The sequence below is a fragment of the Orrella sp. 11846 genome (assembly GCF_048820935.1).
Classification (GTDB): domain Bacteria; phylum Pseudomonadota; class Gammaproteobacteria; order Burkholderiales; family Burkholderiaceae_B; genus Algicoccus.
Genome location: NZ_JBMERD010000002.1, coordinates 171,311 through 228,129 on the forward strand (window position 1 = coordinate 171,311; position 56,819 = coordinate 228,129).

Sequence of the window (56,819 nt, forward strand, 5' to 3'; positions counted from 1 at the left end):
GTGCTGATCATGGCAAGCAAGATTTGTGCGCCAGCGATCAAAACTGAAATAGCCACAAGTCCTATACCCGCATCAATGAATCCCAGATAGAGGTTATGCATACGATCTTTAAAATCGGATAGGCTGCGCGTGCCTAAGACGTATAAAACGATCAGAACCATGGTTGCCCAGAAGGCTGCCATGCCTGCGGAGTAACCATTGATAAGCAGAGCAACCAGTAAAAACATGGATGTAAAAACAGGTCCTGCCCGTCTGATCGTCAGTACTTCCCGAATCTTTGGTAGTAATTCTGATGCGACAGGTTTGTAGCCTAGGCGGCTTGCCTCAAAATGTATGCCTGCTAGGCACCCTAGAAAATACAAGAGAGCTGGAATGATGGCGGCAATCATGATGCTGAAATACGAAATGCCCAAAAGCTCTGCCATGATAAATGCGCCTGCGCCCATGACAGGTGGCATGATTTGTCCACCTGTTGATGCCACAGATTCAACAGCTGCGGCAAACTCAGGCCGATATCCGAGCCGCTTCATAAGTGGAATGGTGAAAGCACCGGTGGTTGCAACGTTTGCAGCCGCAGAACCTGAGACACTGCCGAATAGGGCGCTAGAAATAGTGGCAACTTTGGCTCCGCCGCCGACAGAACGGCCGCCCAACACAGTGGCCAGATCCATGAAGGTTTGTCCGGCACCCGTGCGTAGCAACATGGCGCCAAAAATAACAAAAATTGAAATGACAGTTGCAGAAATTCCAGTCACCATGCCATAAAGGCCGCGCGTTGACATATATAAAACTTCAATCGCAAACCTTGGGTCTAGCCCTCGGTGTGCAAGAGAATCTGGCAAATAGGGTCCACCGAGCGCATAACCTAATCCCAACAGACCTAGGATTGGAATTGTCCAGCCAATAACGCGTCGACAGCCCTCAAGAATCAGCGCGACAGCAAGGATCCCAAAAATGAAATCTAAGTCTGTCATTTCAAAGACAAAATCCATGATTCTGTCGTAACCGATTAGGATATTTGCTGTAAATGCAAATACAATTGCGATGGAGATCAGGTCATACCAGGCCATAGGCTCATCACGTGTCATGGGTCTACGCAGTCCATACAGACAAAATGCCAGCATGAGTGTGCCACCGACATGTAGGGAACGTTGTATTAAATCAGGGAGTGATCCGAATGCACTGGTGTAAAGGTGAAAGAACACCAGAATGATGCTCAGACTCACAATGAGGGTAGTTCGAATGCGTCCACCATGTTTTTTGTCATGGGTCGAAGATTCAGTGATTGTCACTTGCTGATCCTTGGAGAATAGTTGGCAAGGGATAGTAAAAACGAGGTACACAGTCAGCCTGTGATGGATTGCAGGCTGACTGTGTGCAAGTAGAAAGAATTTTGAATGTTGACAGAGTTATTTTTTGAGCTCTGGAGGCATCAGACGATCTGGAATTTCTTTGCCTTGTTCTTTCAAGTATTTAACAACACCAGGGTGTAGTGGTGTTTGCGCTCGTTCAAGTGTCTGTGCCACGATATCCAAACCTTTTACAGCAGGATAGGATTCAGCCACTTTGTCCACGTTTTCAACGACAGTTTTAAAAATATCGTATGCATCGTTCTCGGACATGTCCGTTGTCGCGCCCCAGGTCAGAAATACGACTCGCAATGTCATTGGTCCGGTGCCATAAGGCGTGTCTTTGACTTTCATGAAATCGAAATGCGGATATTCTTGTTGTACTTTGGCGATCTCTTCATCGGTCCAGTCTAGGATTTTGACGGGTCTGGCTGTTTGAGCATCAAGAATCGCGCTGTCCGGAGAGTCTGGCGGGCCTGCCTTCGAAAAACCAACAACTCGTCGGTCTTTAAACGCTGTGACAGCGTCCCCCATGCCTGTGCGAAACCAATCAGGCTTCACGCCTAAGGCACCAAATGCTTCGAATGTTGCACGCTCAGTGCCTGAGCCGCGACCCCCGCCATTGAACTCTTTGCCATTGAGATCGGAAATTGATTCGATGCCCGTGTCAGCGCCGACAACAGACAAGTAGGCTAGTGGCGTTGTGAGCCAGAGTGTACGGAGATCTGGGTTTGCTTTCCCTTCAAAGGGGCCGAGTCCTTTGTAATATTCATAGACATCAGGCTCTGCCATCATGCCAAGGTCGACCTGTTTTTGTTGCAAACGACGTGAGTTGTCCAAGCCACCTCCAGTTTCTACGACACTGAAGTTTATATTAGGTAGTTTCTCATTTAACACTTGCGCAAGTGCAACGTGGTAGGCATATAAGGATGAAGCCTGGCTTGTTGCACCAATGGCAAGCTGTTTGTCTTGTGCGTGTGCATTACTGAATGAAAGCGTTAGGCTGATAGCTGCAGCGGTTCCTAGCACACCAGTGAAACTCATTAGGTTTTTGACCAGACTTTGTGTCTTCATATCTCCAGTTCCTTTGTTTAAATGTGGATCTCTTCGTATCCTGTTTGATTGAAATTATTGACTGACGTATTTTTCCTCCAGTGCGACCCATTCTGGGTAATCAAAAAGATCCCATAGTTCGCGATGGTTTAGCATTTGATCTGCCATATTTTTTGTTGTGCCGTTCTCTTGGAGCGCGCGCAGCATAGCGAGCGACTGAAAAGCAATTAAACGAGTTAAAGAGTTTGGGTAAATTGCCAGACGGTATCCAATTTCTTCGAGTCTTTTGGCATTAAGAATTGGCGTGCGTCCTCCTTCCACCAAGTTAGCCAAAGTGGGAGTTGCCAACATCTTATTAATTTGTTGCATTTCTATCTCACTTTCTGGCGATTCAACAAATAAAACGTCTGCGCCCGCTTCGGAATAGAGTTGTGCTCTTTCAATGGCGGCTTCAAGTCCTAAAGATGTTCGTGCATCGGTTCGGGCGATAATTAAAAAATTATCATCTAAGCGAGTATCCACTGCGGCTTTAATTCGATTGATCATTTCATCGGGCTCAACCAGTTTGCGTCCTGGTTCATGTCCACACTTTTTAGGCCATGCTTGATCTTCAATTTGAATAGCACTCACACCAGCCCGCTCAAACTCTCGGACTGTTCGAATAATATTGATTGGGCCGCCATAACCGGTATCTGCATCACAAATGACAGGAATGCTGACCGAATCGGCAATTCGGTATGCCCGTTCAACGACTTCAGAAAATGAAATGACGCCCATGTCAGGCGCACCCAACGCACTCATCGAAACGCCAGATCCTGTGATGTACGCAATGTTAAAACCGGACTTTTCAATCAGTTTGGCTGTCAAACAATCAAAGCAACCTGGTGCCATAACCAGTTTCTTGCCAGTGATGAAATTGGCGAGCTGTGCATTACGATTTGTTTTGTGTGATAAACCGATTGGCTGTCGCATGTCTCTCTCCCTACAGTTTTTTATCTGTTTTTAACAGAAGGCATTTGTGAGCGCCGTCTGCGTTCTACTAAATCGATGTTTGTTCTTGTATTCGTATAAAAAAGAATTAAAGCTGCGCTTCTTTCACCTCTTCAGGTTTTAGTTTTGTGAGTTTGAAAATCTCCGGGAAATCCAAATCCCAGCAAGCTTTTGCAATGTTATTGACGCGCTCTTGACCAATTAAGGTGTCGCAAATAGCGTGGAATTTGCTCGTTAAAGCTGAGTCGTCGAGTGGGTGATCAGGTTCGCCGTAAGGCTGTGGCACGAGCTTCGTCAAACGACTTCCATCCTTGAATTCAATAATGATGTTCGCCGGCCGCTGTTTCGGATAGGCGCGCTGCATGTCATCTGTAATTTCGACCTCGACTTTAGAAATCAGATCAGCCATGTTTGGATGGTGTCTTGCCGCATGACTGAATGCTTCCAGTCCGACTTGATCGTGAAGCAGGGCGGTTGCCACGGCAAATGGAATCGACATTTGCGCATCCAGTATTGTTTCATGTGTGGTATGTGCGTGACGCGCCGCAACTTGATGCGTTTCGATGAGAATCCGAGTGATATTCGCCAGATCGATTGTGTCCTGAGTCTTGAGCGCCAAAATGCCATCAATCGGTGCATGCAAATGGCGACAGCATGGATAGGGTTTGACGTAGGTTTGTAAAAGCTCCCATGTTGAACCCAGTCCATCCATCACAGAAGCCATATCGGCCTTCGCATTTGCATAAGCCTTGAAGTAACCATTGCGACCTTCCAATCCTGTTCTTGGGCCATCGATGCCTCGTTTGGCTAGTTCAGCAACGATGACGCCATCGCGCGCGGTTTTTCCAGGATGGATACGTTTAATTTCTGCGCCTTCGCCCAAAAATTCGAACAATCCGCTGGAGAATGAACCAGCCATGCCTAAAGCCCAAGTCATTTTTTTTGTATCTAATTGAAGTAATTTCCCCACGCCGGCTGCTGCACCCAAGACGCCATTAATGCCAGTGTTATGAAAACCGTTCTTCCAGGTATGTGGATGGCCGGCTCTGGCAAGGCGACAACTGATCTCGTACGAAACAACAATTGCAAGAACAACATCCTGATAGTCAGACTGATAGGTCTCTGCGACGGCCATAATGGCCGGAATACAAGCCGCACCGGGATGGTAAGACCCTGGCGTGTATCCATCATCAAGCTCCATGCCGTGGGCGGCTGTCCCGTTGACGAAAGCTGCATTTGCGGCAGAAATGCCAAAAGGTGTGCCCACGATACTTGCTATGCCGGATGCTTCTGATTCACAGAAATATTCCCGAACCACTCGGCTTGTGGATGTGGTAGATCCTGCAATGACTGCGCAGTAATAGTCTAGAACGAGCCGTTTGACTTGATGGATGACATCGTCTGGCAAGTCTTTGAACTGTAACTCACTGGCCCAACGTGCAAGGTCTTGAGTGAGTGAGATTTTTAAGGGTTGCGTGACTTCAGACTGAGTGTCGAGCTGTCCCATTTTTGTCTCCTGGCAGTGATTGATCACGATCTTCGGGTTTAAGGATGTTGTGTTTGTTTGGCGAAGCTTTGTGTTCTGAATCTGAGGTGTTCGTGTACACATCGCGGTACGCCAAACGGACTTACGCTGCATTTGAATTTAATTATGAGCATAGTCTACATCTAAAATAGACATCGTGTCTATTTTAGATGTAGACTACAGTCTTAATGCTTGAGTTAGCTGGGTTAAGCGCCCTATAAATAAGATAATTATGCGGCCGGTCGGTGCCTTAGAACCGATATAAAACAAGACAACTCGCAAGGAGAACTTCATGCAGACGCAGGACGCAACAGAGGATTTGACGCAAGAATATCGAATGATCCACGAATTGGTGACTAAGTTTGTGGATCAAGAATTGATGCCGCTGGAGACGGCTGTTCTTGAGCGTGAAATACGTGGTGAACCATTAAGGCTTCTTCCGGAAGAAGAAAAGTCATTGTTCGATAAATGTAAAGAGCTTGGGCTTTGGGCACTGGATGCACCGGAAGAGCTTGGTGGCGTGAATTTGCCGGCAGTCCCTCTGGTTGCCATTAATGAAGAGCTGGGTCGTACAGTGACACCGTTCACATTTCCACCCGATTCACCCAATATGCATATGATGCTTGCAATTGCCACACCAGAGCAGCGCAAAAAATATTTGGAACCCTATGCAGCGGGAACTGCAAAGTCTGCGATTGCAATTTCAGAGCCCAATGCAGGTGGTGATCCAACTGGAATGCTGACTCGTGCTGAAAAAGATGGTGATGAATGGGTCATTAACGGCCGTAAGATTTGGATTAGCCGAGTTTCATATGCCAATTTCACGATTGTGATGGCACGTGTTGGTAACGGAAAGCGACACGAAGGCATTACAGCATTTATCGTTGAAAACGGCACGCCCGGTTTTGAGATTTTGCGGGAAATTCCAATGTTGGCAGGGCACCGCACATACGAGGTGGCTTTTGAGAACTGCAGAATTCCAGCAGAAAACATTCTTGGTGAGGTTGGGTCTGGCTTTGCACCTATGCAGTTGCGTTTGAATGTCAGACGTCTTCAAATTGGAGCTTGGTGCCTCGGAATGTCACGCCGTGCTCTAGAAATGTTTGCAGAACATGCGAAACAACGTGTCACTTTTGGTGAAACACTGGCAAACCGCCAGGCTGTGCAATGGTGGATTGCCGATGCACGGATCAAAATGCATGCTTGTCGTCTCATGGTTGAAGATGCAGCGCGTAAACAGGATGCTGGTGAAGATATTCGTAACGAGGCTTCCATGATCAAGGTGTTTGCAACTGAAATGGCTAGTGAAATTCTGGATCATGCGATGCAAGCTTTTGGAGCAATGGGCGTGACAAAAGAATTGCCACTCCATCTGATGGCGCAACGAGTCCGAGTCATGCGAGTTTACGAAGGCCCATCCGAAGTACACCGAATGACGTTGGCAAGACGGTATCTGAAAACACTCGGATAACAAAACATAAAAAAACTGTGTGAGGAGACATGATGTGGCTGAGATAGATCACCGACGGGCCTCTGATAATAAGCCCTTAGCGAATGTGGTGGTTCTCGATTTGACGCAGGTCTATCAGGGACCTTATGCGACATTCCTAATGGCCAAGGCCGGTGCGGAAGTGATTAAGATTGAACCGGTGGGTGGTGAGCCGACACGTTTGCGCGCAAAAGTCAGCGGTGGTGCATCCATTCCCATGGCGATGCTTAACGTCAATAAAAAAGGTCTCACTTTAAATCTGAAGACCGAGAAAGGGAAAGCCATGTTTTTGGACATGGTTAAAAAGGCTGATGTGGTTGTTGAGAACTTTTCGCCTGGCGTCATGGATCGTCTAGGTGTTGGTTGGTCTGTTTTGCGCGAGATCAATCCACGCCTGATTTATGGCACTGGGACGGGGTTTGGGATTAGTGGACCGGACAAAGATAATTTGGCGATGGATGTCACCATTCAAGCCAGTTCGGGCATTATGAGTGTCACCGGCACGCCAGACGGTCCGCCTCTAAGAAGTGGTGCGTCTCTGGTGGACTTTTTGAGTGGAACTCACCTGTACGCTGGGATAGTGACTGCTTTATTTGAGCGCTGCCACACCAATCGCGGACGTTTGGTGGAGGTCTCTATGCAGGAAACGGCTTATCCATCGTTGGCTTCTAATCTTGGTTTGCTGTATCGCCAACAGGGTAAACCTTCTGGGCGAGTGGGGAATCGACATGGTGGCCTAGCGCTGGCACCCTATACCGTGTACGAAGCCTCTGATGGTCACTTGGCGATTGTGTGTGCGACCGAGCATCACTGGCAAAATATATTAAAAGCGATGGATCGAGAAGATTTAGCCGATGATCCGCGTCTTTCGACCAATAAAGCCAGAGTTGAAAACATTGATTTCACAGATGAGATTGTCGAAGAGTGGACACGCCGAAATACTCGTGAGGTGCTGTTTGGTTTGAGCAAAAAGTTTGGTTTTCCGGCTGCACCTGTTCGAACCTTGGATGAGGTGGTGTCGGATCCCCATATGCATGAGCGGGGCGCGCTCGAATGGTTTGATGAGCCGCTTCTGGGGCGAATTGTTTTACCGACTAGCCCGATCAGAATTCATGGCGCGGACAAGGTCGATACGGTTGCCAGTCCTCAGCTTGGGGAACACAATTCAGAAATATACAAACGTCTATTGAATTTGGATGAAAATCAGTTGGCAGAACTTAAAAAAGAAGGTGTGATTTAAAACATTTAGTTATGCGATTTCATCGCGGGTAGAGCATCTCTATTCATAAGGAGACTGATATGAAAAAAACATGGATGAACCTCAAAAGCATTGGCATTGTGTCGATTGCATCAGCAGGAATGCTGGCATCGGTGCCTGCGTTTGCGCAAAGTACACCACATCTACCAGAAACTATTCGTATTGTGGTGCCTTTTACACCGGGCGGCAGTAATGACGTTTTTGCACGTTCGATCGCAGAGCAATTGAGCAAAAAAATTAATCGCTCTGTGATTGTCGAAAACAAACCAGGTGCAGGTGGCAGTATTGGATCCAACGACGTTGCGCGCGCAAAACCTGATGGTGGAACCTTGTTGCTCAGCTCAAGTTCTTTTGTGACACGTGCCGCGGTCGATAGCAAGTTGCCCTATGACGCAAGAACTTCGTTTGAACCAGTTGCCATGGTTGCACGTGGTCCGATGCTGTTGGTGACCAGCACAGAGGTGCCGTACAAGACGGTTCCTGAATTGATTGAAGCCGCCAAAAAAGGCGTTGTCAATTACGCGTCTTCTGGCATTGGTTCCGTTGGTCAGTTGAGTGCTGAGCTACTCAGCTATATGGCAGACATCCCCTTGACACATATTCCGTATAAAGGAATGTCGGGTGCTGTGACTGATTTGATGGGCGGTCGTATCGATATCATCATTACGACACCCGCATCGCTCGGTGGCGCAATGGAGTCAGGACGGATCCGTCAGATGGCCGCTACGACGCTGGAAACAAGTTCTTTCTTCCCTGATTTGCCTACAGTCGCACAGACGGTTCCTGACTATTCAGTTGAGATTTTCTGGGGAATATACGCACCAGCCAATACACCCAAAGAGATTGTTGATTATTTCAACAAAGAAATTGTGGAGATTACACATACTGATCACATGAAGAAAGTGTTCGCAAATGAAGCATCAGAAGCCAGTGCAATGACGGCCGATGAATACAAATCATTTGTGGATGCAGAAATTACGAAGTGGTCAAAAGTTGCTGAAGTCAAAAGCATTAGCTTGGATTAAAGTAAACCGCTATAGCCTGCGTTTTTAGGGATTGTTCGTTTTTTCTGGGAGCGTCACGCCCTCAAGTGGTGTGTAGGGTGGTTCAAAGACGGTTGCGTCACCACCGAGCTGTTGAGTGAGCGTTGCTGCAGCCTGCATGACGAGTGGTAATGACGCTTCAAAAATCTGACGATTCATGCGAAATATAGGCATGCCGAGTGAAATGCTACAAAGGACTTTTTGTTGGATACCAAAAACGGGGCATGCAAGGCCTATGCTTTCTCCGCCCCGTTCTCCCATAGAGAGAGCGTAGTGAGCGTTTCTGATTTTGTCGTAAATTTCGCCTGGTTGACCAGAGAAGGCGAGCAGAACTTTTCCGGCAGCCCCTTTGTCCAGTTCGACTCGTTCGCCTTCGCGCACATGCATTAAGACACCGCGGGGTTGTGTCATGCGATGCAAACAGACACGACTGTCGCCATCGCGAATATAAATAGCCGCAGTTTCGCGCGTGTCATTAACGAGTTTGCGTAAAACCGGCGCCGCGTAATCCCAGAGACGAAAAGAGGATTGATACAGCATACCGAGAAACATGGGAGTGGAACCCAACCGAAACCGACCGTCATCAAGGCGAACCAGAAAGCCGTAGTTCAAGAGCGATTCACTCAGACGCAAGATCGTGCTGTGATAAAGCCCGGTGATTTGACTGATTTCAGCGACTGTGAGCCCTTCAATACTATGTTCAAAGGCCATCAAAATGGATAAAGCTCGGTTCACGGCAGCAACACCGGGGGCCGATTTGGGAGTCATGGACATTCTCTAATGAAATTACGGTGGATTGAATTGGCTCGGTGGACATTGTACGAGACTATGCACGCCGAATGTCAGACTCGTTTGGGAATCTTAGGTGTGACAAAAGGATAGACAGAATATTGATAGAAAATGTAATTGTAAAAATAGAAGTTCTTTGAAAAATTAAATTAACGAGGGAGTAAATAAACCATGACCGATCAATTAGTTTTTGAAGTCAAAGACCGTATCGCGACGATTCGTCTCAATCGACCAGACCGTTATAACGCGTTTACACATGAAATGCTTAAGGCTTGGGCTGACGCGCTGCGTGAATGCAGAGATCGTGACGATATTTACGTCATTGTGCTAACGGGTACTGGCAAAGGGTTTTGTTCTGGTGGTGACGTTGGAAATATGAAAAACCGCTCAGAAGAAAGTGCCTACCAACGCCGCTCATTCTTGACTGATTTTGTGCATCAGATTCCGCTTTTGCTTGAAGAGATTGATAAGCCAGTCATCGTAGCCGTCAATGGTGTGGCGACTGGGGCCGGCATGGATATGGCCTTGATGGGCGATCTTCGAGTTGCAGCTCGTAGTGCGAAGTTTGCAGAAACTTATGTCAAGGTCGGTTTGTTTGCCGGTGATGGTGGTTCTTGGTATCTGCCCCGATTGGTGGGAAAACCAAAAGCGTTAGAGCTGCTGTGGACGGCTCGCTGGGTGAGTGCTGAAGAAGCCGAGCGCATTGGCATTGTGAACCGTGTGGTCGATGATGAAGATTTGATGGCAGCAACTTACGAGCTTGCACAGCAGATTGCCGCACAGCCGCCTATTGCCATCAGATTGATCAAGCGGGCAGTACGTCAAGGTGAGCGTATCGACATCCGTACCCACTTGGATATGGCCGGATCGCACATGGCCGCGATGTACAGCACCAAAGATCACAAAGAAGCGGTCAGCGCTTTTGTAGAAAAACGTACCCCCACGTTTAAGGGCGAGTGACGCGTATCGTGCCACTGTGATTTGTTGAGTCTTTCAGAGTGCTCAAGTGACGGCAAGCGATCTTGAGACTCTGAATAGACTTTTGGTTGCGCATTTTGAGAGTCTTCGTCTGATGCGCAAAATTTACTTTTTATTGCTACGCATTCGTCATCATGTCAACAAAAAATACTGAGACTGATTTGTCTCGTGCCATCTTTAATCCACAATCGGTCGCCTTGATTGGTGCCTCGGGCAATATCGCTAAAAACACCGCCAGACCCATGCGTTTTATGCAAAAGCATGGTTGCCAAACAAAGATCTACCCCATTAACAAGACACAAAACGAGGTGTTGGGTCACAAAGCCTATGCCAGTATTGCCGATGTCAATGAGCCCATTGATCATGCCTTTGTCATGGTTCCCAAAGCTCACGTTGCAGAGCAAATTGAGTTGTGTGCGCAAGCCGATGTGAAGGTCATGACGATTTACTCAGATGGGTTTGCAGAAAGCGGCCCTGAAGGGATGGTTCTTCAGAATGAGTTGGTAGCCAAAGCTAGACAGCACGGTATTCGGCTCATCGGACCCAATAGTATTGGTTTGGCCAATCTGAATACCGGCATGATCTTGTCGGTCAATGCTGTGTTTGAAGCAGAAAGCTTGATTTCTGGGCCTTTAAGTCTGGTCTCGCAAAGTGGTTCGATGATGGGTTCTTTACTGGCTCGGGCAGCAGCCCGCGGTTTTGGTTTTAGTAAATCCATTTCGGTTGGGAACGAAAGTGATCTGTCAGTTGGCGAAATCGTTGATGTGTTAGTGGATGATCCTGACACACGCTGTATTTTGTTGTTTTTGGAAACAATTCGACATGCACCCGTGTTGTCTAAGGCGCTCGAACGGGCGCGTGAAGCGGGCAAACCTGTGATCGCATATAAGCTTGGTCGTTCAGAGCAGGGCGATGCGCTGGCTCAGTCGCATACGGGCGCATTGGCCGGTAATGATCAGGCGGTGGATGTTTTCCTTCGTGCTCATCATGTGATGCGTGTCCATAATCTTGAAACGCTGTTTGAATTGACACCTTTGGCCATCGGTTACTCGCGTCCAACCGTGATTAAAGAACGTTCAGCGCGGGTTGCGGTCATTACAACAACCGGTGGTGGTGCAGCGACTGTGGTTGATAATCTGGGCTTGTATGGCGTACAAGCTGTGGCGCCCACTGCAGCGTTCGTTGAAAGTATGGCTCAACAGGGTTTAAAGATTCAGGAGTCTGCCGTCATTGATCTGACTTTGGCAGCGACAAGCGAGCAGTACAAAATGCTGCTTGAAGCGTTGTTGCGAGCTGATTGGTGTGATGGTGTTTTGAGTGTGGTTGGATCTTCTGCTCAATTTCATCCGGAATTGGCTGTTAAACCTTTGATTGAATGCGATAAGCCGAATGACAAGCCTATGGTGGCTTTTTTGGCACCGGATGCAATGGAATCGCTGGCTTTATTGCAAAAAGCTGGCATCGCGGCGTTCCGCACACCTGAGTCTTGTGCGGATGCTTTGTCCGTGTTTTTTAAGACAGAGCCGAAATACGAAGCGCAGACTCAACTCGAATTCGTGTGGCCACGAGGCTTGCCCGTGACGGGTAATCTGACAGAGCAGCAAGCGTGCACAGTGTTTAGCGCACTGGGTGTGAGAGTGGCGCCAAGCACGATTGTGAATCCTGATCAGTTGACACACAACATTCCCTATCCAGTGGTCGCTAAGGCCTCTTCACCTGACTTGTTACACAAAACACAAGCGAAAGCTGTCAAAGTCAATATTTCAAATGATGAAGAACTCGCCACTGCTGCGGCTGAAATCGTGACGAACGTCAAAGCCTATATGCCTGAGGCGCGCATTGATGGGATTCTGGTGCAGCAGATGGAATCTGGGTTGTTGGAGTTGATTCTGGGATATCGATTAGATCCGCTGGTAGGACCCACGGTTTTATTGGGTGCGGGTGGTATTGCTGCGGAATTACATCGGGATGTGACTTTGCGATTGGCGCCTGTGACGCTGGAGCAAGCGCATGACATGATCCGTGAAGTGAAGTCGACCCAACTGGTGCGTGGCTATCGTGGCCTGCCCAAAGGAGATTGCGACGCCTTGGCACAAAGTATTGTGGCGTTTTCTCAGTTGGCACTCATCCAGTCCCCGAAAGTGTCAGAAGCTGAAATTAACCCATTGTTTGTAAAGCGTGATGGCGTGGTGGCCGTTGACGGACTGATTGTGTTGGATGCTTAATCGGCTGAAATGCATGGACAGAGTAAGGTCATGGTGTTGTCACTTTCCGTGCCATGCCCTGTCCCTGCGGCTTTTTCTGACTGTTGTTATCCGGTGTGGTTAACTAGCGCTTGAAACTTGGTGTCGTAATTGGGGGTTTGATGTGAACGGTTTAAAGCGAGGATTTCAATGATTCGGGAAAAACAAACAAAAGCTGATCGATCTATTCGTCTTTTTTCACAATTTCAGGAGAACTTCTGACATGGAAGAAGTCGACTGCGTTGTCATTGGTGCGGGTGTTATTGGCTTAGCGATTGCGCGAGCGCTCGCACTCTCAGGACGTGAGGTTGTCATACTCGAGGCTGAAGATGAGTTTGGGACACAGACAAGTTCACGCAATTCCGAAGTCATTCACGCTGGTATTTCATACCGTCCCGGTTCTCTCAAAGCAACGCTTTGTCGACAAGGACGAGATCGACTGTACGAATATGCGCGCGAACGAAACATCAATCATCAACGCATCGGAAAACTTATCGTTGCGGCCACTGAGGAAGAAACCTCGGAGTTGCAAACGTATCTGACGCTTGCACAAAGCAATCAAGTCGATGATCTACAGTGGTTAGACCAAAAACAAGTCGTTATGTTGGAGCCACAAGTTCAGGCTGTTGCCGGCGTTTTTTCACCGTCGACAGGTATCATCGACAGTCATGGTTACATGCTGAGTTTACTTGGTGACGCCGAGAACGCAGGAGCAACCATTGTTTATCGTTCTAAAGTTCAGTCAGGTGAGATCCTTCAGGACGGTATCTTGCTTGTCGTGGGTGGAGACTTCCCCATCACGATTAAAGCACGTCAGGTTATCAACAGTGCCGGTTTATATGCGCATGAAGTAGCGCATCGGATTATTGGGATGCCTGCAGAACATATCCCAGAAGTTTTTTATGCGATTGGCCATTACTACACTTTATCTGGCCGTTCACCGTTTACGCACCTTGTGTACCCCGTTGCACGCCAAGCCGCTCTTCGAGTGCACGTCACACTTGATCTTGTAGGCGAATGTAAATTTGGACCTGACATTGATTGGCGAACGTCTGTCGATTACACATTTGATCAGTCCAAAGAACAAGGGTTTTATGAGGGGATCCGCCGTTTTTGGCCTGCTTTGCCTGATCATTCACTGGTTCCAGGCTACACAGGCATACGGCCAAGACTGGTTGGTGCCAATGCACTCAAAAACCGAGATACAGATTTTGTGATTCAAGATCAATCTGTGCACGGTGTCAAAGGTCTGATTAACCTGTTTGGTATGGAGTCCCCAGGTCTCACCTCCAGCCTTGCAATAGGTGACTATGTCCGAGATATGGTTGTGAAATGATGAGGCTCAAGGTTGTGTGACTCCGAGAAACGCCTCATTTGACACGTCAAATAATGCTCTGATTACCAAGGTGATCAGAGCATTAAGGAAAATCCCTGTAACCGGGTTTGTTGAATAAATTCGATTCGGCGACGGCCTACGCGTAACGCTTTTTAAGTTCAGCGATCACATAGTCGAGTGATTCGACATCGCCCGCCTTCATATCAATGTCGAACAGATTGGCCTGATGGGCTTTTAGGCTTCGATCGCCAATGGCTTCTTCAACCAAAATAGTTCGAAAATTATGAGAAAAAGCATCGACTGCGGCAGCGCGCACGCAGCCCGAGGTACTAACACCGCAAATGATGACAGTATCGACATCGTCATAGCGCAGAAAACTCTCTAACGGCGTTGCAAAAAAACAAGACGGCTTGTTTTTTAGAATGATGCGATCCTGTTGGCGAGGTCCGTATGAGGTAGGCCATTCATCTGCCTTTGGATTGCTGGTGTATTGCGTGTTTTCGGCGCTGCTCAGTGTGTAGTTCCAAGCGCCCCGATAGACTGGGTGGCTACGATCATCACGGCGACTATAGTAAATAGGCAAGTCAAGCTCCCGAAATGTTTCGGTTAGCGTTTCGATGGCCTCAATCATTTCTGTCATTGGCTTGCCACACATCATGAATTCGGGATCGACAAACATGAACGTGGTGTCAATGTTGATCAGCGCTGCTTTGCGCCCAAAACCAACCCGTGCTCCAAATCCTGCTTTTTTATACGTTTCGAGTTCGGTGTCGCCAATGTAACTACGCCATTTTTCCAGTTTGGTACTCATAGTTTTCTCCTGTGTTCTTGTGCCATAACAGATCAGCCGTCTGGTGGCGCATGGTGTATACGCTCAGACGGCTGATCTTAGGTAAGAAATTGTTCTAATAAAATCATCGACCTATCGGTTCAGGTGACTATTTCAATCAACATGAACAATCCAGACTGTTACTCTGAATTAGTTGATGCGAACATTCGCTGCATCGGCGACTTCTTTCCAAGTGGATAATTGTTTTTCCAGAAATGCGCGGAATTCCTCAGGCGATTCACCGCCGACCGTGGCTGCACGTGATTCAAACTGTTCAACAATTTCAGGATCTTTCAGCGCGATGATTGCCGCTTCGGTGATTTTGTCCATAATGGGTTGTGGAGTACCTTTTGGCACCATCAAGCCATTCCATGAAGCAACTTGGAAATCCTGAATGCCAGCTTCTTGCATAGTGGGCACATCGGGCAAGTCTTTGAGACGCTCAGCGGATGCAACGGCTAAAGGACGTACCATGCCAGCTTTGATTTGTGGCAATGCGGCTGTCGCTGTTTTAAATCCACCCATCACAACACCTGCCAATACGTCGTTCATGGCGGGTCCTGCGCCCTTGTATGGGACGTGCAAATATTCAACGCCTGTACGCAGTTTGAAGAGTTCAGCTGCGAGGTGTGGTGAACCGCCTGCACCGGATGACGCCAATGTCAATTCACCTGGGTGCGCTTTAGCCCACTCAACGAGCTCTGCGACCGTTTTGGCAGGAAAGTCATTGTTGACGACCAAAATACTGGGTGAGGTCATCGTTTGCGTGATGGGCTCAAAGTCTTTCAGGGTGTCATAGGTCAGATTGCTGTAGACCGCGGGGTTAATCGCTTGTGCGATCGTTGCCATGAAAAGCGTGTAGCCATCTGGCTTGGCTCTGGCCGCTTCGGATGCTGCAATGTTGGAGCCACCGCCTGGTTTGTTGTCGATCACGATGGGTTGACCAAGGTGTTTTTCCATTTTGGCTCCCACCAAACGGGCAACAATGTCAGTTGCACCACTAGGTGGATATCCGACGATCATGTGGATAGGTTTTGCTGGGTAATTGTCGGCTTGAGCGACAGCACTCAGTGGTGTGAGTGCAAAAGTCATTGTGACTGCACTAGCTGCAATACCTAAAACGCTGCTTTTGGTGAGAGTTTTTCTCATAATAATTGCTCCAATTTTTAGAATAATATGGATGTTTTTCACATAAAGGGATCGCTCGTTAATGCTTGAGTTTTGTGTGCTCAGAACCTTCTATGTAGAGCATACCTTCCGTGATTTTTATCAGATTGTCCTGTGACGCAAGCGTATTTACATGGAGCAAATACTGCTGGTCGCACGACCGATTCAGATTAAGTATTTGACGACTGACTGTCAAGTTGTTTTAAGACCTTTGTTGGTAAAAATTCCTTATGAATCAATGATGTTTGCCTTCAGCTACAGCATACTTTTCAAGGTGCGCACGTAAGCGCGGATAAACAGTTAAAGCATTGCCACCCATGATCTGTTGGCGGGTTTTTTCGTCTAAATGACTGACAGCGTCCAGATACCGCTTTGTGTCGTCGTAATCAAAGCCTGTTGTGGGATCGATCCCTTTGACGGCTCCAACGATTTCTGAAGCAAACAAAATATTTTTTGCAGGAATGACATCCAGTAACAGATCAATGCCAGGCTGATGATAGACGCAGGTATCAAAGAAGACATTATTCATCAGCAATTCATCGAGCGGCGGACGGTTGAGATTTTGTGCCAGTCCTCTGTAACGTCCCCAGTGATAGGGGGCCGCGCCACCGCCGTGCGGGATGATGAGTCTGAGGTTGGGGAAGTCTTTAAACAGATCACCCTGAATCAATTGCATAAACGCAGTCGTGTCACCATTGATGTAGTGTGCACCGGTGGTATGAAAGTTTGGGTTGCATGAGCCACTGACATGAATCATGGCGGGCACATCCAGTTCAGCCATTTTTTCGTAAAGCGGATACCAACTCTTGTCGGTGATGGGCAAACCGCTCCAGTGACCGTCGGATGGATCGGGGTTGAGATTGCAACCCACAAAACCGAGCTCTTCGACACAGCGGGTCAATTCGTCAATGCAAGATGCTGGATCTACACCGGGTGATTGCGGTAGCTGACACACGCCGGCAATGCGTGTTGGAAAGAGCGAGACTGCCCGATAAATCATGTCGTTACATAAACGAGACCAGTCAGCACTGATTCGTGCATCTCCATGGTGATGTGCCATGGCACTGGCGCGTGGTGAAAAGAGGGTGAAATCAACGCCACGTTTTTCTTGAATTTGAAGCTGATTGTTTTCCAAGCTTGCGCGGATCTCATCGTCCGTCACGTTAATTTCGGGCGGTAAGTATTCGCCGGTTTTTTGAAAGGTGTCTAACTGTTTTTGACGCCACTCGGTTAATTGTTGAGGTGCTGTCGTGTAGTGACCGTGACAATCGATGATCAGATTCTCAATAGATTGCATTGGAAAATACCCTTTTTTTTCTGAATCGTTATACACATTGAAGCATAACGATTCTTTGTTTAAACATGACAAACTTGTTACGCACCGTCTTTGAGGAGACGGGCTTGCGCGTGTTCGAGGACTTCTGGGTTAATGGCTCGGGGCGGTGTTTGACCACGGCAAATCGCAATGATCTGTTCGGCACCGATACGAGCAACATTTTCTCGCCCCTCATGCGTCACACCTGCCGTGTGGTAGCTTGAAAGCACGTTGGGCAATGACAATAACGGATGATCTAATGGTGGAGGCTCATGAACCCAAACGTCAAGTCCAGCACCACTTAAATGCTTGGAGTCCAAGGTATCGTAGAGTGCCGCTTCATCGTGGATACCACCCCGAGCGGTGGAGATGAAAATAGCACCTTGCTTCATCGCAGCAAAGGCTTGCGCATCAAATAGATTGACTGTCTCTTGAGTACGAGGGCAATGCACACTGATGATGTCGCTGCGATTGAGGAGTTCCTCAAAAGAAACGGATTGACCGCCACGACGTTCGATTTCTTGCGGATCAACGTAAGGGTCACTCACCAGAATGGTCATGCCCAGTGCTTGGGCAATTTGCGCTACTCGTGTACCGATATGTCCAATACCAATTAATCCGATGGTCTTGCCCTTAACTTCATTTCCCATCAGGGTTTCGCGAGGCAATGCGACACCACGATCATGGATACGCAGTACGTGATCGCACTCACTGATTCGGTGTGCAAGGGTTAGCATCATGCCAATAGTGTGTTCGGCCACTGAGTTGGCATTGCCACCTGCTTGGTTGACCACCAAAACCCCTGCACGCGTGCAGGCATCGACATCCAGAATGTCATAACCAGCACCCATGCTAGAGAGAACTTTAAGGCGCGGCCACTTCGCAAGTAACTCTTCAGTGATATGCCATTGTTCTGGAGTTTCTGAGCGTGATGCACCCAAGTGATAAACATCGATGGTTTCGAGTAATGGTGCGGCTTCAGCTAAAGACAGGTTTGTGTCAAGGATGGACAAAGTCAGATTTGTCTCATTACGGATCATGTCATCAAAACACGGATCGATCCAGCGGTTTTGGCGAGCAACGTTAATGGTCATGGCGTGCTTCTTCGTTCGTAAAAGGTTGGTGATAGTTGATGAACTGCTTCTGGCATGGATGAAATGATTATCGTCCCCATTCGCCCTTTACGCCTAAACCCCGCATAAATCGGTCACGTATTTGTGGTGGATCACGATCTGTCGCAACAGCCGGTTTTTCGTTGTCAGTGTGCGCTACGATGAACCAAGGGCCTGGTTCTGTTCGGGTGCGTGCAATGAGTGCCTCAAAATCCTGCTCATCTTTGGCCCAGAAAGCCTGTTGAATACCAAGCCCTCGGGCGACTTCGGCCAGATCAACTTGCGAGCTTGTGGCCGTGGGTTGGCCGCCTGTAATTTGGTAGCAACCGTTGTCCCAGATGATCACGACTAGATTGGTGACGTTGGTCGATGCGATGGTACCCAAGGTACCTAGCTGCATCAAAATAGAGCCGTCGCCGTCAAGGGCGTAGACAATGCGATTGGGTTGCCCTAAAGCCACGCCAAGGCCAATGGCACTGGCTGAGCCCATGCTGCCGAGCATGTAAAAGTTTTTGGGACGATGTCCCGCACCCCACAGATCAAAATTGGTGTGGCCAATACCACCAATAATAATTTCTTCGTCGGTAATGGCGGCTTTCAAACGTCGCGTCAAATCGGCGCGATTCATGATTTTTGCGTTTGCTTGATCGGTATTACTCATTCTAAATTCCTGATTTGGATGATCCATTGGGTTTTCAGCGGCCATACAATTTGGGCGAGATAATCAATGTGGCAGGCGCTTGTGTAGAAAACGCCTGACGGATGGTTCGGCTCGTGATGAATGACACGTCTTCAACGGTTTCAAGTGTATGGTTTTCGATATTCAAACAATCCAGAATCGGACGCAGTGTTCGGCAAACGATGACTTGACCCAGTTGGTGATCCCCTAAAGTGCCGCGTTCAGACACAAGCATCAGGACGGGAATTTGAAATGGAATCGCCAAAGACGCTAAAACATTTGGCAATGTGGCGAATCCGCTGGTTTGCATTAAGGTGATGCCGCGCAGTCCTGCCATCCATCCGCCCGCAATAATTGCAACCGCTTCTTCTTCACGGCTGGCGTTGATGACTGTGAAATAGTCGTCTTGATGGACGAGTCGAATCAGACGTGACAGAACGTTATCGGGCACGTAAGTGATTAAACGGACTTGTTGGTCTTTTAATGTGGCGATGAAATGCTCTTCCCAGCCCCAGTTTGTTTTGTCCGTCTCGTTATCGATATTTGATTGGTTGGACATGAAGTATGCCGCTCCTTGCTTAGTGTTTTGGATTGAACGTAATAAGTCTTTCTTCTGACATTTCGACTGCTGCATAGTCAGGGCCTTCTCGACCAAAGCCGCTCTCTTTCACGCCACCAAATGGCATGACATCGGCGCGGGCACTAGACGCTTCGTTAATGTGGATGCCACCGAATCTGAGTTGTTGTGCCATTTTCAGAGCTTGATCAATATCTTGAGTAAAGACACCCGCTGATAAACCAAAAGGCGTATTGTTTGCGTTGATAATCACCTCATCAATCGTGTCAAAAGCACGAATTGACAGCATGGGTGCAAACGCCTCCTGACACCACACGGCAGTTGTTTCTGGGACATCGGTCAGCACAGTGGGTGTAAAGACGGAGCCTTCTCGTGTGCCACCGCACTGTAGGATTGCACCGTTTTGAACGGCCTCTTTGACCCATTTTTCGCTACGTTCGGCGGCGTCACGACTAATGAGGGGGCCCACGTGCGTACTCGCAAGCTGGGGGTCACCAGCAATTAATGACTGGGCTGCTTGGATGAGTCGTTCCTGTACGGCGGCGACCACATCGCGCTGCACGTAGAGTCTTTGAACTGAAGTGCAAACCTGACCTGCTTTACGAAACCCAGCATTGACGATTTTGGGCAGTGCGTGATCTAGGTCGGCATCTGCACACACAATCGTGCTTGCGATGCTGCCAAGTTCCATCTGTGTTTTTCGTAAACCCGCTGCTGCCTGAATGAGGCGTCCAACGCGTGTGCTACCGGTGAATGTGTAAAAACCAATGGCTGGGTTGTGCAATAGAGTCGCGCCGAGCGAGTCGTCAGATCCATGAACCACCGCTAAAAATTCAGGCGGCATCCCTGCCTCAAGGAGAATTTCTCCCAGGATGTTGGCCGTTAATGGTGTAAACGGTGAGGGCTTGAGAATGACGGCGTTGCCTGCGGCATATGCAGGTGCAACTTTATGTAATACGACATTGAGCGGCGAGTTAAACGGTGTGATTGCGCACACAATGCCGATTGGGAATCGTTGTGTGAAGCCGATGCGACGGTGTGCACCCGGACTTGCTGCAAACGGCACCATCTCACCATGCAAACGCAGTGCGGTCTGTGCAGACAATTGCAATGTCACTTTGGCTCGATCGATTTCATTGTTTGCATCGACTGCGGTGAAACCAGCTTCTGCGATCAGAACCGTGACCAAGCGCTCACGATGGTTCTCCAGTAAAAGCGCCGCTTTGTTTAAGCAGTTCGATCGTGCTTGTGGGTCTGGAATCGAACCTGCGGCTGCTTTTTGCAAAATGGAAATGGCGCGATTGGCTGCATCACCATCGAGTTTGGCAACCTGAGCGATGGGTTGCGATGTGAATTTATCCAGCACTTCAAATTGAGTGTGACCGGAAATCCACTGTCCATTGACCAGTGCGCCGGTCGGCACGTTGGACAAATCAGGTATAGCTCGATGTTGCCTGCTCATTGGGTCTCTCCACGTATAGTCTTGTTAAAAAGATTATCACGCGCAGATGGTCACAGGATTGCCCTGTTGGTATGTTGGCATTGCCGTGTAGGGAACGGTCGAGTGTAATCGGAGTGAAGATTGTGTCAGATCTTCTTGTTGCTGGTTCTAGTTGCAAAAAATTCGAACAGCGCTCGACTGGTATCGCGTTGCGTCTCGGGGTCACGTACGCACAAATAAAACTGACGTTTGGCCCAGCTGTCTTCGAGCGCAATTTTGGTTAATCCAAATTGCTGGAGATAGGTGTTTGCAATGCCTTCGGGCATGATGCCAATCCCCAAACCTTCGCGAATCATTCGACAGCGTGCTTCGTAGTTAGAGACTTGGATTCTGACGTTTAGAGGACCTGTCAGACTGTGCCCCGCTAGTTGCATGAAGGATTCATAAGAATGTCTCGGGAAATACCCCAAAAAATCATATTTTCGGACATCATCGAGACGCACCGATTCACGCGCTTGTAACGGATGTCCATTGGGTACGACTAGCGTCACATTGTCTTGGTAGTAAGGTAAAGAGTAGACACCCGGTGCGGGTCCAGTTGCGTGATAGATTCCGATGTCGAGGTTTTTTTCAACCACTAGACGCGGAATATCACCGCTGTACGCTTCCAATAAATCAATACGAACTTTATGAGATTGCTGAGACTGAAACAGCGCAATGTCTTTGGGTAGAAATAAAATAATGGCAGAACGATTGGCCACTAACTGGATTTTAGATCGACCATCTGAAGCGTAATCTTCGGTGATACTCGTCAATGAATCCATTTGACGCAAAATTGACAGGGCGCGGTGGTACAAATCCAGACCGGCTGCTGTTGGTTCTACGCCGCGGTTATGACGTGTTAGAACTGTGATGCCCAGCGTACGTTCCAACTCAGCAATTCGCTTGCTGACGGCAGACGTGACAAGCCCTTCTCTGGCCGCCGCTTGGGCCAGACTGCGTCCTTCGACGGCTGCGATAAACGTTCTTAACGTTGTTGGATCAATACTCAAAGTCTGAACCCCGATTCCTCGTGTAAGCCTCACACATCATAGAGCAACTCGAGTCTACCGGGGTTAGTAACTGCCGTTATTAAGCGAGTTTTAGATCGCGAATCCGCATGGTATCCAACGCCCAGATCTGTTCGCGCAGTAGATCTGCTTGTTCCAATCCCAATACAGGGCGCACTAATTCATCAAATTTATCGTTCAGTTCCGCATCTGACAAGGGTGCATCAGGATCGCCTTTGCGTGTTGGTGCAAAAAAGGCAACTTCTCGCCCGTCTTTTAATGTCAAAACAAGGTTAGCCGCCCGTTGCTTAGGGAAACGAGCGCTGATTTCAGGATCTGCCTCAAGTGTGGTGTTGGCCATTAATGTACGAATGGTTTTGTCCTGCAAACGGTCAGGTTCGAAAGCGTCCAGACGAACAGAGCCGTATACGAGCGCATGTGCGATCACGTAAGCCAGACTGAATTTGCCTTCATAAGGTGTGGCAGGGTTCGTGATGCCGGCGACATTGATGGCGGTTTGATAGGTGGATACATGGATAGACTGAATATCTTGCGGCTCGATATTGTGTTGAGCGCGCAGATACAGGGCAGCATCAATCGCGGCGAAAGTGTGCCCGCAGCAACCATGATTTTTTTGTGTGATTTGTGTGATGTTGTAGTGCGTGCCCAAACCGTCCGTGGTGTGGGACCAGTCAACGTTTTCTGAGAGTGCCGCGCCCAGACCTGCCTGCCCCTCCAGAATATCGGTCACACCGGTGACACCCGCGGCGGCGGCCTGAGCGGCTCTAACACCAATGGCGGCTGCATGTCCGGCATGAAGCGCTTTGGTCATGGCGTCCGAACGGAACGCTTGTTGTAAGCCTGAAGCAAAGGTCGCGGCAGTTGCAATGGCGTGCGCCATCACTTGAGCGTCTCCCGGGGCCTGAAGCGCTGCAGCCGCGGCCGCAGCACCTAAACAACCAACCGTGCCAGTAGTATGGAAAAAGCGATAGTGCGCAGGCTGAATCGTTGCCGCAATACGGGTCGATATTTCATAGCCGACAACAATAGCATTTAGAAAATCACGGCCACTGGCGTTCAGATCTTCTGCAATGGCGAGTGCTGCGGAAATGGTTGGGCATCCAGGGTGATAGGCGCCATCACGAAAAATGTCATCAAATTCGACCGCGTGCGATGCGCTTCCATTGATCCAGGCCGCGGTGGCGGCAAATGTGGTTGTGTGATTGCCTGGCAAGCTGCAGTGGCCGAGTCCGAGCTCTTGCGCGTAAGCCTTCATTAATTGGTTGCAAGGGGCGACGTGAGTGCCGGGGTAGAGTGCGCTGAACCAGTCAAGGACCGCGCGTTTGGCATGGTGCATCACTTCAGCTGGTTTTTGATCGATCGCTTCGCTAGCGCCGTATTGAGACAGTTTTTCAAGCAACATGGTCGCCCTCAAGAGTGAATTGAACACAATTCCATCATGCTATCAGTCATTTATACCCCTAGTGTTGCTCAAAGGTGTAAGCGGAAATGATTCATTGGCATAGGTCGATTTTGTGGATTGAGTAGGGGATGGCTTTTCCGGTTTGGCAACGCCGCATTGCTTACAGGAACAAAATCTTTACACCCGTTCTTTCATGTTCCTATGATGGAGAGTCAAAATAATTTTTTGACATATAAAAGCGATTTTAAGGGGGCACTGATGAAAACAAATTTTTTGAAACGTTGGGTTGTATCAGTTTGTGTTGGGTTGTCGTTTGGGTGTGCTGTTTCAGTTGCGAATGCAAAAGACGCAGATAATTATCCCGAACGGCCTGTCAAGATTTTGGTTGGCTTCTCAGCAGGCGGTACGACTGACATTATTGCGCGTGCCATGGCGGGGGAACTTGTGAATGTGATGCCGGGCGCTCATTTTGTAGTCGACAATAAGCCAGGCGCAGGTGGCGATATTGGCACGGCTGATGTGGTACGAAGCAATCCAGATGGGTATACCTTGCTGATGGCTTCAGTCGGGCCCTTGGCCATTAATCCGTCGCTTAAAACCCTGAAGCATGATCCTCGGACAGATCTCGCGCCCATTATTTTGGTTGCAGACGTTCCGAACGTGTTAGTGGTTCATCCAGATCGCAATATCAAAACTTTTGAAGAGTTTCTGGCATGGGCTAAAGAGCGTCGAGGTAATTTGCACTACGCATCAACAGGCACGGGCACTTCGTCACACCTGTCGAGCCATATGTTGTCAGACATGATGGATCTGGATGCAACGCACGTTCCTTATAAAGGCGCCGAAGCGTTAAATGACCTGGTCGCAGGTCGCACGGATTTCATGTTTGCGACGATTCCATCTGTCATGGGACAGATTAAGTCTGGCAAGTTGGTGCCGATTGCCGTCTCCAGCGCAAAACGTTCGCGATCTTTGCCAGATATCCCAGCGGTTGCTGAAAAAGGGTTTCCAGACTTTTCTGCAGGTTCTTGGTTTGGTTTGCTCGCACCCGCAGACACACCGCCAGCGGTTGTCAACTTGGTGAATGAGAAAGTGAATCAAGTGCTGCCGACATTGGAAGAGCGACTGATCTCTGCGGGCGCAGACCCAGCAGGTGGCTCACCAGAAGATTTTGGAAAATTCATCTCGGCTGAGCACGACAAGTGGGCCAAAGCCTTGACCTCTGCGGGCATTGAAAAACAGTAGTTTCGTTTTAATTCTGAAAATAGCATCCGACCTCAGTTGTTTGTCCAGTTTATATGGGCGAGTGACTGAGGTCTTTTTTGAACAGGATGGCATGGCAAAGATTGCCAAAAACCTCTTTCCAAATGCCGCGCCGGCTTGGTATTTTGCGTGTTTAAAGAGGATTTATATAAAAGAAAAGGGGGATACAAGATGAAATTAGTCGTTATTCCAGGAGATGGCATCGGTCCGGAAACGGTCTCAGTTGCAGTCTCTGTATTACAAGCAGCTACAAAGAAAATAGATGTACCACTGAGTCTGACGTATGACTTAGCGGGCATGGCCAGTTATGAGAAACATGGAACAACGGTTAGACCTGGCTTGACGGATTTGATTCGTGATGCAGATGGTTTGATTATGGGACCCACCACGACGCATGCGGCAGTGGAGGGTGAACCCAAACAGCCTAGTCCGTCGGGCGTTGTGCGTAAAGAACTGGATTTGTATGCCAATATCCGCCCGGCACGTACCTATGAGGGCATGCCTACGCGCAGTCAACCGTTTGATCTCGTGATTGTTCGAGAAAACACAGAAGGTTTTTACGCGGACCGTAATATGGTCCAAGGCAATGCGGAAATACAGGTCACAGATGATGTGGTTGTCTCGATGCGACGTATTACGCGCAAGTGTTGTTTTCGGATTGCGAAAAAAGCGTTTGAATTGGCGATGACGAGGCGCAAAAAAGTCACAATCGTGCACAAAGCCAATGTGCTGTCACTGGGTGACGGTATGTTTATGGATGCCTGCCACGAAGTTGCAAAATCGTATCCTGAAGTGTCTGTGGATGCGGTGATTGTGGACGCGATGATGGCACTCGCAATCCGAAACCCTGAACGTTTTGATGTGATTGTGACTACCAATATGTTCGGTGACATCTTGTCGGATCTCACAGCAGAACTGGCGGGCAGTTTAGGGATGGCAGCGTCCTTAAATGCGGGCGATGATCATGCCATGGCTCAGGCTGCCCATGGTTCGGCGCCCGATTTGGCGGGCTTGGATGTTGCCAATCCACTTAGCCAAGTGTCGTCGGTCGCGATGTTGATGCGGTGGTACGCGCATAAAACACAACAAGCGCAGTATGAACAGATTGGCAATCTGATGGAAACAGCGGTGACTCAGGTGATTGCGAATGGTCAAGTGACCCGCGACATTGGGGGTAATCTGGGGACCCAGGCGGTTGGTGATGCCTTATTAAATTGTCTTTAAGTGGTTTTTGGGGCTCAAGTGATGAGCCCCAAAAGCTTTCAATCAAAGTGTTGGATGCATGTCCGACCACTGGGTCTGCGCCTCATAGGCAGCCGCAATATTGAGGACACGGTGTTCGTGATCATAAGGTCCCACGATTTGCATAGAAATGGGCAAACCATCTCCTGAAAGCCCGCACATCATGGACATGGCGGGATGCCCGCTGAGGTTAAAGGGCGCGCGTGCATGTTGAAAATAACTCTGAACGATCATGGCTTCATCATCGATCTCGCAGCTCGGATTCATTGAGTTCACAAGGATCAGCGCATCGACTTGCTCAAACACTTGATTGACTTCGTCGCGCAGAGTAAGTCCCATCATGCGGGCTTGCAAGTGAGCCTCGGCAGTGACAAAAGCGCCAACCATAATGCGCTGGCGACTGAGCTTACAGTACTTTTCAGGGTGTGCACGTATGAATTCACTGTGGGTTGCCCAAGCCTCAGGGGTCAGGATGGCGCGGTTAATATCAATAAATTCTCGAAGTGGTGGGAGTTCAACATCGATGATGGTGGCGCCCGCGTTTTGTAGCGTGTCTACAGCAGTTTGGAGTGCTGCGGCCGTGTCCGGGCCTGCTTGCATGTCTTTTTCGTGATAGTGCCGTACAAATCCAATGCGTAAGCCTTGGATGTCAGGGTTAATTTTGGGACCGCGTACGCTGGTCATGATGTTGAGCATACTGGCAAGGTCTTCGACTTTACGTGCGAGTGGTCCGACGTAATCAAGTGTCCATGAGAGCGGAAAAACCCCATTTCTGGAGACTTTGTCGTAACCTGGCTTAAACCCCATGACGCCGCAGGTGCCAGCTGGATTGCGCACCGATCCACCCGTATCGGTGCCTAGTGCCACAGGAAAAAATCCTGCACCCACACCGGCACCCGAACCTGAGGAGGATCCGCCAGGATGGTGACTTGTTTTCCAGGGGTTGCGGGCAGGAGGGAAGGGCAAATCAAACGCAGGACCGCCGATTGCGAACTCATGTGTTGCGATCTTACCCAAAGCGATGGCACCCGCTTGACGTAAGTGACTAACAACGGTTGCATCTTGCGTTGCGATGTTTTCCTTAAAAAGCTCAGAGTGACAGGTGGTCGGTAGTCCTTGAACATCAATAATGTCTTTGACACCGTAGGGAATGCCATGCAAAGGGCCTAAATCTTTGCCTGCATTGAGCTCTTCTGTTGCACGCTGGGCGCTGTGTAGAGCGCCTTGAGCGTCGAGATGAGTGAACACATTGATTTTGGAGTCATATTTTTGAATGCGATCGATCAAGTGCTTCACTACATTGAGTGGCGTGAGCTCGCGCTTTCTGTAAGCCGCAGCAAGTTCAGAGGCTGAAAGCCAGCAAATATCACTCATGATATCGCCCCTGGTGTATAGGTTGTGCCGGGTACCTGTTTTTTGATTTTCAAAGACTTGATTGTTTGGTTGTATTGTTGGGCCTGTTTAAACGCTATCAAAACGTCTTCAGGATATAAGGCAAAAACTTCTTCAAGGCCTGCTTGCTCAATGAGCGCTTTGACTTTGGTGTCTTGGTTTGTATTCATTCTGTGGTTTCCCTGTCGTGTCGCTGTGTTGATTACTTGTTCAAAGTAGACGATCCGTCTGAAATGTTTCTTTCAGTAACTTTCGTTCATAATATGACTCGCAGTCAAGTGGCTTTGTGCCAAGGCTTGCATTATGGATCCGCGATTGGGTTGTTGATATCAACAATAAAGACTTAGTTTCTTTTGGGGCTTTAAACGTTGGTTTTTACGCTTTAAATAGATGCGCTATTTGCTTGCAAGTGTAAAAGGTGTCAATGATAGAAAGTCACCGTGTTTTTTTGACAACACGATCGGAAAAGCGATTGATGAGTTCGTAGAAGTTAAATCTTGATCAAGACAGACAAAATAAAAAAACAAAAAGTTATGCGTTTTTAAACACAGATCGTTAAAAATCACGTAAAGTCTGACAAAACCAAATAAAAACACATCGCAAACAAGAGGTTTGGAATGTGACAGATCTGCTGTGCATTAAGTAGATCGATGAAATAAAGGGGAGCTGTGAGTGTCATGACGATAGTTGTGGTGTCGGCTCTATCGTCAATCAAAATCTGAGGACTCCACAGTTTATGTATAGCCATCCGATTGAACTGATCGCAACAATCCTATTTGTGATTGCCATTGCGCATACTTTTTCTGTACCGTTTTTTGCACGTCTAGCCAATAAAAAAGGAACCCATGCCGGGTTGTGGCATCTGTTATCAGAAGTGGAGGCGGTTTTTGGCGTTTGGGCATTTGTTCTGATTGTCGTATTTGCTCTGACTGCCGGCGCAGGTGAAGCCGTCAGTTATCTGGATTCACGCAATTTCACGGAACCCGCGTTTGTGTTTGTGGTGATGGTGGTTGCGGCGAGTCGTCCGATTATTGACCTAGTGACAATGATTGTGCATGCTATTGCCAGAATTTTGCCCATGGATCGGTCTGTCTCGACCTTTTTTGTCATTATGGCTATCGTGCCATTGGCAGGTTCTTTCATTACGGAACCCGCTGCAATGACACTGGCTGCTTTGCTGTTGCGTGACGGTTACTTTCGTAAGCCCGGACAAGCTGGCTTTAAATATCTGACGATTGGTGTGCTCTTCGTGAATATTTCGATCGGGGGTGTATTGACTGCTTATGCGGCACCTCCAGTCTTGATGGTCGCCAATGCGTTTGGCTGGGATTCTATGCATATGCTGATGAATTTTGGCTGGCGTGCCGCTATCGCTGTATTGATCAACGCCAGTATTCTGACGTTGGTGAGCCGTTCATTCTTGAAGTCAGGTGCGATTGGCAGCTCAGAAACCAAACGTGACCGAGTGCCTTTTTCTGTGATTTTTGTGCACGTATTGGTACTTATTGGCGTGGTGTTGGGTGCGCACTATCCAGCTGTGTTTCTGGGTCTGTTCTTGATGTTCATTGGCTATACCCACGCCTATCCTGAGCATCAGGACCCTCTGATGGTTCGTGAAGGTCTGATGGTTGGTTTCTTCTTGGCAGGGCTGATCGTGTTGGGTGGTCTACAACAGTGGTGGTTACAGGATCTGTTGGGTGGCTTGTCTCCCACGGTGCTGTTCTGGGGCACGCTGGTGTTGTCTGCCTTTACGGATAATGCTGCCATTACTTATTTGGGCTCGCTGGTTGAAGGGGCATCAGATGCGTGGCGCTACATGCTGGTGGCGGGCGCCGTGGTGGGTGGCGGAACGACCGTGATTGCCAACGCACCAAACCCAGCAGGTTTTGCAATCCTTAAGAGTTACTTTCCAGATGGTGCCATTTCTCCGGCTAAACTGGTGGTGTCGGCTGCAGTGCCCACCCTGATTGCGGCCGGTATGTTTTTGTTGCCGGTCTAGCCTATGACTTGAACTCAACCAGCCAACGGGAGGCGTTTTGTGATGAAACCAGAAGTTTTTTTACCGTTGGCTGGTATTCGGGTGATTGAGTTCTCATATTTGGTGATGGGTCCTGTTTGCGGCATGATCTTGGCCGACTTTGGCGCTGAAGTCATTAAGGTCGAATCCGTGAGTGGCGACAATACCCGACGACTGACTGGGGCAGCTGCGGGCTTTTTTGGAAGCTTTAACCGTAACAAAAAAAGCTTTGCTGTCGATATGGACGACAAGCGTGGTCGTGAAGCCGTGCTGCGTTTGTTGGCGGGTGCCGATGTCTTAGTTGAAAACTTCGGTCCCAAGCGCATGAAAAAAATGGGTCTGACGAAAGAACTCTTATCACGGATTAATCCGAGACTGATTACGGCTTCGCATCAGAGCTTTTTGCCCGGACCATACGCCAACAGACACGCTTTGGATGAAGTGGTGCAGATGATGGCGGGATTGGCATATGTCGATAAAGAGAATGGGCATTCGCATTATGCGGGCTCCAACGTCAATGACATCATGAGTGGACTATTTGGAGCGCTTGGTGTTTTAGCCGCTTTGACGCAACGTCAGCGCACAGGTCAGGGTCATGCTGTCCAAACTGGCTTATTTGAGAACAACGTGTTTCTGGTGCTGCAGCACATGATGCAAGCCGCGATTAGTGGTCAGAAAACAGCTGAGCAACCGGATCCAACTACCGTCTGGGCGGTCTACGATGTGTTTGTGAGCAGTGATGGCGAGCAAGTTTTTCTAGGCGCTATCAATGATGAGCAATGGTTTTTATTGTGCCAGACCTTTGATTTTGATGATTTGAGCGCGGATTTACGCTTAAAGAGTAATCAGGCTAGAGTGCGAGCCCGTTCGTGGTTGATTCCGATTTTGCGTGAACGATTTGCAACGTATTCGACACAGGAGCTGGAGCAACGATTCGAGCAGATGGGATTGCCGTTTGCCCGAGTGGGTCGTCCTGAAGATCTTTTTGAAGATACACACCTGAAACAAACGGGTGGCTTAGTGCCCATGATTTTGCCCGAAGATGGCAGCCACATTGGTCGTCCGATTCAGACACAAACGGCCTTGATGCCACTCTCGATGGATGGGCAACGTTTAAGCGTTCGAGACAATCCACCGCATTTAGGACAACATACGATCTCACTTTTAAAAGAGTTGGGCTATTCAGAATCAGAGATTCAGACCTTGATCTCCGATAATGTCATTCGAGCCAGTTCTGTGCATCGTTGATCGGTGCGTCGGTCATCCAGCGTCTGTTTTCTATATAAGTCTACGCTATAAGAAAATCCTTTCTGTCAGCACGGATTGTGCCGGCTTAAATCAGGCGGTGGTACATTGTGACTTTTTAATCGTAGACCTGATTGGGCGTGTGCATGTTGTGTCAGAAACTGTGTTTGTGGGTATTTGGTTGTGATCACATTGGATCGGATTCGTAAGACCTATGGGTCTGTTGGTCAGGAAACTGTGGCGCTGGATGATGTCAGTTTAACGATTGAGCAAGGCGAAATCTTTGGCATGATCGGTCGTTCGGGTGCCGGCAAGAGCACGTTGATTCGTTTACTGAATCTACTGGAGCGCCCGACGGCTGGGCAGGTTGTGCTGGATGGTCAGTGCATTTCTGAGCTCGATGAGTCGTCATTGCGTCGAGTGCGCCACAAAATTGGCATGGTGTTTCAGCACTTCAATTTACTGCAATCGCGCACCGTACTGGACAACGTCTGCTTCCCATTAAAACTCGCTGGTCAGCCACGCGCCAAGCAAGTTGAACGAGCGATGGAAGTTCTGACGCTGGTGGGACTACAAGCCCATGCGAACAAATATCCCAGACAGCTTTCAGGCGGACAGCAGCAACGGGTTGGCATTGCGCGGGCATTGGCTAACGAGCCTCGTTTATTACTGTGTGATGAGGCGACATCGGCCCTTGATCCGGAAACCACGCAATCTATCCTCGAGCTGTTGGTTCAAATTAATCAGAAATTGGGTCTGACGATTGTGCTGATTACCCACAGCATGGATGTGATTCGTCAAATCTGCCATCGTGTGGCTGTCATTGAATATGGTGTGTTGGTTGAGCAAGGCGCTGTTTTAGATGTGTTGTTGCGTCCGGCGCACCCCGTGACCCAGAGTTTGTTGTCACAGAGTTCGACAGAAGAACAGACGTGGCGTCAGCTGATCGAATTACAAGACAGTGGTGTGGCACTGCGTTTGCGTTATCAAGGGCAAACGGCGACGATGCCGTTGATTAGCCAATTAAGCCGAGATCTGGGTGTGGATATCAGTATTTTGCAAGGGGCGGTGGGCATGATGGGGACGACACCCTATGGCCATTTGATTGTCTATGCTACGGGTACTAGTGAACAGTTGACGCAACTTAAGGCCACACTCAAAACGCTAGAGATTGATTTTGAGGAATTGCAACCATGAACTGGATGGCAATGGACTGGCTATTAATTCTGGAAGCTACATTCGACACGTTGCTGATGACAGGGGTTTCACTGTTATTTGCAGTGTTGATAGGTTTACCAGTGGGGGTTGCGCTGTTTATGACTGGGCCGGGTCAGTTTCGGGGATATCCAGCGGTTTATCAGACCTTGTCTCTCATTGTAAACGTTTTACGCTCTGTTCCGTTTTTGATTTTGCTCATTGTCATGATTCCGCTGACGAGAGTTTTAGCGGGAACTTCATTGGGCGTGGCTGGGTCGATTCCACCCTTGGTCGCCAGTGCAGCACCGTTTTTTGCGCGGTTGGTGGAAACTTCTTTGAAGGAACTGAACCCAGGCGTGAGTGAAGCCTGCCGCGCGATGGGTGCAACACCCGTACAGACGGTTTGGCTGGCTTTGCTACCTGAGGCTCGCACAGGTATTTTGGCGGGTGTGGTGGTGACGGCCATCATGTTGGTGGGTTATTCAGCCATGTCCGGTGTGATTGGCGGCGGTGGTTTGGGTGATCTGGCGGTACGGTTTGGTTACCAGCGCTATCAGACTGATGTCATGGTGGTCACGGTTTTGATACTGGTGGTTATGGTGCAGTTGATGCAGCTGATTGGTGATCGGCTGGTGGATATGCTGAACCGGCGAATTAGTTGATGTTTGAAAATAGTTGTTGAATTGATTTTAAAAGGATTGAAGATGTACAAAAAAACATTGTTGTCAGCCTTGTTAGCGAGTGCATTGGGCTTGTCTGCTGGTCTGGCCCATGCGGGTCAATTGAGTGTGGCGGCCACACCCGTGCCGCACGCAGAACTGTTGGAGTTTGTGAAGCCGATCTTAGAAAAAGAAGGTGTGGAACTCGACATTAAAGTGTTCACTGATTACGTCCAGCCCAACCGCCAGGTTGCGGATGGCGTGATTAATGCCAACTACTTTCAGCACAAACCGTATCTGGATAGTTTCAATAAAGAGCATGGGACTGAGTTGGTGTCAGTGGGTTTGATCCACGTCGAGCCGTTTGGTGCGTATTCCAGCAAAGTGAAGTCACTGGAAGATTTGAAAGAAGGTGCACAAGTTGCCCTACCTAATGACCCAACCAACGGTGCACGTGCCTTGTTGTTGCTACAAAATGCAGGTTTGATTCAATTGAAAGACCCAGACAACATTCTGGCCACTGCACGTGACATTGCAGATAACCCTAAAAAACTGAAGTTTCGGGAAATTGAGGCCGCGAACGTGGCACGTGTGATGCCTGATGTGGACCTGGCGTTAATCAATACCAACTACGCCCTTGAAGCCGGTTTAAATCCACTGACCGACGCGCTGGTGCTTGAGGGTGAAGAGTCCCCTTATGCCAACCTCGTAGCCGTGCGTGTGCAGGATGCGGATAACGAAGATGTGGCAAAGCTTGTGAAAGCACTGCAAAGTGATGCAGTGCGTGAGCAGATTAAAACGAAGTATCAAGGCAGTATTGTGCCGTCCTTCTAAAGGCACAGATAGCGATCTGAGGCACGCCTAGGTTTCTCAAAAAAGCCTAGGCGTGTTTGCATTGACAGTGGCGGTTTGCCATGAGATACCGTGAGTCTTGTGCGCTTTGCGGTTATTCTTCAATGGAATATGTCAGGATACGGGGTTTGGGTTTTAGCGCAGACGCCGTTGATTCGGATTTGTTTGCTAATCAAGGAGCCTCGAATGAGCACATCCACCGAAAACTACTCTCCAAAAACCGTCATCGATTTTTGGAAACAAGCGGGACCCGCGAAATGGTTTGCCAAAGACGATGCCTTTGATACGTTGTTTCGAGACACGTTTTTGGATTGGCACATGGCAGCTGCCCGGCGCGAACTGGATCATTGGATGGCAGATGCTCAGGGCTGTCTGGCGTTACTGATTTTGCTCGATCAGTTACCACGTAATGCGTTTCGCGGTACCGCTCATATGTTTGCGACGGATTCGCTGGCGTGCATGATTGCTCGCCACAGTATTGATCGGGGTGACTTAGAACGTATTGAGCCCGAACTGCGGTCATTCCTAATTTTGCCTTTTGAGCATGCTGAAGATTTGGCGTTGCAGAATGAGGCGGTTCGCTTATGTGAAGCTTTGGGATCTGAAACGTTGAAGTGGGCCAAGATTCATCGCGATATCATCGCTGATTTTGGGCGATTCCCACATCGCAATGCTTCTTTGGGACGTGAGACGACTGAAGCCGAGGCGGCCTTTTTGAAGGCAGGTGGTTTTAGCGGCTGAGCAACCGCGCAGAATTGTCAATACGTGCTCAACCCCGTGTGTTTCTTTACAGCACAATGAGTTAAGGCACTTGTTGACGGGTTGTCCAGTGACTTGTCCACAAAAACTGTGTATAAGTTTCGGTTTTTACGGTTGAGAAAGGATGATGGTGTGATGCCATCTGCACAGTGCGCATGAGTGAGAAGGCGAAACAAGAAGAAACTCAGGTTCCTGAGTCGCTTTGGTCATTGTTTGTGGCATTTAATGTGCTGGCTGCCCAAGGGTTTGGGGCGGCAGCGCCGGTTGCTTACCGGGAACTGGTTGAACGGCGTCGCTGGTTGACACCGCAATCTTTTGCGGAAGACTGGGCGGTTGCACAGCTGATGCCAGGGCCCAATGTCGTGAATCTGTCACTCATGCTGGGTGATCGGTATTTTGGTTGGCGCGGTGCGCTTACTGGTATTACGGGTTTGATGCTCTTGCCGATTGTGATTGCGCTCACACTCACGGTTCTTTACGACAAGTTTTCACATTATCCGGTGGTGAACGGGGCATTGCAGGCAATGGGTGCAGTGGCAGCGGGTTTGATCATGGGCACTGCGTTGAAACTCCTCACTTCAATTCAAAAAACTGTGCTATCTGGCGGAGTGACTGTGATCGTGGCATTGGTCACATTCCTAGCGGTGGCGGTCTTTCGTTGGCCATTGTTGTGGGTGTTGCTGACGATGGCAGGGGTGGGGACTTGGTGGGTTCACCGACAGATGAGTAAGCTCGCTAGGAGAGCGTCGTAATGGCTTGGGCATTGAATTGGTCAGACTGGTTTGACTTGATGTGGCTTTTTGTCTCCTTGTCATTACTGACAGTGGGTGCGGGCGCGATGATGACGGCGCCACAGATGTATCAATACTTGGTGGTTCAGAAGGCTTGGTTAAGCGCTTCGGCGTTTTCTGCATCGATTGCCATTGCGCAGGCGACACCTGGGCCTAATGCAACCTTTGTGCCCTTGTTTGGATGGCAGGTTGGGATTGAACAAGGTCCGTGGACCTGGGCCATGATCGCCATGCTAACGGCATTGATTGCGTCACTTTTGCCAAGCTCGATCGTGACGATTTATGGGGCGCGCTGGGTTAGACGCAATCAGAACTGGTCTTGGGTCAAGGCTTTTAAAATTGCACTTGCGCCCGTGTCTGCCGGTTTGCTGGCGACAACGGGTTGGTTCATTTTGCTCCCCAGAGATGGCGAGCCGATCCAATGGCATCTCTGGGGGATGGCCGCAGTGACAACCTTAATGGTCTGGAAAACCCGTTTGCACCTGCTTTGGTTCTTATCGGCAGGTGCAATCGTTGGGGTTGTGATGAACTTGTAGATCCGTCGCGTGTAGTCTGTTGTCCGTTTTAAGTGTCGAGTAACCGTAAACGTGCTCGCAAGGCTTGAATCTCTTCAGACAGATCAGCGACCAGAGCCGCGAGTTGTGGGTCGGCATCGTAATGGACTTCCAGATCTGCCACTTGGCAGGCGCGCCAAATGGTTGCACTCGAGAAGTAATACGTCCCATCCCGATACTGTCCCTCTAGAACCTCTTCTTGCACACGCGCCAGAACCCAGTCTGGGCTCATGCGGCAAAGACGTGAGATTTCTTCCAAGCGCAGCATCTCGCCTTCTAGCACCTGAAGCTGAGTTGTGACGGTTACCTGGTTTTGGCGTTGAGTCGGATTGGTCACGATCGTCGCCTCCTTATGATTTCGGTCTTGGATCAAAACCGGGGTAAGCGCTTGCCAATGCTTCCCAAGCCGCTTTCTGTTCAGGCGTAATCGCCCCCGGAATTGCGATATCGATTTCCAGCATCAGATCGCCTGCCTGACGTCCTGGAATACCTTTGCCTTTCAGACGTAATTTGCGTCGTGCCACCGATCCCGCTGGGACGGTGACGTGTAAAGTGCCCAGAGGGGTGTGCACTGGCACTTGTGCGCCTAATGCCGCTTCCCATGGCGTGACGACTAAGGGCATGTGGACGTTTCGGCCTTCAACGCGGGTGCGATCGCCAGTCTGGATGTCGACTTTGAGATAAAGGTCGCCTGCGGGTGCGCCCATGCCGGGCTCACCTTGACCGGCCAAGCGGATCATTTGATCTTGAGCAACGCCTGCTGGCACTTTAACGTCGAGTGTGCGCAGTTCGGGGATCAGTCGTCCCTGACCATCGGGAACATGGCCCTGAAGCTGGATCTGGCGCGAAGTGCCATGATAAGCCTCGTGCAAACTGATGGTGATCGTGGCGTGGGTGTCTTGCCCTGGCCAGCCCCGTGGGCCGCCTCTTGAACCGCGCTCATTGAACATGTCACGGAACAAATCGCTAAAATCAGCCTGATCGCCGTAATGCCCGCCTTGAGCGGACTGCCAGCCTGGTGGGGGTCGCATGTCATCTGCGCTACGGGCGCCTTGAGCCCAAGCCTGATGACCGACCTGGTCATAGGCTTTGCGTTTGTCTGGATCGGACAGCACATCGTTGGCTTCGTTGAGTTTGGCCATTTTTTCACCGGCATCGTCGTCTTTACTGACGTCTGGGTGATATTTTCGGGCAAGCTTACGATATGCTTTTTTGATGTCGTCCTGGGTCGCACCTTTGGTCAGACCCATGGTGGAATAGTAGTCAGCCTGTGTCATATCAACATTTGAGTGGAATCTTACTCATTAAGATAAGGGCGGCTGTCTGTTATTTCAAGTCCTGACCGGGTGGATTGAAGTATTTATGTCAAAAAATCTTTAAATCAACACAATTCAATTTATTTTTGGGTAGAGATCACATGTTTGCATGGACTGTTAAAAGTGACAAAGCGCTCGAATGGGGCGGTGTGATTGGGCCAGACGAACGTCTGCCTTGGCCTCAGACAACCGTCATGGGGGTTCAACATTTGATCGCCATGTTTGGTTCGACCGTATTGGCGCCGTTGCTGATGGGCTTTGATCCAAACGTTGCCGTGCTGATGAGTGGCGTGGGAACCTTGATTTTCTTTTTGATGACCGCTGGCAAAGTGCCGAGCTATCTCGGATCGAGTTTTGCGTTTATCGGGGTTGTGATTGCTGCGACTGGCTACGGTGGTTCCGGGTTTAACGCCAATATCGGTGTGGCACTTGGTGGCATTGTGGTGTGTGGTGCGATCTATTTCCTAGTGGGGGCAATTGTTCAGATCATTGGTGTGGGCTGGATTGAGCGCATGATGCCGCCCGTGGTGACGGGTTCAGTGGTGGCGGTGATCGGACTAAATCTGGCACAAATTCCAATTAAAAACATGTCGCCCACGCCTTTTGATGCTTGGGCACAGGCGCTGACATTTGTGTGTGTCGGCTTGATAGCCGTATTGACGCGTGGCATGTTGCAGCGTCTTCTGATTCTGATGGGTCTGATTTTGGCCAGTCTGCTGTATGCCATTCTGACCAATGGCATGGGACTGGGCGCGCCGATTGATTTAAGTGGGGTGGCCGCCGCCGCTTGGTTTGGACTGCCACAGTTCAGCGCACCGGAGTTTTCGATGAATGCGACCCTGCTGATAGCACCCGTTGTTGTGATTCTCGTCGCAGAAAACCTAGGGCACTTGAAAGCAGTGACTGCCATGACTGGTAAGAATCTGGATGGATACCTCGGTCGAGCTTTTATGGGCGATGGCGTGGCGACGATGGTCGCAGGATCCGTGGGAGGTACAGGGGTTACGACGTATGCGGAGAATATCGGTGTGATGGCAGCGACCAAGATTTATTCCACCGCGATTTTTGTGACAGCCGGGGTCATGGCCATTGTATTGGGATTTAGCCCTAAATTCGGTGCATTGATTCAGGCCATTCCACTGGCGGTAATGGGTGGTGTGTCGATTGTGGTGTTTGGTTTGATTGCTGTAGCTGGGGCACGAATTTGGGTTGAGAATCAAGTTGATTTCTCAGACAATCGAAATCTGTTGGTGGCAGCAGTTACACTTATTCTCGGAACCGGTGATTTCACACTGAGTTTTGGTGACTTTACGTTGGGTGGCATTGGCACTTCGACGTTTGGCGCCATTTTTCTGTATGCCTTGCTCGGTGGAGCACGGCGTTCGAACACTATTTAATTAGTCGCACAGCGTGACGCTGTTTTTCGTGGCTTGTTGCGACAACTGAAATTTGATCTGGAGACTGTGTATGTTGACTGTCTATAAATCGCTAGCGGGAGCGCCTGGATGATCGATGCGATTTCTTTGTCTGTTGCTATCGGTTCACTACTGATATTGATCTCGATTCTGAGTAGCGTGATCTCGTTTCGGGTCGGTGTGCCGTTATTGCTGGTGTTTTTAATTGTTGGCTTGCTAGCAGGTGAAGACGGTATTGGGGGAATCCAGTTTCGTGATGCCTCTGCTGCTTATTTTATCGGTAGCGTGGCATTGGCCATTATTTTGTATGACAGTGGTTACACGACACAATGGCGCTCGTTTCGACTAGCCGCAGCGCCTGCGGTCACGTTAGCAACGTTTGGGGTGGTGATGACCGCCATGTTGCTGGCAATTCCTGCGCATTATTTGCTGGGATTCACTTGGTTTGAGGCCATGTTGTTGGGTTCCATCGTGGGTTCAACGGATGCGGCGGCCGTGTTTTTTCTGTTGCGTGTTGGCAATATCGGTATTCGAGATCGAGTCCAGGCCACGCTGGAAATTGAGTCGGGTTCGAACGATCCGATGGCTATTTTTCTGGTGATTACGCTTTTAGAAATTCTCTCAAGCGGGACGGCTTCGGTATCGGATATTACGCAGACATTTCTGGCAGCCATTTTTCAGCAGTTGGTGTTGGGCGCTGTGGTTGGTGTGATTGCAGGTTACGGCTTAGCAATGGTCTTGAATCGAGTGTCGTTTGATCCGGGCTTGTTTCCTATTCTGGTGTTGTCGCTGATTTTGTTTTTGTTTGGCGTGTCATCGGCTTTTGGAATCAGTGGGTTCCTCGCGGTTTACATGGCCGGCATCATCATGGGGAACGTGCGGTTTAAGGGATCAGTTTTGATTGGACGTTTCCAAGAAGGGCTGACTTGGCTGGCACAAATTACGATGTTCTTGATGCTGGGGTTGTTGGCCACACCTTCCGAATTTCCAAAGATTGCACTAGGTGCCACACTAGTGGGTTTGTTACTCGTCGTGTTGGTGCGCCCTATCGCTGTTTTTCTGTGTTTGATTCCGTTTGATTTCACACGTGCAGAAAAATCCTTTGTAGCCTGGGTCGGGCTGCGAGGTGCTGTGTCGATTTTATTGGCGATTTTGCCGATTGTGGCCAATCTGGAAAATGGCCAGGCACTGTTTAATAGTGCGTTCATTATTGTGTTGGTCTCCTTGATTGTGCAGGGCTGGACCATCCGACCGATGGCGAGCAAACTCGACTTGATTGTGCCGCCTCCACTGGGGGCCGTCGAGAAAGTTGAGCTCGAGTTGCCAGGCAATGCCAAGCATGAATTGTTGGTGTACCGTGTGGCCAAAGGAAGTCCGGTTGCGCAAGGGGAACGTATCCCGCGTTGGGCGCGACCTGCGTTGGCTGTGCGTGATGGTAAGTCGATTCCGAGTCATGAGCTAGGTCGACCGACTGTGGGTGATTACGTCTACATCTTTACGGCACCACGCCATATTCATTTGCTGGATCGTCTGTTTGCACAACCTGTGGAACTGACGGGTCGAGAAAAACGCTATTTTGGTGATTTTTCGGTGGATCCCGACAAATTTGTCGAGGAGTTGGCGCTGACCTATGGTGCGACCTTACAGCCTGGTGAAGAAATGTTGACGATTGCCGAATACCTCAAGAAACAGCTCGGTGGGACGGTGGTTCGTGGCGATCGAGTCTTGCTGGGACCGGTTGAGCTGGTTGTGCGTGAATCCCAAGATGACTTGGAAGCAACCAGTGTGGGTTTGGCGCTAGAACCTCGTATTGTGACGGGGTTGCGATTGCCGAAACTTCGGGATTACTGGGATTTAAAACGAGTGATACGGCAATGGTGGCATGATCGTGGCAAACACGATCATCACCAGTGAATGGATTTTGAGAGGCAAAGTAGTGATGACACAACGTGATACGTCGCTGACAACGGATCAGAAAGCGCTGCGAATTAACTTGGATCGGTATAAGTACGGTTCGATCGTGGAGATTGGCGCTGGTCAAGAAGTTGCTCGACGGTTTTTTCAGGTGGGTGCTGCTGCCGGCACGATTGCTAAAACCATGTCTGCCTATGACATGTCGGTGAGTGATGACATTTACGGCCATGTGGATCGCTATGTCAGTCGTGCCAGATTGCTACAAATGCTGGACAAAGAATACACGCAGGTGGTGGAGCGTTTAACCGATGTGCGCCCACGCAATACGACTTTCTTTGCCTATGCGGCGACCGTAACGGCGCGCAGCTTTAAGCAAAAAAACGAATGTCATGGCTGGATTGGTGTGCGCCTACAGTTGCACCCTGGCGCGCAGCCGAGCGACATTATTTTGCATGTGCGGATGTTGGATCAAGACAATGCGCAACAGTCTGAGGCGTTGGGCATTTTAGGGGTCAATCTGATCTACGGTGCTTTCTTTAATTACGCTAGGCCCGAATGGATTGTGGAAGGTCTGTCTGATGAGCTCGGATCAGACCGCATTGAGGTGGATTTGATTCATTTCAGCGGTCCGTATTTTGATGAAGTTGAAAATCGACTGATGAACCTGCATCTGATTCGCAGTTGGTTAACACGCGCCATTGTGTTTAACCCTGAGGGTGAGGTTGTGGTGCCCGGTGAGCTGTTGTATCGTAAACCCGTTTTAGTGATGCGAGGCAGCTTTAATCCGGTCACGCTAGTCAACACCGACATGATGCAAGCAGGTTTATCGCAGTATAGTCAGGTGTCGGCAGTGGACGAGAATGAGGTGGTTGCGTTGGCAGAAATCACCATGAACTCTCTGGTCACGGGCGACAACGTCGATGATGCGGATTTTCTGGCGCGGATGGATTTGCTTGCTTCACAAGGCTACACCGTCATGATTTCGGACTATGTGCGGTTTTTCCGTTTAAGGGCTTATTTGCGTCGTTACACCACCAAACCCATCGGCATTGTGCTGTCAGTCCGTGACTTCGATTATGTGTTTGATGAAAAGCTTTATGACGGCATGGAAGGTGGCATTTTGGAAGCTTTCGGTAAGCTATTCCCCGATAATACCCATGTGTATGTGTACCCTGCTCGACCCAAGGGACAAAATGGATTCGATGACGAGGATTTGGTGACATTGTCCAATGTGCGTGTGCCCAGTAATTTACAGTTGTTGCTTGCTCACTTGGTCGCTAATCAAAAGCTGGTAGCGATTGAGCCGTTGGATGAGAGTCATCTGCATATTGACAGTTCAGAAGTGCTTGAGCAGATTCAACGTGGGCGTGGTGAATGGGAAAGGGATGTGCCTGCCGGTGTGGCGGAGCTCATCATCAATCGCCGATTGTTGGGTTTTGACACACGTTAATCGCTTGATGTCCTTGCTGTCTTAATCGTTGTTATTGGTTGTTTCGTTGGAGTGAAGCACCCGCATCGATCGGCAGTTTACGGAATACTAAGATTGATAGCAGGCAGAATGCACCGATGACAACAAAGCCGACGGTAATATCACTGGGCATAGGTTTCTCATGTCCTTGAAGACTTGTGCTCAGATTAATGACCAGTGCACTGATCCCGACACCCAGACTGATACCAAGTTGTTGCGCCATGGCGGAAAAACCACTGGCGATGCTGAGTCTGGGTTTTGGGATGTCCGCAAACCCCAGGGTGTTTACTGCCGTGAACTGTAATGAGCGGAAAAAGCCACTGATCACCAGCAGTGTGATCATGAGCCAGATGGGTGTCGTGTCCGTAAAAATGGCACATAAAGCCAGAGAAATGCCTGTCAAAGCCGCATTGATGATCAACACGCGCCGGTATCCCCAGCGTTGAAGAATCGGGGGTGCGCCAAACTTCATCAGCAAAGCGCCTAATGCACTTGAAAATGTAATTAACCCAGCGGACATAGCGGACATTCCGAATCCGGTTTGTAGCAGTAGTGCCAGTAAGAAGGGCGTCGCACTGACTGTAAAGCGACATAAGTTGCCGCCTAGAATCGAAGCACGAAATGTTGGAATGTCTAGTAGGCGTAAATCAATGATCGGGTTAGGGTGGCGTCTGGCGTGCTCTCTGTAGAGATAGCCACAACCCAGTCCGACAGCCACCATCAAGCCGACCCAGATCCCAGGTATTGTCTGGCTAGCAATGAACTCAAAAGCCGCTACGAGTGTGGCTAGACAGATGGCACTCAACACAAATCCCAGTAAATCAAGCGGTTTGCGGATGATCTCATTGGCACTGGATGGGATAAACCGAAGGGTCATGTAAAGACCCAGTAAACCAATGGGCAAGTTCATCAGGAAAATCCATTCCCAAGCGGCGTAGGTCACTAAAAACCCACCTATGGGTGGACCGAAAATTGGTCCCATTAAAGCGGGCAGCGACAGAAAAGCCATGGCCCTTAAGATCTCATGCTTAGGGATGGTTCTGAGCATGATTAGACGCCCGACTGGGACCATCATGGCCCCACCAAAACCTTGTACGATGCGCCAACCAACTAGTTCGGAGACGGACGATGAGGACGCGCCACCTAGCGAACTGATCGTAAAAATCAGAATAGAAGTCAAAAAGACTCGCCGCGCTCCAAAACGATCAGCTGCCCAGCCACACACGGGAACAAAGACAGCCGCGGCCATCAGGTAAGCGGTAATGGCTGTGTTTAATCGCACAGGTGGTACACCAAAGTCTTCTGCCATGGCAGGAATCGCAATCGTGATCACCGTGGCGTCGAGCAGTTGCATAAAGAGTGCACATCCCACGATGAAAGGCACCATCAAGCCGTCCATGCTTTTTTGGGTGTAGTTTTTAAGGCGCTTAAGCCAGATAGAGGGAGAGAATGCGTCCAAGTGTCGTGTGCTCGAGTAAACTGTGGGGTGATAATGGTTTCTTTTTTTAGTCTAAACGGATTGACAACATTTTATGGCTGCACATTACGAATCTGAAGCAACACGCTTTATACGGGCTTACAAAGAAAAGCACCCGGATGCGGAACAACGTCAGTTGGAAGGGCGCGCTCGATTGTGGGATAAAACGCTGAATCCAGAAGATCAGGAAGCTTTTAAACAGGCGCGTGTACCCCAAACGGCTTACGTCTATCAAAACGACTAACGACGAGTGATCCCAGCGACATCTCAAAGTTCTGCCTCCTCAGAGGAAGCGGTGCAGGCTGATGTGCAGGCTTATGCACGTCTCTACGGCGAACCCGTCTTTGATTTGCCGCAGGATTTGTACATTCCGCCAGATGCGCTGGAAGTTTTTCTGGATAGTTTCGAAGGTCCGCTGGATTTACTTCTGTATCTGATTCGCCGGCAAAACTTTGATGTGCTTGATATCCCGATGGCGGCGTTGACGCGTCAATACTTGACGTACGTTGAAGAAATTCGCCAACGCAATCTGGAACTGGCAGCTGAATATCTTCTGATGGCCGCGATGCTCATCGATATTAAGTCGCGCATGCTGTTGCCCGTACCTGTGAATGAAGAAACAGGTGAAGAGGAAGATCCACGCGCTGAGCTAGTCCGCCGGTTGCTCGTTTATGAGCAAATGAAGCAGGCAGCCGCGGAGCTCGACAAACTACCCAGAGTCGGTCGTGACTTTGAGGTCGGACATGTCTTGATGGACCTAGAGGTTGTTGAGCGTTTGCCCGAAGTGCGCGTGGAAGATCTGGCAGCGGCCTGGCAATCTATTTTGCGTCGTGCGCGCCTGAATGCGCATCACCAGATTACGCGTGAACAATTGTCTGTTCGTGAGCATATGAGTTTAATATTGCGCGAGTTGTCGCAAGTTCGATTCATGGAATTCACAGACTTATTTATGATCAGAGTCCATTTGTCTGAGCCGGTCGCTGTGATCGTTGTGCATTTCATTGCCATGCTTGAGTTGGTGAAAGAATCACTGTTGGATTTGACTCAGGCGCAAGCCTATGCGCCTATTTATGTCAGACTGCCCCAACGCAGTCATGAGGCTTGAACTTTAGCGGACTGTTTTTACAGTTACGGAGATTATTTTGAAAGTCGTACACACCATTGAGGAGCTGAGAGATCAGTTGCGTGGTCAGACCCGGGCAGCTTTTGTCCCTACCATGGGAAATTTACATGCGGGTCATCTGGCGTTGATGCGCAGTGCGCGTCAGTATGGTGATCCTGTGGTGGCGAGTATTTTTGTGAATCGCCTGCAGTTCGGTCCGAATGAGGATTTTGATCAATATCCCCGCTCACTCATGGAAGATATTGAGAAGCTTGAACGTGCTCGCGATGTGTACGTGCTGTTTGCCCCCAATGAAAAAGAACTTTATCCAGAGCCACAAACCTATCGGGTCCTGCCACCGCAGGACTTGGGCGGTATTCTGGAAGGTGAGTATCGACCTGGCTTTTTTGAAGGTGTGTGTACGGTTGTTCTGAAACTGATGTCCTGTGTACAGCCTCAGGTGGCTGTTTTTGGGAAAAAAGACTATCAGCAGTTGATGGTGGTGCGCAGCATGTGCAGACAGTTTCAATTGCCTGTTGAGATTGTGGCGCACGAGACCGTGCGAGATTCGGATGGTTTAGCCCTGTCTTCGCGCAATGCCTACCTAAGTGAAAAAGACCGAGCTACAGCACCGATGCTCTATCAGTCTCTGACACAAACTCGGGATGCCTTACTCAAAGGTGCCACTGACATTGCGTCGCTGGAAGGTGCGGCAAGTGCTGAGCTGGATCGTAATGGTTGGAAAGTAGATTATTTCAGCGTACGTCGACAGCGTGATCTGTTAGCGCCTACGCTGGATGAAGTACGTGCGGGTGAGCCACTGGTGATTTTGACGGCGGCCAAGTTAGGCAATACGCGTTTGATTGACAACTTAGAGGTCTGACGTTTTTGACTGATTGATCGAATTGGCATATTGCGCCTGCAGGATGGGCGCAAGCCGTTTGATGTCATCCAGTACACCGAGTTGGTTTTGTGGGGAGTACGCGCCAGGACTGTATTGACAGATCATGGTGCCCACCGCCTCCGGTGAATACCCATACTTTGCAATACTTTGGATGATGGTCTGGCGTTCGATATCTTCCCAGTTGACGGTTTGTGCACCGTCGCTGATCATTAAAGCCTCTTGTGCAAGCTGCCAGAATAAATGTGCAGCGCCTGGGGCGTTTTTTAAGCTTGGAAGCAGTGCGAGTCGCCTGTCAAACTCCACGGTTTCAGATGCCGTCAGCGTCAGTGTGTAATCGCCAGCGAGCATGGAAACTCCCAACTCGTAGTTTTGTTTAAAGAAAGCGATGTATGGTGCGTATTCACCGGTTTCGTAATATGAAACTGTCGCGATGAGATATGGATCAATCAGCGTGTCATGAAAGAATAATGACAGTTGATTGCCTTGGATTAATGCGGCAGTTTGCATCAGGCGAGCTGTGCGTTTATTGCCATCGCGAAAATACTGCGGGTACGCTAGATTGCAGTGTAGATAGATGGCTTTTTCGAAGGGATCTGTATATTGGTTTGCTTGCAGTAGGATAAATTCGATCTCTGAACGCAGCCGCCCAGCACCAACAGGTGGCTCATAATGAGACGCGCCGATGCTGACTGCAGTTTAGGGGCTTTATCTTTAGTAAAAAATGTGTCGTGCTGCATAGTGGCTTAAAAGTATTGAATGATTTTGGTCGAATGATTCTCAGCCGTGTAGGATATATTATGAATTAAGTTATGCTTTATTTAAAGTATTTTGTGATGAGTAAAATCATCGCTTCCTTACGGGTCATCATTTGATCAATACAGCTGAGTGTGGCTCCAGTTCTTGAATCGATCTGGGCTGCACAGCCCATTGTTAAGCGTGATCGCTGTTCGCCTTTAAAACAATTAAGTTCTGAACTAGATTGACGATCAGGTCTTTCTGCGCAGGATCACTTTGCGCAACTAGCAGTGCAACGGTGACGAGCGTATTGTCATTGATGAGCTCATGGACAGGTCTGGCAAGTAAGTGTGCATTCAAGTGCAGATACAGTAGAAATAAAAAAGCACCTGAACGTTTGTTGCCATCGGCTAAAGGATGATTTTTGATGATGAAGTACAGCAAGTGCGCAGCTCGGCTGGCCACGTTTGGATAAAACGACTCCCCACCAAACCCTTGCTCAATGGTGGCTAACGCGGATTCCAAGCCATTGCCACGCAACTGCCCAAAAAGCTCTGAGGCTTCACCCTTTTCGATAAGAATCTCTTTAAGTTGTTCGATGCTCTCTAATGCCTGATCCAGACTGATTGCATGCATGCTCTCTTGTTTAGCGGTTTGGCTCAGAAGTGCGTTCTCATCGTAGGCTTGAAGCAGATGCCAACTGCGTGCATAGTCATGAATGAGCGAGCTTATGTTTGCGTTCATTAAGACGGTCCAGATGGGTGATTCGTGGGTTGAAAGTGCATCTTAGCATCGCTGCGAGCACGTGCAGATCTTAGTTGTTTCCCCCACGGATTTGCTTGACCTGACAGATTTGTTAGCTGTCGGTCATGCTATGGATCTGCGAGACTGTCGTCTCTGTTCTTTGGGAGATGAGATGTATAGACTTGATGACCAAGCAGGTGCTGGATGGCCCGCATTGACAGCGCGTGAGCGTGAGGTCCTTTATCCGGTTGCGCAAGGCAAACCGAATAAGATGATTGCCATGGAATTGGGTATTTCAACTCGGACTGTTGAAGCGCATCGCGCCAAAATATTCTACAAAATGGGTGTGCGTAATGCGGTTCAACTGGCAAGAGCGGTCTATGCGCCTACAACTAGTCAGGAAACAAATCCCGCGAGTTAAGTGGTGTTGAGTTTGCGTTAAGCACAAACGAAGCGGCGATCAAGCCGCTTCGGATCATCAAATTACTGACACTGCAGTGGTGCTGTGCCGTCAAGTTCTTGGATCGGATCAAGATCGGGTTGACGATTGAGCGTATACACCAGATTGGTTGGTTCGCCATCAATCAGATTGACTTGTAAATTGTTGCGGTTCAAGAAAAGCATCTCTGCACGGGCATTACCCTTTGTATCCAGTAAAACCAGGTTGGCTGGGTTCATAGGGACAAGACGCCAGCATCCTTGGGTGACATACCCTTTTTGTGCAGATTCACCTTGATTGACTCTTGGATTGACGTATTGCGCACGGGCTCGCCATTGTCCATTAGGTGCCAGTGTCAGGGTCAACTGCTGGTTGGTGCAACGCATTTCCTGATGAAAGCAGGGCAATGTGCCGTGATAGGTTTGAACCTTCGGCAGCAATTGGGTAAGTAACAGTGAGTAAGCTTGTTCGTCAGCCTGTTGTGTAGACATTTTTTCAGCTTGGTTAGCTTGCGCTTTGGGTGACATGCGAGATGTCTGAATCTGCATTTGACTTGGTGCTTGCAAGGTGCGACCGCTCGTACTTCCACGAGCCTGACGCATGGCATCCGTTGCCGTGCTCTCGCGTGGAGGTTCGTAGTAACCCGGTGTCTTCATATCAGCACATCCAACGATGGCCACACTGGCTAAACCCAATAAGAGAATGCGACTAAACGGGGAGAACAAATTTTGTTTCATGGTGAAAGCTACCAAACAAATAAATAGAAGTGACTGAACAGCACTTTCATTTTACGCGTAATTAATTAAATAAGTTGTGCATTTGGACGGTGCTTCTTAACGCATTGTCGATATGTTGGGTGGGTTCGGTTTTTGGTGTTGAATTGATGAAGGGCTTTTATTGTGGGTTGGTCGGCGTTGTTCTGGCGAGCGTGGTCGTGGCTGTGGCAGCTCGATGGGTGCAGTTTTTAGAAGTTCTACTGAGAGAGTTGGCCGCTGAAGACCCTCAGTCAGATACCAATTTGACACCTTTGTGGATGCCGTCTGGCTTTGTATGGACGGTTGTAGCGTTGTCTGTCTGGTGGATCGGTCACGATCAAACTGATTGGGCTGTGTTTTGGGTTCAGGCAGCTTTGATCGGAGTGTTGTGGTTGCTTGCCAGCATTGATGCCAAAACAGGGTTGCTACCGGACGTTCTGAATGCGTTAGTGATTTTGAGTGGCCTGATCGGCGTGTGGCTAGATTGGATCCCTGTTTCGCAGACGGCGGTGGCACTGGCGGGTTATGGGGTGCCTTGGGTCATGAACTGGTTTTATCGCTTGCGTCATGGCGTTGATGCCATTGGCCAAGGGGATGCTAAGTTGCTGATGAGTCTTGGGCTTTGGTTCGGTTGGCCTGCATTGGGTGATATTGTGGTGGCAGCAGTCATTTCGTCGCTTGCTTATACTGCGGTTTATGGAGTGATTCGTCGCCAATGGCCAAAGGCGTTACCTTTAGGTCCGTTCCTGGCACTGGCTGCGACGATTCAGATTTTGTCACTTTAAGTTGCATTTATTTTATGAATACACAACCACAACACGAATCGGAGAGTACGCTCAAGCTGGGTTTAACGGGCGGCATAGGCTCCGGTAAAACGAAAGTGGCTGATCTGTTGCAAGATCTGGGTGCCAGCATTATTGATACCGATGCCATCGCCCATAGCTTAACCGCGCCTGGGGGATTGGCGATTGAGCCGATCCGCGAAGCCTTTGGTGATCAGGTCATCGATGCGCAAGGTGCATTGGATCGCGCCCAGATGCGTCAGAAAGTGTTTAAAGATGCCAATGCACGCATTCGCTTAGAAGGTATTTTGCATCCATTGATTCGCCAAGAGGTTGCGCGTGAGGCGCAAAAAGCCACTGGTCTTTATCGTGTTTTTGTGGTGCCTTTGCTTGTCGAATCAGGACGTTGGCTAGAACAGGTTGATCGGGTGTGTGTGGTTGATTGTGATGAAGCAACACAAATTGCCCGTGTCATGGCGCGCAGTCAATTAAGCGCGGAACAGGTGGAAGAAATCATGATGGTGCAGGCTACTCGTGATGAACGATTGGCGGTGGCGCACGATGTCATTGACAATGGTGCGAACACGGATTTTGAGAATCTGCGTCAACAGGTGTTGGTCTTGCACCGTCTGTGGTGTAACCTTACAGAATGATGAGTTCATTTCCTAATAACCACGTTGTGTGATGCGTTTCGAATACCCATTTAATGAGCGGGTTCGGACGTGGATCCGGCTCGAGTACTTACTGAATCGTCTGGTGTTTTTTTCTGCACCGGGCGATGCTCGCTTGCATCAAGTGGCTTTCAGTACGCTATTTGATGTGTTGGATGCGACTGAGCGCACGGATATCAAGGGCGGTTTGTTACAAGATCTCGAACGCCAAAAAATCACATTGATTGGTCTTCAGAACCATCCGGGTGTGGATGGCGAAGCATTGCAAGACGTGGTCAAACAGATTGATGTGGCCATGGATGCGTTGCTGCGTCAAGGAAAGACCGGTCAAACATTACGCACCAATGAGTGGCTTTGTAGCCTGCGTGGACGCTTAGCGGTGCCGGGTGGTGGCACCCAAGTGGACATGCCTTCGTTTTATGCTTGGCAATGCAAGGACGTTGAGCAGCGCTGTCGTGACCTACAAGATTGGGTGAATCCACTTTTACCCTTACGCAATGGCGTTCAGTTGATCATGAAGTTATTGCGTGATTCTGGCACGCGCGAATCTACGGTCGCACGATCGGGCTCTTACCAGCAGATGTTGAGTGGTAAGACTTACCAGCTGTTCACCGTCTGGGTCGATGACGCACAGCAAGTCTTTCCGGAGATGAGTGCCAACAAATATATGGTTTGGGTACGGTTCTCAGAGCAAGATGGGATTCACAAGCCACATCCGGTCAGTCGCGATATTCCGTTTGAATACGCTTTATGCGGATTCTAATTTACTTAATCCTTAAGACTTAAGGATTAAGTAGGTGACGGATGCCAGCAATACCGTGTGCACCGTGTCGTCGTGCTTGAGGATAGGTGTCGTTAGATTGTCCGCCAATGGTAAGCACAGGTAAGCCAGCAAATTGTGCCAATTCAGCAAACGCTTCCCAACCCAATGTGGGCTCCCCCGGATGTGATGCCGTAGGCAACACAGGCCCCAGCACCGCAAAATCAGCTTTAATGAGACGTGCTTGAGTCAGTTGTTCGGCATTGTGTGCTGATACACCCACCCATTGATCGTCAGCGAGTTTGGGGCGCTCAGAATGATTTGTAGCGTCTTGTGCGCGCAAATGCACACCATCGGCTTGCGTCCACCAGGATTCTGGATGAACACTGTTCACCAGTAACTTCATATTGAGGCGCTGACAGTACGCGAGCACTTTTAAAAAGCCGTCTTTGACGCTTTGTTCGCCCAGGGTCGTTTGCCACTGTGGTTCACGCCATTGCACGAGCTCAATGCCTTGAGCGTGAGCTTGGCCTAAGGTTTTGAGAAAGCTTGCTAGATTGTCTGGGTGATTGACATGACTGATCAGGTAGCGACGCGGTATACGCAACCAGCGTAGTAAAGGATAGGTGGCTGGTAATAAATCATCGCGTGCCAGTGCTTCGTCTGGCGTAAGCCAATCTAATTCCTGATTTTCTAGGGGAGTTGGTGTGCCATCCCACTGTGTGACTTGCCAGATGTTTAGACGAACCGTGGTGGTTGGATAGTGATAAACCAAACTCACCCAAGGTATGGCGTCCTGAACGGTGATATTGATTTCTTCCTGTAGTTCACGCGTGAGTGCCTGTAAAACCGTTTCACCGGCTTCAATTTTTCCACCGGGTAACTCCCACCAGCCAGCCCATGGTTTTCCGGTGGGGCGGCTACCCAATAGAACCTGACCTGATGCATTGATCAGTAGGCCGACTGCGACTTCTGTGACCTTTGACGCAGGTTCAGGCATGTCTGGCAGCCCAGTCTCGTGCAAAGTGCCATGCAACGCGACCTGAGCGAGAGCCGCGTTCGATCGTCCATTGCAGGGCTTCTGTGCGTGACTCTTCAATCGACTCCTCGCTACAACCTAATTTGCGTAACCAGTGCGCCACGATGTCGAGGTAATCATCTTGTCGGAATGGGTAAAACGACAGCCAGAGCCCAAAACGTTCGGACAAAGAGATTTTCTCTTCGATGGATTCGCCGGGATGCACTTCACCATCTGCTTGGTATTTGGTTTCCAGATTCTCATGCATGTATTCCGGCATGAGGTGGCGACGGTTCGAGGTGGCATATATCAACAGGTTGTCACCTGTGGAAGAGACTGAGCCATCCAGAATGGATTTCAGTGCCTTATAGCTGGTCTCCCCGTGCTCAAAAGACAAGTCATCACAGAAAATTAAAAAACGCTCTGAACGATTAGCGACTAAATCAGCAATTTCTGACAAATCAGCCAAATCCTCTTTGTCGACTTCGATCAAGCGCAATCCCTGATCGGCAAATTGTGACAACATGGCTTTAACCAGAGAGCTTTTACCTGTCCCGCGTGAGCCTGTCATCAGGACATGGTTGGCCGGTTTGCCTTGTACAAACTGGCGGGTGTTGCGTTCAATAATATCTTTCTGACGTTGGATGTGTTGAAGATCCGCGGCCTCTATGCGATGCGGGTGCTCAACGGCTTCGAGCCAACCCCGAGCCTGACCTTGCTTGCGCCAGCGAAAGGCCTGTGCGGACCAATTCACAGGTGCGGGTACAGGCGGTAACCACGCTTGAAGCTGATCAAGCACCGCATGGGCTTTGTGAATCAGTTGCGTCAAATCCGTTTCGGTCGGCGCTGTCATGGTGAGCCTCCCTCAGGAACGATAGTCTGCGTTGATGCTCACGTATTCGTGAGACAGATCGCAGGTATAGATAGTTTCGGACACTGAACCACGACCCAGTGCAATGCGCATGACGATTTCGTTTTTCTGCATGACGCGCTGGCCGTCCGCATCCTGATAGTTGGGATCACGTCCGCCTTCGCTCGCCACTAAAACCTCATCAAGCCACAGGCTGACGTTGTTGACATCTAGGTCATCAATGCCGGCATAGCCAATGGCAGCCAAAATGCGGCCAAGGTTGGGGTCACTGGCGTAAAACGCGGTTTTGACGAGCGGTGAGTGTGCGACTGCATAGGCGACCTTGAGGGCTTCCTCAGTATCCCCGGCTTCAAGCACTTTGATGGTGATGAATTTGGTTGCGCCTTCGCCATCACGGATAATTTTTTGTGCCAAATCTAAAGCGGCGTCCGTGAGTGCGGCTTCTAAAGCGGGTAAACGCGGATCGTCTTCAGATTCAATTGTCAGACCACATTGCCCTGTGGCCATGATCATGAAGCAATCGTTGGTGGAGGTGTCGCCATCGACGCTGATGCGGTTAAACGATTTGTTGGCGACTGTGCGCACTAGGCGATCCAGAATGGGTTGTGCAATCCCGGCATCGGTCGCCAGATAACCCAGCATCGTCGCCATATTGGGGCGAATCATGCCAGCGCCTTTACTGATTCCTGTGATGGTGACAGTTTGACCATCAATCTCAGTTTGGCTGGAATGGATTTTAGGCTGCGTGTCGGTGGTCATGATGCTGTAAGCCGCATCAAACCATTGGTCTTCTGACAAATTGTCGACCGCTTGCGGAATGGCTTGAGCAATTTTATCGATCGGCAGCGGCTCTAAAATAACCCCGGTTGAGAAGGGCAACACGCTTTGCAGAGGGAGATCTAATGCATTGGCCACATCCTGAGACATTTGGATGGCTTTTTCTAAGCCGGATTGGCCAGTGCCCGCATTGGCGTTACCTGTGTTCACAATCAACGCACGGGTAGGCGTCCCAGAAAAAAGGTGATTTGAGGTGATTTGAACAGGTGCTGCACGGAAGCGGTTTCTGGTCAGAACGCCAGCAACCGTACTGCCTTCACAGACGACAAACAAGGTGAGGTCACGATTCCCCGCCTTTTTAATACCTGCTGAAGCGATACCAATTTGGACGCCCTTGACGGGATAGACTTGTTCGCGATTCGGGATTTGCAGATTGACAGCCATGTGAACCTCTGGGAGTGCGCTCGAGTAAATGTGTTTAAAAATGACGCTGACATCGACGCGAGAATCCATGACTAGTGTGCCGATGTAAGCGCGAACGCCCTCGATAGGGCGTTCAAATGTTTCGGTTAATGACCGTATTGTAGCAACGGTCACTTCATCGCAAGTGCAAGTTAGGCAATGTCAGTCAAGTCTGTCTTGCGAATGATTTTTAATGCGCCAATCTCCTCTGCGCCTTTCGGTCACAGAGGAGATTGGATGGGATCAGTTCAGCTTGGCAAATACTTTGTCGGCAGCTTGTAACGTTTGCTCCAGCGTCTCGTCATTGTGGGCCAAAGACACAAAGCCCGCTTCAAAGGCTGAAGGTGCAAAATACACGCCTTCATCCAACATGCCATGAAAAAATTGCTTGAACTGTTCCTGATTGCCTTCAGAGGCTTGTGCCAGTGATGTTGGGACGGACTCTGAGAAGTACAGACCAAACATGCCACCGACGTAATCAGTACTGAGCGTGACACCATGTTTTTTAGCAAGAGTAGCCAAACCTTCGGTCAGACCGCTGCTTTGTGCTTCCAAGTGTTCGTACGTGCCGGGTGCTGCTAATAAGCGCAAAGTGGTGATTCCTGCTGCAACGGCGACAGGGTTGCCTGACAGCGTGCCTGCTTGGTAGACCGCACCTAAGGGAGCGATGTGGTTCATGACTTCGGCTTTACCGCCAAATGCGCCAATTGGCATGCCGCCACCGATCACTTTGGCCAAGGTCGTCAAATCTGGCTCAATACCTGTCAAGCCCTGAACACCGCAAGGGCCAGCACGGAAACCGGTCATCACTTCATCAAAAATCAGCAAAGCACCGTGGGCGGTACATTGCTCGCGCAATGTCTCCAGAAAACCTGGTACAGGTTTGATGAGGTTCATGTTGCCGGCAATGGGTTCCACGATAATGCAGGCGATTTCTTTGCCATGGGTGGCAAATGCGGCTTTGACGCCTTCAATGTCGTTGTAGTCCAGCACGATGGTATGTGCAACAAACTCGGGTGGAACGCCTGCGGACGTGGGGTTGCCAAAGGTCAGCAAACCAGAACCGGCTTTAACGAGCAAGCTGTCAGCGTGACCGTGGTAGCAACCCTCAAATTTAATGATTTTGTTGCGTCCGGTTGCGCCACGGGCCAATCGGATGGCACTCATCGTGGCTTCTGTGCCTGAGCTCACGAGACGAACTTGCTCCATGGATGGAGCACGTTGAACGAGCATTTCTGCAATTTCGATTTCACTTTCTGTGGGTGCGCCGAATGACAGGCCATGGGCTGCAGCCGCTTGAACGGCAGCGACGACCTCAGGGTGTGCGTGACCCACGATGGCTGGGCCCCATGAGCCAATGTAATCGACGTAACGCTTGTCTTGCGCATCCCAGAAATAGGCGCCATTGGCACGTTCGATAAATCGGGGTGTACCACCAACAGAGCGAAATGCACGTACAGGTGAGTTCACACCACCTGGGATGGTTTTGCAGGCGCGCTCAAAAAGTTCAGCGTTGCGAGTCATAAAAATCTCCAAAAATCAGATACGGTTCGTAAATTAGTTCGGCGAGTCGTCAAGGCTGGGCCACAGTTCAGCAAAGCGACGCCGTTCTTGTGTAGGTTCAGGGGAGTCAAACAGCGCACCAATGACAGCGAGGCTATCTGCGCCTGCTGCTAGTAATTCAGCACCATTGCTGGATGTGATACCACCAATGGCGACCACAGCGGCGCGGCGCGCATGTTGACGGGTTCCAGGAGGACTGGCTAGGCGTTGCGCTTCACACAAATCACGCGCTTGCTTCAGAATATTCAGTGGCGCAGGTGGTGCTTGAGGTTTGGTGCCGGAAGCGTACATCGCACCAAATGCAATGTAATCCACGGGAACTGCAAGCAATCGCTGTGCCAGTTTTAGATCTGCATAGCAAGAGACACCTATCAGCCTATCGGGTCCCAGTGCCTCGCGTGCCGCAAAAACATCGCCATCATCGCGCCCCATGTGAACGCCATCAGCTTGAACTTCGAGCGCCAGCTTCCAGTCGTCATTAATGAGGTAGACAATCCCCAGTGTTTGACACAGCGCACGCAATTGATGGGCAAGTTCAGTGCGCTTGGGTTCCGGGACAGTTTTAAGGCGCAGTTGCAGTGCGGTGAGCCCAGCTTCCATGCCTTGTCGGATACCGTCTTCCAGCCGTGCGAAGTCATCCCAATCGGGTGTCACGCCATACAAGCCCGCTGGAAACCGCAGTGAATGATAAACAGGTTGATTCATCAGTCTGTACTCCGAGCGTCACCGACATCATCCGGCAGACGTTGTGCAGTGCGTTGCCCCATGCCTGCCTGAAATGCTTGCGCTTGTGCTAAAGCTTCGTATTGACAGGCATTGTCACAAGCAGACATGAGCTCCAAGCCGTTGGCAAGGCCCGCGGCAATTGCGGTTGCCAGAAGTCCAGTTGTTTCCTGAGTGCCTGCAGTCATCGGAACGGCTGGCCAGGCTTGTGTTTCACCTTGTGAGCCTGTCAGCAAATTGACCTGTACGCCAGGACGTTGTCGGAAATGCGTCAGTAAGACATGGCTTGCGCCCATCTCCAGCAGGCCACGCGGACTGTGCTCTAAGTCTGTGAGCATCGGTAGCTCGTCTTCAGACCATCGTGCCGCCAGGCGTGCGCTGGTGACCACTAGCTCACTTTGCGGGACGAGTAGCTCAAGTATGGCTTGTGCGGTGTGGTCATCTTCCCCATCCTCGTCATCGGTATCCGTATAAACAACCTCTTTGGGGCTAAGATGAAGGATGAGGGGCACGTGCGCATAATCGGCTGCGATTTGTGCAATGATGCTCACTTGTTCGACATTGGCAATGTGACCGACCTTGATCGCATGCACGGGCGTGTCTTCCAGTAACAGACGGATTTGTTCGTCAAGTTGCTCTGGATGCGCGGGCTCGATATGCAGCATGATGGCCGAGTCAGCCAATGCCGTTCCAGTGATGGCACAAACGGCATGAAGCCCTTGTGCAGCACAGGTGATGACATCGGCGGGAACATCTTGCCGTCCGGTGGGGTCAAACAGACCAATCAACAGTACGACGGGTGTGGGAGAATGAGACACTTTGTGTGAGATTGGTAACATGGCATTCTATTGTAGAAGATCCGCGGAGTAAAAGAGCGATATGCGAACATGGATGTGTTTGATTTGTGGTTGGGTGTATGACGAAGAAGCGGGTGCGCCTGAAGATGGCATTGCACCAGGCACCCTTTGGGAAGATGTGCCACCGAACTGGGTCTGCCCAGAATGTGGTGCGCGTAAAGAAGACTTTGAGATGATGGAGATTTAATGACAGGTACGACCGACTTTACCCGACAGTTTTTACTGGCCATGCCAGGGACAACCGGGGATGAATTTGCAGGCACTGTGATTTATGTCTGTGAACACTCATCACAAGGTGCATTGGGGCTGGTTTTAAATCGGCCTATGAAACTGACGGTCGGTGAGTTACTGGAAAAAATCGATATCCCTGTTGAAAACCAGGATCTGGGCAGAACCCCCGTGTACTTCGGGGGGCCTGTCCAGGCAGATCGAGGGTTTGTATTGCACCGG

Annotated in this window: 56 protein-coding genes and 1 pseudogene (2 of these 57 running past the window's edge); 28 read left to right on the forward strand and 29 right to left on the reverse strand. The window is 49.6% G+C overall.

What is annotated here, in order from left to right; genetic code table 11:
* The 4 genes from ACOI06_RS02405 to ACOI06_RS02420 form a co-directional block, all read right to left on the reverse strand.
* Positions 1–1,292, reverse strand: the 5' portion of a protein-coding gene (locus ACOI06_RS02405; protein WP_420660893.1) for a TRAP transporter permease. The gene continues 628 nt to the left of window position 1, outside the view; only the first 1,292 of its 1,920 coding nucleotides appear in the window; its start codon is at positions 1,290–1,292; its stop codon lies beyond the left edge, outside the window.
* A 117-nt stretch (positions 1,293–1,409) separates the two neighbouring features.
* Positions 1,410–2,423, reverse strand: coding sequence for a TAXI family TRAP transporter solute-binding subunit (locus ACOI06_RS02410; protein ID WP_420660894.1), 1,014 nt, complete (start codon positions 2,421–2,423; stop codon positions 1,410–1,412).
* 54 nt (positions 2,424–2,477) lie between these two features.
* Positions 2,478–3,374, reverse strand: coding sequence for an isocitrate lyase/PEP mutase family protein (locus ACOI06_RS02415; RefSeq protein WP_420660895.1), 897 nt, complete (start codon positions 3,372–3,374; stop codon positions 2,478–2,480).
* A 106-nt stretch (positions 3,375–3,480) separates the two neighbouring features.
* Positions 3,481–4,899: an MmgE/PrpD family protein gene (locus tag ACOI06_RS02420; RefSeq protein WP_420660896.1), complete on the reverse strand. Its 1,419-nt coding sequence runs from the start codon at positions 4,897–4,899 to the stop codon at positions 3,481–3,483.
* A gap of 310 nt (positions 4,900–5,209) precedes the next feature.
* Between ACOI06_RS02420 and ACOI06_RS02425 the strand changes: the two genes are divergently transcribed.
* From ACOI06_RS02425 to ACOI06_RS02435, 3 genes are read left to right on the forward strand one after another with little or no spacing between them, the layout of a single operon-like run.
* A complete protein-coding gene (locus ACOI06_RS02425) occupies positions 5,210–6,388 on the forward strand; it encodes an acyl-CoA dehydrogenase family protein (protein WP_420660897.1) in 1,179 nt (392 codons plus the stop codon).
* Between the two features lie 34 nt (positions 6,389–6,422).
* On the forward strand, positions 6,423–7,646 hold the full coding sequence (locus ACOI06_RS02430) for a CaiB/BaiF CoA transferase family protein (RefSeq protein WP_420660898.1): 1,224 nt from the start codon (positions 6,423–6,425) through the stop codon (positions 7,644–7,646).
* 59 nt (positions 7,647–7,705) lie between these two features.
* Complete coding sequence (locus ACOI06_RS02435; RefSeq protein ID WP_420660900.1) at positions 7,706–8,689, forward strand: Bug family tripartite tricarboxylate transporter substrate binding protein; 984 nt, start codon at positions 7,706–7,708, stop codon at positions 8,687–8,689.
* A gap of 24 nt (positions 8,690–8,713) precedes the next feature.
* On the opposite strand, the gene ACOI06_RS02440 is transcribed toward ACOI06_RS02435, so the two are convergent.
* Positions 8,714–9,475, reverse strand: a complete 762-nt coding sequence (locus ACOI06_RS02440) for an IclR family transcriptional regulator (RefSeq protein WP_420660901.1) — start codon at positions 9,473–9,475, stop codon at positions 8,714–8,716.
* Positions 9,476–9,667: 192 nt separating this feature from the next.
* Between ACOI06_RS02440 and ACOI06_RS02445 the strand changes: the two genes are divergently transcribed.
* The 3 genes from ACOI06_RS02445 (at position 9,668) to ACOI06_RS02455 (ending at position 14,053) form a co-directional block, all read left to right on the forward strand.
* Entirely contained in the window at positions 9,668–10,456 is a 789-nt protein-coding gene (locus tag ACOI06_RS02445; RefSeq protein ID WP_420660902.1) for an enoyl-CoA hydratase/isomerase family protein, read from the forward strand.
* 152 nt (positions 10,457–10,608) lie between these two features.
* On the forward strand, positions 10,609–12,699 hold the full coding sequence (locus ACOI06_RS02450) for an acetate--CoA ligase family protein (RefSeq protein WP_420660903.1): 2,091 nt from the start codon (positions 10,609–10,611) through the stop codon (positions 12,697–12,699).
* A gap of 241 nt (positions 12,700–12,940) precedes the next feature.
* Positions 12,941–14,053 carry an NAD(P)/FAD-dependent oxidoreductase gene (locus tag ACOI06_RS02455; protein ID WP_420660904.1) on the forward strand — a complete coding sequence of 371 codons (1,113 nt, stop codon included), beginning with the start codon at positions 12,941–12,943 and terminating at the stop codon, positions 14,051–14,053.
* Between the two features lie 136 nt (positions 14,054–14,189).
* Here ACOI06_RS02455 and ACOI06_RS02460 read toward each other — a convergent pair whose 3' ends face one another.
* The 9 genes from ACOI06_RS02460 to ACOI06_RS02500 form a co-directional block, all read right to left on the reverse strand.
* Positions 14,190–14,864, reverse strand: a complete 675-nt coding sequence (locus ACOI06_RS02460) for an isochorismatase family protein (RefSeq protein WP_420660905.1) — start codon at positions 14,862–14,864, stop codon at positions 14,190–14,192.
* 168 nt (positions 14,865–15,032) lie between these two features.
* Positions 15,033–16,031, reverse strand: a complete 999-nt coding sequence (locus tag ACOI06_RS02465; RefSeq protein ID WP_420660906.1) for a Bug family tripartite tricarboxylate transporter substrate binding protein — start codon at positions 16,029–16,031, stop codon at positions 15,033–15,035.
* A 253-nt stretch (positions 16,032–16,284) separates the two neighbouring features.
* Positions 16,285–17,328 (reverse strand): amidohydrolase family protein, encoded by a 1,044-nt coding sequence (locus ACOI06_RS02470; protein WP_420661019.1) that lies wholly within the window; start codon positions 17,326–17,328, stop codon positions 16,285–16,287.
* Between the two features lie 95 nt (positions 17,329–17,423).
* Positions 17,424–18,458, reverse strand: a complete 1,035-nt coding sequence (locus ACOI06_RS02475) for a hydroxyacid dehydrogenase (RefSeq protein WP_420660907.1) — start codon at positions 18,456–18,458, stop codon at positions 17,424–17,426.
* A gap of 67 nt (positions 18,459–18,525) precedes the next feature.
* Positions 18,526–19,137 carry a thiamine pyrophosphate-dependent enzyme gene (locus tag ACOI06_RS02480; RefSeq protein WP_420660908.1) on the reverse strand — a complete coding sequence of 204 codons (612 nt, stop codon included), beginning with the start codon at positions 19,135–19,137 and terminating at the stop codon, positions 18,526–18,528.
* A gap of 34 nt (positions 19,138–19,171) precedes the next feature.
* A complete protein-coding gene (locus tag ACOI06_RS02485) occupies positions 19,172–19,714 on the reverse strand; it encodes a decarboxylase (RefSeq protein WP_420660909.1) in 543 nt (180 codons plus the stop codon).
* Positions 19,715–19,733: 19 nt separating this feature from the next.
* A complete protein-coding gene (locus ACOI06_RS02490; protein ID WP_420660910.1) occupies positions 19,734–21,194 on the reverse strand; it encodes an aldehyde dehydrogenase family protein in 1,461 nt (486 codons plus the stop codon).
* A 125-nt stretch (positions 21,195–21,319) separates the two neighbouring features.
* Positions 21,320–22,225 carry a LysR family transcriptional regulator gene (locus ACOI06_RS02495; RefSeq protein ID WP_420660911.1) on the reverse strand — a complete coding sequence of 302 codons (906 nt, stop codon included), beginning with the start codon at positions 22,223–22,225 and terminating at the stop codon, positions 21,320–21,322.
* Between the two features lie 79 nt (positions 22,226–22,304).
* A complete protein-coding gene (locus tag ACOI06_RS02500; RefSeq protein ID WP_420660912.1) occupies positions 22,305–23,645 on the reverse strand; it encodes an MmgE/PrpD family protein in 1,341 nt (446 codons plus the stop codon).
* Between the two features lie 258 nt (positions 23,646–23,903).
* Here ACOI06_RS02500 and ACOI06_RS02505 point away from each other — a divergent pair, with 258 nt between their 5' ends.
* Positions 23,904–24,890, forward strand: coding sequence for a Bug family tripartite tricarboxylate transporter substrate binding protein (locus ACOI06_RS02505; RefSeq protein ID WP_420660913.1), 987 nt, complete (start codon positions 23,904–23,906; stop codon positions 24,888–24,890).
* Positions 24,891–25,079: 189 nt separating this feature from the next.
* Positions 25,080–26,132 (forward strand): isocitrate/isopropylmalate dehydrogenase family protein, encoded by a 1,053-nt coding sequence (locus ACOI06_RS02510; RefSeq protein WP_420660914.1) that lies wholly within the window; start codon positions 25,080–25,082, stop codon positions 26,130–26,132.
* A 42-nt stretch (positions 26,133–26,174) separates the two neighbouring features.
* Here ACOI06_RS02510 and ACOI06_RS02515 read toward each other — a convergent pair whose 3' ends face one another.
* Positions 26,175–27,524 carry an amidase gene (locus ACOI06_RS02515; protein WP_420660915.1) on the reverse strand — a complete coding sequence of 450 codons (1,350 nt, stop codon included), beginning with the start codon at positions 27,522–27,524 and terminating at the stop codon, positions 26,175–26,177.
* Positions 27,521–27,712, reverse strand: a complete 192-nt coding sequence (locus ACOI06_RS02520) for a hypothetical protein (protein ID WP_420660916.1) — start codon at positions 27,710–27,712, stop codon at positions 27,521–27,523. Before ACOI06_RS02520 ends, ACOI06_RS02515 begins: the two co-directional genes overlap by 4 nt.
* Positions 27,713–28,278: 566 nt before the next feature.
* On the opposite strand from ACOI06_RS02520, the gene ACOI06_RS02525 reads away from it, so the two are divergent.
* The 8 genes from ACOI06_RS02525 (at position 28,279) to ACOI06_RS02560 (ending at position 35,598) form a co-directional block, all read left to right on the forward strand.
* Positions 28,279–29,541, forward strand: a complete 1,263-nt coding sequence (locus tag ACOI06_RS02525; protein ID WP_420660917.1) for a putative Na+/H+ antiporter — start codon at positions 28,279–28,281, stop codon at positions 29,539–29,541.
* A gap of 42 nt (positions 29,542–29,583) precedes the next feature.
* A complete protein-coding gene (locus tag ACOI06_RS02530; RefSeq protein ID WP_420660918.1) occupies positions 29,584–30,807 on the forward strand; it encodes a CaiB/BaiF CoA transferase family protein in 1,224 nt (407 codons plus the stop codon).
* Positions 30,808–30,987: 180 nt separating this feature from the next.
* On the forward strand, positions 30,988–32,001 hold the full coding sequence (locus ACOI06_RS02535; protein WP_420660919.1) for a methionine ABC transporter ATP-binding protein: 1,014 nt from the start codon (positions 30,988–30,990) through the stop codon (positions 31,999–32,001).
* Entirely contained in the window at positions 31,998–32,663 is a 666-nt protein-coding gene (locus tag ACOI06_RS02540; RefSeq protein WP_420660920.1) for a methionine ABC transporter permease, read from the forward strand. Before ACOI06_RS02535 ends, ACOI06_RS02540 begins: the two co-directional genes overlap by 4 nt.
* 42 nt (positions 32,664–32,705) lie before the next feature.
* Positions 32,706–33,494, forward strand: coding sequence for a MetQ/NlpA family ABC transporter substrate-binding protein (locus ACOI06_RS02545; RefSeq protein ID WP_420660921.1), 789 nt, complete (start codon positions 32,706–32,708; stop codon positions 33,492–33,494).
* A gap of 204 nt (positions 33,495–33,698) precedes the next feature.
* Positions 33,699–34,253: a DUF924 family protein gene (locus ACOI06_RS02550; protein WP_420660922.1), complete on the forward strand. Its 555-nt coding sequence runs from the start codon at positions 33,699–33,701 to the stop codon at positions 34,251–34,253.
* 173 nt (positions 34,254–34,426) lie between these two features.
* Complete coding sequence (locus tag ACOI06_RS02555) at positions 34,427–35,023, forward strand: chromate transporter (RefSeq protein WP_420660923.1); 597 nt, start codon at positions 34,427–34,429, stop codon at positions 35,021–35,023.
* Positions 35,023–35,598, forward strand: coding sequence for a chromate transporter (locus tag ACOI06_RS02560; protein ID WP_420660924.1), 576 nt, complete (start codon positions 35,023–35,025; stop codon positions 35,596–35,598). The genes ACOI06_RS02555 and ACOI06_RS02560 overlap by 1 nt, the downstream gene beginning before the upstream one ends.
* Positions 35,599–35,626: 28 nt before the next feature.
* Here the strand turns inward: ACOI06_RS02560 and ACOI06_RS02565 are convergent, their stop codons facing one another.
* On the reverse strand, positions 35,627–35,953 hold the full coding sequence (locus ACOI06_RS02565; protein ID WP_420660925.1) for a MerR family transcriptional regulator: 327 nt from the start codon (positions 35,951–35,953) through the stop codon (positions 35,627–35,629).
* Between the two features lie 13 nt (positions 35,954–35,966).
* Positions 35,967–36,893, reverse strand: coding sequence for a DnaJ C-terminal domain-containing protein (locus tag ACOI06_RS02570; protein WP_420660926.1), 927 nt, complete (start codon positions 36,891–36,893; stop codon positions 35,967–35,969).
* Positions 36,894–37,033: 140 nt separating this feature from the next.
* Here ACOI06_RS02570 and ACOI06_RS02575 point away from each other — a divergent pair, with 140 nt between their 5' ends.
* The 3 genes from ACOI06_RS02575 (at position 37,034) to ACOI06_RS02585 (ending at position 41,711) form a co-directional block, all read left to right on the forward strand.
* A complete protein-coding gene (locus tag ACOI06_RS02575) occupies positions 37,034–38,329 on the forward strand; it encodes a solute carrier family 23 protein (RefSeq protein WP_420660927.1) in 1,296 nt (431 codons plus the stop codon).
* A 108-nt stretch (positions 38,330–38,437) separates the two neighbouring features.
* The gene (locus tag ACOI06_RS02580) at positions 38,438–40,261 is read left to right on the forward strand and encodes a potassium/proton antiporter (RefSeq protein ID WP_420660928.1); all 1,824 of its coding nucleotides are present in this window, start codon (positions 38,438–38,440) and stop codon (positions 40,259–40,261) included.
* On the forward strand, positions 40,236–41,711 hold the full coding sequence (locus tag ACOI06_RS02585; RefSeq protein WP_420660929.1) for a hypothetical protein: 1,476 nt from the start codon (positions 40,236–40,238) through the stop codon (positions 41,709–41,711). Before ACOI06_RS02580 ends, ACOI06_RS02585 begins: the two co-directional genes overlap by 26 nt.
* A 31-nt stretch (positions 41,712–41,742) precedes the next feature.
* Here ACOI06_RS02585 and ACOI06_RS02590 read toward each other — a convergent pair whose 3' ends face one another.
* Positions 41,743–43,116 carry an MFS transporter gene (locus tag ACOI06_RS02590; protein ID WP_420661020.1) on the reverse strand — a complete coding sequence of 458 codons (1,374 nt, stop codon included), beginning with the start codon at positions 43,114–43,116 and terminating at the stop codon, positions 41,743–41,745.
* Positions 43,117–43,261: 145 nt separating this feature from the next.
* Between ACOI06_RS02590 and ACOI06_RS02595 the strand changes: the two genes are divergently transcribed.
* From ACOI06_RS02595 to panC, 3 genes are read left to right on the forward strand one after another with little or no spacing between them, the layout of a single operon-like run.
* Positions 43,262–43,450: a DUF3460 family protein gene (locus ACOI06_RS02595; protein WP_420660930.1), complete on the forward strand. Its 189-nt coding sequence runs from the start codon at positions 43,262–43,264 to the stop codon at positions 43,448–43,450.
* Positions 43,451–43,456: 6 nt separating this feature from the next.
* The gene (locus ACOI06_RS02600) at positions 43,457–44,311 is read left to right on the forward strand and encodes a segregation and condensation protein A (protein WP_420660932.1); all 855 of its coding nucleotides are present in this window, start codon (positions 43,457–43,459) and stop codon (positions 44,309–44,311) included.
* Between the two features lie 37 nt (positions 44,312–44,348).
* Positions 44,349–45,191: a pantoate--beta-alanine ligase gene (panC, locus tag ACOI06_RS02605; RefSeq protein WP_420660933.1), complete on the forward strand. Its 843-nt coding sequence runs from the start codon at positions 44,349–44,351 to the stop codon at positions 45,189–45,191.
* Here the strand turns inward: panC and ACOI06_RS02610 are convergent.
* The 3 genes and pseudogenes from ACOI06_RS02610 to ACOI06_RS02620 form a co-directional block, all read right to left on the reverse strand.
* A complete protein-coding gene (locus tag ACOI06_RS02610) occupies positions 45,180–45,719 on the reverse strand; it encodes a hypothetical protein (protein WP_420660934.1) in 540 nt (179 codons plus the stop codon). The genes panC and ACOI06_RS02610 overlap by 12 nt on opposite strands.
* Positions 45,720–45,896, reverse strand: a pseudogene (locus ACOI06_RS02615) (Fic family protein); the annotation flags it as partial. It lies immediately after the preceding gene.
* Between the two features lie 246 nt (positions 45,897–46,142).
* A complete protein-coding gene (locus ACOI06_RS02620; RefSeq protein WP_420660935.1) occupies positions 46,143–46,691 on the reverse strand; it encodes a type II toxin-antitoxin system death-on-curing family toxin in 549 nt (182 codons plus the stop codon).
* 172 nt (positions 46,692–46,863) lie between these two features.
* Here ACOI06_RS02620 and ACOI06_RS02625 point away from each other — a divergent pair, with 172 nt between their 5' ends.
* On the forward strand, positions 46,864–47,112 hold the full coding sequence (locus ACOI06_RS02625) for a response regulator transcription factor (protein ID WP_420660936.1): 249 nt from the start codon (positions 46,864–46,866) through the stop codon (positions 47,110–47,112).
* Positions 47,113–47,174: 62 nt separating this feature from the next.
* Here ACOI06_RS02625 and ACOI06_RS02630 read toward each other — a convergent pair whose 3' ends face one another.
* Entirely contained in the window at positions 47,175–47,867 is a 693-nt protein-coding gene (locus ACOI06_RS02630) for a hypothetical protein (RefSeq protein ID WP_420660937.1), read from the reverse strand.
* A gap of 146 nt (positions 47,868–48,013) precedes the next feature.
* Here ACOI06_RS02630 and ACOI06_RS02635 point away from each other — a divergent pair, with 146 nt between their 5' ends.
* Genes ACOI06_RS02635 through zapD form a run of 3 tightly spaced genes read left to right on the forward strand, consistent with a single transcriptional unit; the run spans position 48,014 to position 50,101 of the window.
* Entirely contained in the window at positions 48,014–48,670 is a 657-nt protein-coding gene (locus tag ACOI06_RS02635; RefSeq protein ID WP_420660938.1) for a prepilin peptidase, read from the forward strand.
* 14 nt (positions 48,671–48,684) lie between these two features.
* Positions 48,685–49,320 carry a dephospho-CoA kinase gene (coaE, locus tag ACOI06_RS02640; protein ID WP_420660939.1) on the forward strand — a complete coding sequence of 212 codons (636 nt, stop codon included), beginning with the start codon at positions 48,685–48,687 and terminating at the stop codon, positions 49,318–49,320.
* Between the two features lie 31 nt (positions 49,321–49,351).
* A complete protein-coding gene (gene zapD, locus ACOI06_RS02645; RefSeq protein ID WP_420660940.1) occupies positions 49,352–50,101 on the forward strand; it encodes a cell division protein ZapD in 750 nt (249 codons plus the stop codon).
* 19 nt (positions 50,102–50,120) lie between these two features.
* Here zapD and ACOI06_RS02650 read toward each other — a convergent pair whose 3' ends face one another.
* The 6 genes from ACOI06_RS02650 to ACOI06_RS02675 all read right to left on the reverse strand — a co-directional run bounded on the left by ACOI06_RS02650 (position 50,121) and on the right by ACOI06_RS02675 (position 56,351).
* The gene (locus ACOI06_RS02650; protein WP_420660941.1) at positions 50,121–51,098 is read right to left on the reverse strand and encodes a Nudix family hydrolase; all 978 of its coding nucleotides are present in this window, start codon (positions 51,096–51,098) and stop codon (positions 50,121–50,123) included.
* Positions 51,091–51,969: an ATP-binding protein gene (locus tag ACOI06_RS02655; RefSeq protein WP_420660942.1), complete on the reverse strand. Its 879-nt coding sequence runs from the start codon at positions 51,967–51,969 to the stop codon at positions 51,091–51,093. Before ACOI06_RS02655 ends, ACOI06_RS02650 begins: the two co-directional genes overlap by 8 nt.
* A 12-nt stretch (positions 51,970–51,981) precedes the next feature.
* Positions 51,982–53,208 (reverse strand): bifunctional glutamate N-acetyltransferase/amino-acid acetyltransferase ArgJ, encoded by a 1,227-nt coding sequence (gene argJ / locus ACOI06_RS02660; RefSeq protein ID WP_420661021.1) that lies wholly within the window; start codon positions 53,206–53,208, stop codon positions 51,982–51,984.
* 261 nt (positions 53,209–53,469) lie between these two features.
* A complete protein-coding gene (hemL, locus tag ACOI06_RS02665; RefSeq protein ID WP_420660943.1) occupies positions 53,470–54,750 on the reverse strand; it encodes a glutamate-1-semialdehyde 2,1-aminomutase in 1,281 nt (426 codons plus the stop codon).
* A 33-nt stretch (positions 54,751–54,783) separates the two neighbouring features.
* A complete protein-coding gene (gene thiE, locus ACOI06_RS02670; RefSeq protein ID WP_420660944.1) occupies positions 54,784–55,494 on the reverse strand; it encodes a thiamine phosphate synthase in 711 nt (236 codons plus the stop codon).
* A complete protein-coding gene (locus tag ACOI06_RS02675) occupies positions 55,494–56,351 on the reverse strand; it encodes a bifunctional hydroxymethylpyrimidine kinase/phosphomethylpyrimidine kinase (protein ID WP_420660945.1) in 858 nt (285 codons plus the stop codon). Before ACOI06_RS02675 ends, thiE begins: the two co-directional genes overlap by 1 nt.
* 40 nt (positions 56,352–56,391) lie before the next feature.
* Between ACOI06_RS02675 and ACOI06_RS02680 the strand changes: the two genes are divergently transcribed.
* Positions 56,392–56,556 carry a rubredoxin gene (locus ACOI06_RS02680; RefSeq protein WP_420660946.1) on the forward strand — a complete coding sequence of 55 codons (165 nt, stop codon included), beginning with the start codon at positions 56,392–56,394 and terminating at the stop codon, positions 56,554–56,556.
* Positions 56,556–56,819, forward strand: partial view of a YqgE/AlgH family protein gene (locus ACOI06_RS02685; RefSeq protein ID WP_420660947.1) — the 5' end (the start) only. The gene runs 300 nt beyond the window's last position; the window shows 264 of its 564 coding nt (coding positions 1–264); its start codon is at positions 56,556–56,558; its stop codon lies off the right edge, out of view. Before ACOI06_RS02680 ends, ACOI06_RS02685 begins: the two co-directional genes overlap by 1 nt.

Bases quoted from the DNA above. Each gene is read 5' to 3' on its own strand.
- ACOI06_RS02410 (WP_420660894.1), bottom strand. From the start codon at position 2,423: ATGAAGACACAAAGTCTGGTCAAAAACCTAATGAGTTTCACTGGTGTG.
- ACOI06_RS02415 (WP_420660895.1), bottom strand. From the start codon at position 3,374: ATGCGACAGCCAATCGGTTTATCACACAAAACAAATCGTAATGCACAG.
- ACOI06_RS02420 (WP_420660896.1), bottom strand. From the start codon at position 4,899: ATGGGACAGCTCGACACTCAGTCTGAAGTCACGCAACCCTTAAAAATC.
- ACOI06_RS02425 (WP_420660897.1), top strand. From the start codon at position 5,210: ATGCAGACGCAGGACGCAACAGAGGATTTGACGCAAGAATATCGAATG.
- ACOI06_RS02435 (WP_420660900.1), top strand. From the start codon at position 7,706: ATGAAAAAAACATGGATGAACCTCAAAAGCATTGGCATTGTGTCGATT.
- ACOI06_RS02440 (WP_420660901.1), bottom strand. From the start codon at position 9,475: ATGACTCCCAAATCGGCCCCCGGTGTTGCTGCCGTGAACCGAGCTTTA.
- ACOI06_RS02445 (WP_420660902.1), top strand. From the start codon at position 9,668: ATGACCGATCAATTAGTTTTTGAAGTCAAAGACCGTATCGCGACGATT.
- ACOI06_RS02450 (WP_420660903.1), top strand. From the start codon at position 10,609: ATGTCAACAAAAAATACTGAGACTGATTTGTCTCGTGCCATCTTTAAT.
- ACOI06_RS02455 (WP_420660904.1), top strand. From the start codon at position 12,941: ATGGAAGAAGTCGACTGCGTTGTCATTGGTGCGGGTGTTATTGGCTTA.
- ACOI06_RS02460 (WP_420660905.1), bottom strand. From the start codon at position 14,864: ATGAGTACCAAACTGGAAAAATGGCGTAGTTACATTGGCGACACCGAA.
- ACOI06_RS02465 (WP_420660906.1), bottom strand. From the start codon at position 16,031: ATGAGAAAAACTCTCACCAAAAGCAGCGTTTTAGGTATTGCAGCTAGT.
- ACOI06_RS02475 (WP_420660907.1), bottom strand. From the start codon at position 18,458: ATGACCATTAACGTTGCTCGCCAAAACCGCTGGATCGATCCGTGTTTT.
- ACOI06_RS02480 (WP_420660908.1), bottom strand. From the start codon at position 19,137: ATGAGTAATACCGATCAAGCAAACGCAAAAATCATGAATCGCGCCGAT.
- ACOI06_RS02485 (WP_420660909.1), bottom strand. From the start codon at position 19,714: ATGTCCAACCAATCAAATATCGATAACGAGACGGACAAAACAAACTGG.
- ACOI06_RS02490 (WP_420660910.1), bottom strand. From the start codon at position 21,194: ATGAGCAGGCAACATCGAGCTATACCTGATTTGTCCAACGTGCCGACC.
- ACOI06_RS02500 (WP_420660912.1), bottom strand. From the start codon at position 23,645: ATGTTGCTTGAAAAACTGTCTCAATACGGCGCTAGCGAAGCGATCGAT.
- ACOI06_RS02505 (WP_420660913.1), top strand. From the start codon at position 23,904: ATGAAAACAAATTTTTTGAAACGTTGGGTTGTATCAGTTTGTGTTGGG.
- ACOI06_RS02510 (WP_420660914.1), top strand. From the start codon at position 25,080: ATGAAATTAGTCGTTATTCCAGGAGATGGCATCGGTCCGGAAACGGTC.
- ACOI06_RS02515 (WP_420660915.1), bottom strand. From the start codon at position 27,524: ATGAGTGATATTTGCTGGCTTTCAGCCTCTGAACTTGCTGCGGCTTAC.
- ACOI06_RS02520 (WP_420660916.1), bottom strand. From the start codon at position 27,712: ATGAATACAAACCAAGACACCAAAGTCAAAGCGCTCATTGAGCAAGCA.
- ACOI06_RS02525 (WP_420660917.1), top strand. From the start codon at position 28,279: ATGTATAGCCATCCGATTGAACTGATCGCAACAATCCTATTTGTGATT.
- ACOI06_RS02530 (WP_420660918.1), top strand. From the start codon at position 29,584: ATGAAACCAGAAGTTTTTTTACCGTTGGCTGGTATTCGGGTGATTGAG.
- ACOI06_RS02540 (WP_420660920.1), top strand. From the start codon at position 31,998: ATGAACTGGATGGCAATGGACTGGCTATTAATTCTGGAAGCTACATTC.
- ACOI06_RS02545 (WP_420660921.1), top strand. From the start codon at position 32,706: ATGTACAAAAAAACATTGTTGTCAGCCTTGTTAGCGAGTGCATTGGGC.
- ACOI06_RS02550 (WP_420660922.1), top strand. From the start codon at position 33,699: ATGAGCACATCCACCGAAAACTACTCTCCAAAAACCGTCATCGATTTT.
- ACOI06_RS02555 (WP_420660923.1), top strand. From the start codon at position 34,427: ATGAGTGAGAAGGCGAAACAAGAAGAAACTCAGGTTCCTGAGTCGCTT.
- ACOI06_RS02560 (WP_420660924.1), top strand. From the start codon at position 35,023: ATGGCTTGGGCATTGAATTGGTCAGACTGGTTTGACTTGATGTGGCTT.
- ACOI06_RS02570 (WP_420660926.1), bottom strand. From the start codon at position 36,893: ATGACACAGGCTGACTACTATTCCACCATGGGTCTGACCAAAGGTGCG.
- ACOI06_RS02575 (WP_420660927.1), top strand. From the start codon at position 37,034: ATGTTTGCATGGACTGTTAAAAGTGACAAAGCGCTCGAATGGGGCGGT.
- ACOI06_RS02580 (WP_420660928.1), top strand. From the start codon at position 38,438: ATGATCGATGCGATTTCTTTGTCTGTTGCTATCGGTTCACTACTGATA.
- ACOI06_RS02590 (WP_420661020.1), bottom strand. From the start codon at position 43,116: ATGGTGCCTTTCATCGTGGGATGTGCACTCTTTATGCAACTGCTCGAC.
- ACOI06_RS02595 (WP_420660930.1), top strand. From the start codon at position 43,262: ATGGCTGCACATTACGAATCTGAAGCAACACGCTTTATACGGGCTTAC.
- ACOI06_RS02610 (WP_420660934.1), bottom strand. From the start codon at position 45,719: ATGCAAACTGCCGCATTAATCCAAGGCAATCAACTGTCATTATTCTTT.
- ACOI06_RS02620 (WP_420660935.1), bottom strand. From the start codon at position 46,691: ATGAACGCAAACATAAGCTCGCTCATTCATGACTATGCACGCAGTTGG.
- ACOI06_RS02625 (WP_420660936.1), top strand. From the start codon at position 46,864: ATGTATAGACTTGATGACCAAGCAGGTGCTGGATGGCCCGCATTGACA.
- ACOI06_RS02630 (WP_420660937.1), bottom strand. From the start codon at position 47,867: ATGAAACAAAATTTGTTCTCCCCGTTTAGTCGCATTCTCTTATTGGGT.
- ACOI06_RS02635 (WP_420660938.1), top strand. From the start codon at position 48,014: ATGAAGGGCTTTTATTGTGGGTTGGTCGGCGTTGTTCTGGCGAGCGTG.
- coaE (WP_420660939.1), top strand. From the start codon at position 48,685: ATGAATACACAACCACAACACGAATCGGAGAGTACGCTCAAGCTGGGT.
- zapD (WP_420660940.1), top strand. From the start codon at position 49,352: ATGCGTTTCGAATACCCATTTAATGAGCGGGTTCGGACGTGGATCCGG.
- ACOI06_RS02650 (WP_420660941.1), bottom strand. From the start codon at position 51,098: ATGCCTGAACCTGCGTCAAAGGTCACAGAAGTCGCAGTCGGCCTACTG.
- ACOI06_RS02655 (WP_420660942.1), bottom strand. From the start codon at position 51,969: ATGACAGCGCCGACCGAAACGGATTTGACGCAACTGATTCACAAAGCC.
- argJ (WP_420661021.1), bottom strand. From the start codon at position 53,208: ATGGCTGTCAATCTGCAAATCCCGAATCGCGAACAAGTCTATCCCGTC.
- hemL (WP_420660943.1), bottom strand. From the start codon at position 54,750: ATGACTCGCAACGCTGAACTTTTTGAGCGCGCCTGCAAAACCATCCCA.
- thiE (WP_420660944.1), bottom strand. From the start codon at position 55,494: ATGAATCAACCTGTTTATCATTCACTGCGGTTTCCAGCGGGCTTGTAT.
- ACOI06_RS02675 (WP_420660945.1), bottom strand. From the start codon at position 56,351: ATGTTACCAATCTCACACAAAGTGTCTCATTCTCCCACACCCGTCGTA.
- ACOI06_RS02680 (WP_420660946.1), top strand. From the start codon at position 56,392: ATGCGAACATGGATGTGTTTGATTTGTGGTTGGGTGTATGACGAAGAA.